This window comes from Pseudomonas sp. GW821-FHT02H09 (assembly GCF_059421425.1).
Genome location: NZ_JBWKVA010000008.1, coordinates 223,241 through 278,000, shown reverse-complemented (window position 1 = coordinate 278,000; position 54,760 = coordinate 223,241). Strand labels below are relative to the sequence as shown.

The 54,760-nt window shown below is 57.5% G+C and carries 57 protein-coding genes and 4 pseudogenes (2 of these 61 cut by a window edge); 17 read left to right on the top strand and 44 right to left on the bottom strand.

Going from position 1 to position 54,760, the window contains the following annotated elements; all coding sequences use genetic code 11:
- From nuoH to AC07VR_RS13645, 16 genes are all read right to left on the bottom strand, one after another.
- Window positions 1-920, bottom strand: partial view of an NADH-quinone oxidoreductase subunit NuoH gene (nuoH, locus tag AC07VR_RS13720; protein WP_494993349.1) — the 5' portion only. The gene continues 88 nt to the left of window position 1, outside the view; 920 of the gene's 1,008 nt are visible here — the first part of the coding sequence; the start codon lies at window positions 918-920; its stop codon lies off the left edge, out of view.
- Window positions 917-3,634, bottom strand: a complete 2,718-nt coding sequence (nuoG, locus tag AC07VR_RS13715; protein WP_495011522.1) for an NADH-quinone oxidoreductase subunit NuoG — start codon at window positions 3,632-3,634, stop codon at window positions 917-919. The genes nuoH and nuoG overlap by 4 nt, the downstream gene beginning before the upstream one ends.
- Before the next feature lie 161 nt (window positions 3,635-3,795).
- Entirely contained in the window at window positions 3,796-5,157 is a 1,362-nt protein-coding gene (gene nuoF, locus AC07VR_RS13710; RefSeq protein ID WP_495011521.1) for an NADH-quinone oxidoreductase subunit NuoF, read from the bottom strand.
- On the bottom strand, window positions 5,154-5,651 hold the full coding sequence (gene nuoE, locus AC07VR_RS13705) for an NADH-quinone oxidoreductase subunit NuoE (RefSeq protein WP_494993346.1): 498 nt from the start codon (window positions 5,649-5,651) through the stop codon (window positions 5,154-5,156). Before nuoE ends, nuoF begins: the two co-directional genes overlap by 4 nt.
- 2 nt (window positions 5,652-5,653) lie before the next feature.
- Window positions 5,654-7,438 carry an NADH-quinone oxidoreductase subunit C/D gene (gene nuoC / locus AC07VR_RS13700; protein ID WP_495011520.1) on the bottom strand — a complete coding sequence of 595 codons (1,785 nt, stop codon included), beginning with the start codon at window positions 7,436-7,438 and terminating at the stop codon, window positions 5,654-5,656.
- Between the two features lie 72 nt (window positions 7,439-7,510).
- Window positions 7,511-8,185, bottom strand: coding sequence for a NuoB/complex I 20 kDa subunit family protein (locus AC07VR_RS13695; protein ID WP_489360825.1), 675 nt, complete (start codon window positions 8,183-8,185; stop codon window positions 7,511-7,513).
- A gap of 10 nt (window positions 8,186-8,195) precedes the next feature.
- Window positions 8,196-8,609 carry an NADH-quinone oxidoreductase subunit A gene (locus AC07VR_RS13690; RefSeq protein ID WP_494993344.1) on the bottom strand — a complete coding sequence of 138 codons (414 nt, stop codon included), beginning with the start codon at window positions 8,607-8,609 and terminating at the stop codon, window positions 8,196-8,198.
- 610 nt (window positions 8,610-9,219) lie between these two features.
- A complete protein-coding gene (gene aceA / locus AC07VR_RS13685) occupies window positions 9,220-10,545 on the bottom strand; it encodes an isocitrate lyase (protein WP_494993343.1) in 1,326 nt (441 codons plus the stop codon).
- A 518-nt stretch (window positions 10,546-11,063) separates the two neighbouring features.
- Window positions 11,064-11,891, bottom strand: coding sequence for a secretin N-terminal domain-containing protein (locus AC07VR_RS13680; RefSeq protein ID WP_495011519.1), 828 nt, complete (start codon window positions 11,889-11,891; stop codon window positions 11,064-11,066).
- 252 nt (window positions 11,892-12,143) lie between these two features.
- The gene (locus AC07VR_RS13675) at window positions 12,144-12,569 is read right to left on the bottom strand and encodes a GNAT family N-acetyltransferase (RefSeq protein ID WP_495011518.1); all 426 of its coding nucleotides are present in this window, start codon (window positions 12,567-12,569) and stop codon (window positions 12,144-12,146) included.
- A complete protein-coding gene (locus tag AC07VR_RS13670; protein WP_494993340.1) occupies window positions 12,562-13,728 on the bottom strand; it encodes a ribosomal protein uL16 3-hydroxylase in 1,167 nt (388 codons plus the stop codon). The genes AC07VR_RS13675 and AC07VR_RS13670 overlap by 8 nt, the downstream gene beginning before the upstream one ends.
- An 83-nt stretch (window positions 13,729-13,811) precedes the next feature.
- Window positions 13,812-15,182 carry an adenylosuccinate lyase gene (gene purB, locus AC07VR_RS13665; protein WP_494993339.1) on the bottom strand — a complete coding sequence of 457 codons (1,371 nt, stop codon included), beginning with the start codon at window positions 15,180-15,182 and terminating at the stop codon, window positions 13,812-13,814.
- A 127-nt stretch (window positions 15,183-15,309) separates the two neighbouring features.
- A complete protein-coding gene (gene hflD, locus AC07VR_RS13660; RefSeq protein WP_494993338.1) occupies window positions 15,310-15,933 on the bottom strand; it encodes a high frequency lysogenization protein HflD in 624 nt (207 codons plus the stop codon).
- Window positions 15,930-17,063: a tRNA 2-thiouridine(34) synthase MnmA gene (gene mnmA, locus AC07VR_RS13655; RefSeq protein ID WP_495011517.1), complete on the bottom strand. Its 1,134-nt coding sequence runs from the start codon at window positions 17,061-17,063 to the stop codon at window positions 15,930-15,932. Before mnmA ends, hflD begins: the two co-directional genes overlap by 4 nt.
- Window positions 17,064-17,122: 59 nt before the next feature.
- Complete coding sequence (locus tag AC07VR_RS13650) at window positions 17,123-17,569, bottom strand: NUDIX hydrolase (protein WP_494993336.1); 447 nt, start codon at window positions 17,567-17,569, stop codon at window positions 17,123-17,125.
- 253 nt (window positions 17,570-17,822) lie between these two features.
- Complete coding sequence (locus tag AC07VR_RS13645; RefSeq protein ID WP_495011516.1) at window positions 17,823-20,066, bottom strand: NADP-dependent isocitrate dehydrogenase; 2,244 nt, start codon at window positions 20,064-20,066, stop codon at window positions 17,823-17,825.
- A 494-nt stretch (window positions 20,067-20,560) separates the two neighbouring features.
- On the opposite strand from AC07VR_RS13645, the gene icd reads away from it, so the two are divergent.
- On the top strand, window positions 20,561-21,817 hold the full coding sequence (gene icd / locus AC07VR_RS13640) for an NADP-dependent isocitrate dehydrogenase (RefSeq protein WP_494993334.1): 1,257 nt from the start codon (window positions 20,561-20,563) through the stop codon (window positions 21,815-21,817).
- 79 nt (window positions 21,818-21,896) lie between these two features.
- Here icd and cspD read toward each other — a convergent pair whose 3' ends face one another.
- Window positions 21,897-22,154 carry a cold shock domain-containing protein CspD gene (gene cspD, locus AC07VR_RS13635; protein WP_494993333.1) on the bottom strand — a complete coding sequence of 86 codons (258 nt, stop codon included), beginning with the start codon at window positions 22,152-22,154 and terminating at the stop codon, window positions 21,897-21,899.
- Window positions 22,155-22,378: 224 nt separating this feature from the next.
- Between cspD and clpS the strand changes: the two genes are divergently transcribed.
- Both clpS and clpA read left to right on the top strand, forming a co-directional pair.
- Window positions 22,379-22,741, top strand: coding sequence for an ATP-dependent Clp protease adapter ClpS (clpS, locus tag AC07VR_RS13630; RefSeq protein WP_150806949.1), 363 nt, complete (start codon window positions 22,379-22,381; stop codon window positions 22,739-22,741).
- 29 nt (window positions 22,742-22,770) lie between these two features.
- The gene (clpA, locus tag AC07VR_RS13625) at window positions 22,771-25,041 is read left to right on the top strand and encodes an ATP-dependent Clp protease ATP-binding subunit ClpA (protein WP_494993332.1); all 2,271 of its coding nucleotides are present in this window, start codon (window positions 22,771-22,773) and stop codon (window positions 25,039-25,041) included.
- A gap of 210 nt (window positions 25,042-25,251) precedes the next feature.
- Here the strand turns inward: clpA and infA are convergent, their stop codons facing one another.
- The 4 genes from infA to trxB all read right to left on the bottom strand — a co-directional run bounded on the left by infA (window position 25,252) and on the right by trxB (window position 28,034).
- Window positions 25,252-25,470 (bottom strand): translation initiation factor IF-1, encoded by a 219-nt coding sequence (gene infA, locus AC07VR_RS13620; protein WP_002553999.1) that lies wholly within the window; start codon window positions 25,468-25,470, stop codon window positions 25,252-25,254.
- A gap of 100 nt (window positions 25,471-25,570) precedes the next feature.
- Window positions 25,571-26,278 (bottom strand): arginyltransferase, encoded by a 708-nt coding sequence (locus AC07VR_RS13615; RefSeq protein ID WP_494993331.1) that lies wholly within the window; start codon window positions 26,276-26,278, stop codon window positions 25,571-25,573.
- A gap of 57 nt (window positions 26,279-26,335) precedes the next feature.
- Entirely contained in the window at window positions 26,336-27,016 is a 681-nt protein-coding gene (aat, locus tag AC07VR_RS13610; RefSeq protein WP_494993330.1) for a leucyl/phenylalanyl-tRNA--protein transferase, read from the bottom strand.
- A 67-nt stretch (window positions 27,017-27,083) separates the two neighbouring features.
- Window positions 27,084-28,034, bottom strand: a complete 951-nt coding sequence (gene trxB, locus AC07VR_RS13605; RefSeq protein WP_494993329.1) for a thioredoxin-disulfide reductase — start codon at window positions 28,032-28,034, stop codon at window positions 27,084-27,086.
- Between the two features lie 350 nt (window positions 28,035-28,384).
- Between trxB and ftsK the strand changes: the two genes are divergently transcribed.
- The 6 genes from ftsK to cysG are packed head-to-tail and all read left to right on the top strand — an operon-like array spanning window position 28,385 to window position 35,887.
- Complete coding sequence (gene ftsK / locus AC07VR_RS13600) at window positions 28,385-30,790, top strand: DNA translocase FtsK (RefSeq protein ID WP_494993328.1); 2,406 nt, start codon at window positions 28,385-28,387, stop codon at window positions 30,788-30,790.
- A 58-nt stretch (window positions 30,791-30,848) separates the two neighbouring features.
- Complete coding sequence (gene lolA / locus AC07VR_RS13595; RefSeq protein WP_495011515.1) at window positions 30,849-31,472, top strand: outer membrane lipoprotein periplasmic chaperone LolA; 624 nt, start codon at window positions 30,849-30,851, stop codon at window positions 31,470-31,472.
- Window positions 31,473-31,498: 26 nt separating this feature from the next.
- Window positions 31,499-32,824: a replication-associated recombination protein A gene (locus AC07VR_RS13590; protein ID WP_495011514.1), complete on the top strand. Its 1,326-nt coding sequence runs from the start codon at window positions 31,499-31,501 to the stop codon at window positions 32,822-32,824.
- Window positions 32,821-33,195: a fluoride efflux transporter CrcB gene (crcB, locus tag AC07VR_RS13585; RefSeq protein ID WP_494993325.1), complete on the top strand. Its 375-nt coding sequence runs from the start codon at window positions 32,821-32,823 to the stop codon at window positions 33,193-33,195. Before AC07VR_RS13590 ends, crcB begins: the two co-directional genes overlap by 4 nt.
- Before the next feature lie 16 nt (window positions 33,196-33,211).
- Window positions 33,212-34,492 carry a serine--tRNA ligase gene (gene serS, locus AC07VR_RS13580; protein ID WP_494993324.1) on the top strand — a complete coding sequence of 427 codons (1,281 nt, stop codon included), beginning with the start codon at window positions 33,212-33,214 and terminating at the stop codon, window positions 34,490-34,492.
- Window positions 34,493-35,887, top strand: coding sequence for a siroheme synthase CysG (gene cysG, locus AC07VR_RS13575; protein ID WP_495011513.1), 1,395 nt, complete (start codon window positions 34,493-34,495; stop codon window positions 35,885-35,887).
- A 127-nt stretch (window positions 35,888-36,014) separates the two neighbouring features.
- On the opposite strand, the gene AC07VR_RS13570 is transcribed toward cysG, so the two are convergent.
- From AC07VR_RS13570 to AC07VR_RS13540, 7 genes and pseudogenes are all read right to left on the bottom strand, one after another.
- Entirely contained in the window at window positions 36,015-37,022 is a 1,008-nt protein-coding gene (locus AC07VR_RS13570; protein ID WP_495011512.1) for a glutathione S-transferase family protein, read from the bottom strand.
- A gap of 88 nt (window positions 37,023-37,110) precedes the next feature.
- Complete coding sequence (locus tag AC07VR_RS13565; RefSeq protein ID WP_495011511.1) at window positions 37,111-38,112, bottom strand: glycosyl transferase family protein; 1,002 nt, start codon at window positions 38,110-38,112, stop codon at window positions 37,111-37,113.
- Window positions 38,109-38,444 carry a TusE/DsrC/DsvC family sulfur relay protein gene (locus tag AC07VR_RS13560; protein WP_495011510.1) on the bottom strand — a complete coding sequence of 112 codons (336 nt, stop codon included), beginning with the start codon at window positions 38,442-38,444 and terminating at the stop codon, window positions 38,109-38,111. The genes AC07VR_RS13565 and AC07VR_RS13560 overlap by 4 nt, the downstream gene beginning before the upstream one ends.
- On the bottom strand, window positions 38,441-38,740 hold the full coding sequence (tusB, locus tag AC07VR_RS13555; RefSeq protein ID WP_494993319.1) for a sulfurtransferase complex subunit TusB: 300 nt from the start codon (window positions 38,738-38,740) through the stop codon (window positions 38,441-38,443). The genes AC07VR_RS13560 and tusB overlap by 4 nt, the downstream gene beginning before the upstream one ends.
- Window positions 38,740-39,102 (bottom strand): sulfurtransferase complex subunit TusC, encoded by a 363-nt coding sequence (gene tusC, locus AC07VR_RS13550; protein ID WP_494993318.1) that lies wholly within the window; start codon window positions 39,100-39,102, stop codon window positions 38,740-38,742. The genes tusB and tusC overlap by 1 nt, the downstream gene beginning before the upstream one ends.
- 1 nt (window position 39,103) lies before the next feature.
- Window positions 39,104-39,496, bottom strand: coding sequence for a sulfurtransferase complex subunit TusD (tusD, locus tag AC07VR_RS13545; protein WP_494993317.1), 393 nt, complete (start codon window positions 39,494-39,496; stop codon window positions 39,104-39,106).
- Window positions 39,497-39,584: 88 nt separating this feature from the next.
- Window positions 39,585-39,701, bottom strand: a pseudogene (locus AC07VR_RS13540) (DUF1275 domain-containing protein); the annotation flags it as partial.
- Window positions 39,702-39,778: 77 nt separating this feature from the next.
- Between AC07VR_RS13540 and AC07VR_RS13535 the strand changes: the two are divergent.
- Window positions 39,779-40,033, top strand: a complete 255-nt coding sequence (locus AC07VR_RS13535; RefSeq protein WP_495011509.1) for a PA2433 domain-containing protein — start codon at window positions 39,779-39,781, stop codon at window positions 40,031-40,033.
- A 130-nt stretch (window positions 40,034-40,163) separates the two neighbouring features.
- Window positions 40,164-40,505: a DHCW motif cupin fold protein gene (locus AC07VR_RS13530; RefSeq protein ID WP_495011508.1), complete on the top strand. Its 342-nt coding sequence runs from the start codon at window positions 40,164-40,166 to the stop codon at window positions 40,503-40,505.
- A gap of 76 nt (window positions 40,506-40,581) precedes the next feature.
- On the opposite strand, the gene AC07VR_RS13525 is transcribed toward AC07VR_RS13530, so the two are convergent.
- Together AC07VR_RS13525 and AC07VR_RS13520 are read right to left on the bottom strand one after the other, a co-directional pair.
- On the bottom strand, window positions 40,582-40,821 hold the full coding sequence (locus tag AC07VR_RS13525; RefSeq protein ID WP_494993314.1) for a hypothetical protein: 240 nt from the start codon (window positions 40,819-40,821) through the stop codon (window positions 40,582-40,584).
- Between the two features lie 189 nt (window positions 40,822-41,010).
- Window positions 41,011-41,235, bottom strand: coding sequence for a hypothetical protein (locus tag AC07VR_RS13520; RefSeq protein WP_495011507.1), 225 nt, complete (start codon window positions 41,233-41,235; stop codon window positions 41,011-41,013).
- Between the two features lie 1,572 nt (window positions 41,236-42,807).
- On the opposite strand from AC07VR_RS13520, the gene AC07VR_RS13515 reads away from it, so the two are divergent.
- Window positions 42,808-43,206, top strand: a complete 399-nt coding sequence (locus tag AC07VR_RS13515) for a hypothetical protein (RefSeq protein WP_495011506.1) — start codon at window positions 42,808-42,810, stop codon at window positions 43,204-43,206.
- A gap of 243 nt (window positions 43,207-43,449) precedes the next feature.
- Here the strand turns inward: AC07VR_RS13515 and AC07VR_RS13510 are convergent, their stop codons facing one another.
- The 8 genes and pseudogenes from AC07VR_RS13510 to AC07VR_RS13475 all read right to left on the bottom strand — a co-directional run bounded on the left by AC07VR_RS13510 (window position 43,450) and on the right by AC07VR_RS13475 (window position 48,971).
- Window positions 43,450-43,902 carry a thiol-disulfide oxidoreductase DCC family protein gene (locus tag AC07VR_RS13510; RefSeq protein WP_495011505.1) on the bottom strand — a complete coding sequence of 151 codons (453 nt, stop codon included), beginning with the start codon at window positions 43,900-43,902 and terminating at the stop codon, window positions 43,450-43,452.
- Between the two features lie 384 nt (window positions 43,903-44,286).
- Entirely contained in the window at window positions 44,287-44,496 is a 210-nt protein-coding gene (locus tag AC07VR_RS13505; protein ID WP_495011504.1) for a co-regulatory protein PtrA N-terminal domain-containing protein, read from the bottom strand.
- An 83-nt stretch (window positions 44,497-44,579) separates the two neighbouring features.
- The gene (locus AC07VR_RS13500; protein WP_495011503.1) at window positions 44,580-45,233 is read right to left on the bottom strand and encodes a hypothetical protein; all 654 of its coding nucleotides are present in this window, start codon (window positions 45,231-45,233) and stop codon (window positions 44,580-44,582) included.
- A gap of 941 nt (window positions 45,234-46,174) precedes the next feature.
- Window positions 46,175-46,630: a hypothetical protein gene (locus AC07VR_RS13495; RefSeq protein ID WP_495011502.1), complete on the bottom strand. Its 456-nt coding sequence runs from the start codon at window positions 46,628-46,630 to the stop codon at window positions 46,175-46,177.
- A gap of 121 nt (window positions 46,631-46,751) precedes the next feature.
- A pseudogene (locus AC07VR_RS13490) lies at window positions 46,752-47,800 on the bottom strand (tyrosine-type recombinase/integrase).
- 4 nt (window positions 47,801-47,804) lie between these two features.
- Window positions 47,805-48,044, bottom strand: a pseudogene (locus AC07VR_RS13485) (DUF4224 domain-containing protein); the annotation flags it as partial.
- A 39-nt stretch (window positions 48,045-48,083) separates the two neighbouring features.
- Entirely contained in the window at window positions 48,084-48,365 is a 282-nt protein-coding gene (locus tag AC07VR_RS13480; RefSeq protein ID WP_495011501.1) for a hypothetical protein, read from the bottom strand.
- 228 nt (window positions 48,366-48,593) lie between these two features.
- On the bottom strand, window positions 48,594-48,971 hold the full coding sequence (locus AC07VR_RS13475; protein WP_495011500.1) for an ASCH domain-containing protein: 378 nt from the start codon (window positions 48,969-48,971) through the stop codon (window positions 48,594-48,596).
- Window positions 48,972-49,076: 105 nt separating this feature from the next.
- Between AC07VR_RS13475 and AC07VR_RS13470 the strand changes: the two genes are divergently transcribed.
- The gene (locus tag AC07VR_RS13470; protein WP_495011499.1) at window positions 49,077-49,712 is read left to right on the top strand and encodes a hypothetical protein; all 636 of its coding nucleotides are present in this window, start codon (window positions 49,077-49,079) and stop codon (window positions 49,710-49,712) included.
- Here AC07VR_RS13470 and AC07VR_RS13465 read toward each other — a convergent pair.
- Together AC07VR_RS13465 and AC07VR_RS13460 are read right to left on the bottom strand one after the other, a co-directional pair.
- On the bottom strand, window positions 49,709-50,029 hold the full coding sequence (locus AC07VR_RS13465; RefSeq protein ID WP_495011498.1) for a DUF4406 domain-containing protein: 321 nt from the start codon (window positions 50,027-50,029) through the stop codon (window positions 49,709-49,711). The genes AC07VR_RS13470 and AC07VR_RS13465 overlap by 4 nt on opposite strands.
- On the bottom strand, window positions 50,026-50,304 hold the full coding sequence (locus AC07VR_RS13460) for a hypothetical protein (RefSeq protein ID WP_495011497.1): 279 nt from the start codon (window positions 50,302-50,304) through the stop codon (window positions 50,026-50,028). Before AC07VR_RS13460 ends, AC07VR_RS13465 begins: the two co-directional genes overlap by 4 nt.
- A gap of 57 nt (window positions 50,305-50,361) precedes the next feature.
- Between AC07VR_RS13460 and AC07VR_RS13455 the strand changes: the two genes are divergently transcribed.
- Together AC07VR_RS13455 and AC07VR_RS13450 are read left to right on the top strand one after the other, a co-directional pair.
- Window positions 50,362-51,186 carry an Rv1289 family protein gene (locus AC07VR_RS13455; protein ID WP_495011496.1) on the top strand — a complete coding sequence of 275 codons (825 nt, stop codon included), beginning with the start codon at window positions 50,362-50,364 and terminating at the stop codon, window positions 51,184-51,186.
- Window positions 51,187-51,329: 143 nt separating this feature from the next.
- The gene (locus AC07VR_RS13450) at window positions 51,330-51,545 is read left to right on the top strand and encodes a hypothetical protein (protein WP_495011495.1); all 216 of its coding nucleotides are present in this window, start codon (window positions 51,330-51,332) and stop codon (window positions 51,543-51,545) included.
- A 319-nt stretch (window positions 51,546-51,864) separates the two neighbouring features.
- On the opposite strand, the gene AC07VR_RS13445 is transcribed toward AC07VR_RS13450, so the two are convergent.
- The 4 genes from AC07VR_RS13445 to AC07VR_RS13430 all read right to left on the bottom strand — a co-directional run bounded on the left by AC07VR_RS13445 (window position 51,865) and on the right by AC07VR_RS13430 (window position 53,806).
- Window positions 51,865-52,092 carry a hypothetical protein gene (locus AC07VR_RS13445; RefSeq protein ID WP_495011494.1) on the bottom strand — a complete coding sequence of 76 codons (228 nt, stop codon included), beginning with the start codon at window positions 52,090-52,092 and terminating at the stop codon, window positions 51,865-51,867.
- Between the two features lie 265 nt (window positions 52,093-52,357).
- Window positions 52,358-52,699, bottom strand: a complete 342-nt coding sequence (locus tag AC07VR_RS13440; RefSeq protein ID WP_495011493.1) for a hypothetical protein — start codon at window positions 52,697-52,699, stop codon at window positions 52,358-52,360.
- Between the two features lie 81 nt (window positions 52,700-52,780).
- A complete protein-coding gene (locus tag AC07VR_RS13435; protein WP_495011492.1) occupies window positions 52,781-53,524 on the bottom strand; it encodes a hypothetical protein in 744 nt (247 codons plus the stop codon).
- A gap of 15 nt (window positions 53,525-53,539) precedes the next feature.
- A complete protein-coding gene (locus AC07VR_RS13430; RefSeq protein WP_495011491.1) occupies window positions 53,540-53,806 on the bottom strand; it encodes a hypothetical protein in 267 nt (88 codons plus the stop codon).
- Between the two features lie 206 nt (window positions 53,807-54,012).
- Here AC07VR_RS13430 and AC07VR_RS13425 point away from each other — a divergent pair.
- Both AC07VR_RS13425 and AC07VR_RS13420 read left to right on the top strand, forming a co-directional pair.
- Window positions 54,013-54,492 (top strand): annotated as a pseudogene (locus AC07VR_RS13425) (hypothetical protein); the annotation flags it as partial.
- Window positions 54,493-54,728: 236 nt separating this feature from the next.
- A protein-coding gene (locus AC07VR_RS13420; protein WP_495011490.1) for a hypothetical protein crosses the window boundary here: on the top strand, window positions 54,729-54,760 show its 5' portion. The gene runs 223 nt beyond the window's last position; the window shows 32 of its 255 coding nt (coding positions 1-32); the start codon lies at window positions 54,729-54,731; its stop codon lies off the right edge, out of view.

The following is a 54,760-nucleotide window of genomic DNA, read 5'->3' as shown; positions in this document are numbered from 1 at the left end:
CAGCCGAAATCCATCACTTGGTCATACCGTGGGCGCGGAATCGATGCGCGCAGCAGGATGAAGATCATGATGAAAAACGCGGTCTTCAGAGCAAACCAGATGAACGGGATCTGCGGCAAAATGTCGAAAGGTCCGTGCCAGCCACCGAAGAACAAAGTCACCAGCAGCGCCGAGATCAACACGATGCCGATGTACTCACCGACGAAGAACATGCCCCATTTCATGCCAGCGTATTCAATGTGGTAACCGTCGGCCAGTTCCTGCTCCGCTTCCGGCTGGTCGAAGGGGTGACGGTGAGTCACGGCCACGCCAGCGATGAAGAAGGTGAGGAAACCGAGGATCTGCGGAATGATGAACCACAGGTGCTGGGCCTGGTAATCGACGATGTCGCGCATGTTGAACGAGCCAGCCTGCGCCACGATGCCCATCAACGACAGACCCATGAACACTTCATAGGACACGGTTTGTGCCGAGGCGCGCAAGCTGCCCAACAGGGCGAACTTGTTGTTGCTCGACCAGCCGGCGAACAGCACCGCGTAGACCGACAGACCGGCCATGGCGAAGAAGAACAGCACGCCGATGTTCAGGTCCGCGACACCCCAGGTCGGGGTGATCGGGATGATTGCGAAGGCAATCAGCAAGGCGCTCATGGCCACCACCGGCGCCAAAGTGAAGATCACTTTGTCGGCGAACGGTGGCGTCCAGTCTTCCTTGAAGAACATCTTGATCATGTCGGCGGCGATCTGGAAGGCGCCGAACGGGCCAACCCGGTTCGGACCGTAACGGTCCTGCCAGAGGGCGAGCAAACGACGCTCGACCCAGCTCAGCAGCGCGCCGCAAACCACCACGGCGAGCAGAATCACGATGGCCTTGAGCACCGCGATGATCACGTCGATCACTTCAGGTGTGAACCAGGTCATTGAGCTGCCTCCTGCAGACCGTCAACGGTAAGGCCGGCGATGGCCGGTGGAATACCCGCCAGACCGGCAGGCAAGGCAACCAGGCCAGCACCCAGCTCTTCATTGATACGCAGCGGCAGACGCAGGGTCTGGCCGGCAACATTCAAGCTGAGCAGGGCACCGTCATTGACGCCCAGACGATCCGCTTCGGATTTGGCCACACAGACGTAGGCGGCCGGGATGCGTTCCTGAACCGGAGCGGCTTTCGAAGAGTTCTCTTCACTGCCGAACAGGTGATAGAACGGCACCGCTTGCCAGGTTCCGCGAGCAGGGGAGAACGCGCCCGGAATGCTGGCGAACCAGCTCAGGCCATCTCCCTGGGTTTCGATCAGGCGAGTACCTGGGTCGCCGGCACGCAGGTGACCACCGACTTCGTCCTGGAACTTGTTCCAGGCTTGCGGCGAGTTCCAGCCCGGAGACCAGGCGAATGGCACTTGCTGACGTGGTTCGGCGGAGCCCGAGTAACCTTCCATGGAGAACGAGAACGCAGTGTCGTTGTCCTGGGAAGTGCGCGGTTCGTGCACGCTGATATCGGCGCGCATGGCGGTCCGGCCACTGTAACGTAGCGGCTCGCGAGCCAGTTTCAGACCTTTGATGCGGAACGAGGCCGACGGTGCGGCGCTGACAATGCCAGCGAGTTGCGGGTTGCTTTCGGCGCAGGCTGCGGTGACGTGGTCCAGTTGGGTCCAGTCCACCGGCTTGTTCAGCAAGGTGCTGCGCAGGGCATGCAGCCAGCGCCAGCCTTCGTGAACCAGGATGCTCGCATCCAGGTAAGTCGGGTCGAAGACCTGGAAGAAGCGCTGGGCGCGGCCTTCCTGGCTGACCAGCGTACCGTCGCCTTCAGCGAAGCTGGCGGCTGGCAGAACCAGATGTGCACGATCGCTGGTGGCAGTCTTCTGATGGTCGGTGACAATCACGACTTTTGCAGCGTTCAGTGCGGCATCGACTTTGGCTGCGTCAACGCGGGTGTACAGATCATTTTCCAGGACGACGATGGCGTCGGCTTTGCCGTCGATCACCGCTTGCAGCGCAGCGTCTGCCGATCCACCACCGAGCATGGCCAGGCCGAGGCTGTTGGCCTCTGGCACGATCAGGCTGATGGAGCCGGCTTTTTCGCGCAGCTTGAGAGCTTTGGCGATGTTCGCCGCGGCTTCGATCAGCGCTTTGGAGCCCAGAGAAGTACCCGCAATGATCAGCGGACGCTTGGCTGCCAACAGGGCGTTGGCGATGCGCTGCGCCAGTTCAGCCGCGTCGCTGTCCAGGCCTTCAACGGCAGGAGCGCTGGCGTCGAGGGCGTGAGCCACGGCGAAACCGATACGAGCCAGGTCGTCTGGAGCGGCGTGAACGCACTCTTCAGCCACGTCATCAAGCTTGGTTTCAGCCAGGCTGGCGATGAACAGCGGGTTCAGTTCGTGCTGACCGATGTTCTTCACCGCAGCATCCAGCCAAGGCTGAACGCGCATGGCGTCGGCCATGTCTTCGGCTTTGCCTTTGACCGATTGACGCAGTGCCAGGGCCATACGGGCAGCGGTCTGGGTCAGGTCTTCGCCGAGGACGAAGATCGCGTCGTGGTCTTCGATCTCGCGCATGTTCGGGATCGGCAGCGGGCTGTCTTTGAGCACCTGGGCAACCAGGCGAATACGCTCCAGCTCGGACGCTTCGATACCCGAGTAGAAGTGCTCGGCACCGACCAGTTCGCGCAGGGCGAAGTTGCTTTCGAGGCTGGCGCGTGGCGAACCAATACCGACGATGTTGCGACCGCGCAGCAGATCGGCAGCTTTATCCAGTGCAGCGTCGAGACCGAGTTTGACCTGACCGTCAGCCAGCAGTGGCTGGCGCGGACGATCTTCGCGGTTGACGTAGCCATAACCGAAACGGCCACGGTCGCAGAGGAAGTACTGGTTCACCGAACCGTTGAAACGGTTTTCGATACGACGCAGTTCGCCGTAACGTTCACCCGGGCTGATGTTGCAACCGCTGGAGCAGCCATGGCAGATGCTCGGCGAGAACTGCATGTCCCACTTGCGGTTGTAGCGCTCGGAGTGAGTCTTGTCGGTGAACACACCGGTCGGGCAGACCTCGGTGAGGTTGCCGGAGAACTCGCTTTCCAGGGTGCCGTCTTCAACGCGACCGAAGTACACGTTGTCGTGGGCGCCGAATACACCGAGGTCGGTGCCGCCGGCGTAGTCTTTATAGAAACGTACGCAGCGATAGCAGGCGATGCAGCGGTTCATTTCGTGAGAGATGAACGGGCCCAGTTGCTGGTTCTGGTGGGTACGTTTGGTGAAGCGGTAACGGCGCTCGTTGTGGCCGGTCATCACCGTCATGTCTTGCAGGTGGCAGTGACCGCCTTCCTCGCAGACCGGGCAGTCGTGCGGGTGGTTGGTCATCAGCCACTCGACGACGCTGGCGCGAAACACTTTGGCTTCTTCGTCATCGATGGAAATCCAGCTGCCGTCGGTGGCAGGTGTCATGCACGACATGACGATACGACCACGCTTGTCGTTCTCGTCGGTGTACTGTTTGACCGCGCACTGGCGACAAGCGCCAACGCTGCCAAGGGCGGGGTGCCAGCAGAAATACGGGATGTCGAGGCCTAGCGACAGACACGCCTGTAACAGGTTGTCTGCCCCATCGACTTCGAGCGATTTGCCGTCTACGTGGATAGTGGCCATGGTTCAAAGTTCTTCGTTGGCCCGGTGTCAGCGGGCGTGGCTAATGGAATCTATGTACTCGCCTGGCGCTGGAACAGGCCTGTTGAAAACTGTGTTTTCAACAGGCCTGAAGCGTCTTCAGACGATAGGAGGGCGGCACGGACCACCCTCGTTCGATACGTTTACGCGCCGACCGGAATCGGGATCGGGCGAGCCAGAGGCGGGACGACAGCACTGGTGGGTGCAATGCCGGCCTCGAACTCTGGACGGAAATATTTGATTGCGCTGCCCAATGGCTCCACGGCGCCCGGTGCGTGAGCACAGAAAGTCTTGCCTGGGCCGAGGAAACCGACCAGACCCAGCAGGGTCTCGATATCGCCGGCTTGCCCTTCACCGTTCTCGATCGCACGCAGCAGCTTGACGCTCCACGGCAGACCGTCACGGCACGGGGTGCAGAAGCCGCAGGATTCGCGGGAGAAGAACTCTTCCATGTTGCGCAGCAGGGAGACCATGTTGACGCTGTCGTCCACGGCCATTGCCAGGCCGGTACCCATACGGGTGCCGACTTTGGCGATGCCACCGGCGTACATTTGTGCGTCCAGGTGCTCAGGCAAGAGGAAGCCGGTACCGGCGCCACCTGGCTGCCAGCACTTGAGCTTGAAGCCGTCGCGCATGCCGCCGGCGTAGTCTTCGAACAGCTCGCGAGCGGTCACGCCGAACGGCAGCTCCCACAGGCCAGGGTTCTTCACTTTGCCGGAGAAGCCCATCAGCTTGGTGCCGTGGTCTTCGCTGCCTTCACGGGCCAGGGATTTGTACCAGTCAACACCGTCGGCGATGATCGCCGGCACGTTGCACAGGGTTTCGACGTTGTTCACGCAAGTCGGCTTGCCCCACACGCCAACGGCGGCAGGGAAGGGCGGCTTGGAGCGCGGGTTGGCGCGGCGGCCTTCGAGGGAGTTGATCAGTGCGGTTTCTTCACCGCATATGTAACGCCCGGCGCCGGTGTGGACGAACAGTTCGAAATCGAAGCCGCTGCCCAGAATGTTCTTGCCCAGCAGGCCCGCGGCTTTTGCTTCTTCCACAGCACGGTTCAGGTGCTTGGCGGCGGTGGTGTATTCGCCGCGCAGGAAGATGTAGCCACGGTAGGTTTTCAGCGCGCGAGCACTGATCAGCATGCCTTCGATCAGCAGATGGGGCAGTTGCTCCATCAGCATGCGGTCTTTCCAGGTGTTGGGTTCCATCTCATCCGCGTTGCACAGCAAGTAGCGGATGTTGATGGATTCGTCCTTGGGCATCAGGCCCCACTTCACACCCGTGGGGAAGCCTGCGCCACCGCGACCCTTGAGGCCGGAGTCTTTGACGGTCTGGACGATATCGTCCTGAGACATATCGGCGAATGCCTTGCGCGCAGCGGCGTAGCCATTCTTGGCCTGGTACTCGTCGAGCCAGACGGCTTCGCCGTCGTCACGCAGGCGCCAGGTCAACGGATGGGTTTGTGCACTGCGCTTGATGCGGTTGGCAGGGCCGAAGGAAGTCAGGGTCATACGTAGCCCTCCAACAGTTTGGCAACGCCAGCAGGCTGTACATTACCGAAAGTGTCGTCGTCGATCATCAGCGCAGGTGCCTTGTCGCAGTTGCCGAGGCAGCAGACCGGTAGCAGTGTGAAACGACCGTCGGCGGTGGTTTGACCCAGGCCGATGCCGAGATTGCTCTGGATCTCGCTGACCACCGACTCGTGACCGCCGATAAAGCAGACCATGCTGTCGCAGACGCGAATGATGTGACGGCCCACTGGCTGACGGAAGATCTGGCTGTAGAAAGTCGCCACGCCCTCAACGTCGCTGGCCGGAATGCCGAGGATCTCGCCGATGGCGTAGAGCGCGCCATCAGGCACCCAGCCACGTTCCTTCTGGACAATCTTCAGGGCTTCGATCGACGCCGCGCGCGGGTCTTCGTAGTGATGCAGCTCGTGCTCGATGGCCGAGCGCTCGGTTTCGCTCAGGGCGAAACGGTCTGTCTGGATAAGCGTGCTGTTCATGCTTAGCGGTCCACGTCGGCCATAACGAAATCGATACTACCCAGGTACGCGATCAAGTCCGCGACCATGCTGCCTTTGATCACCGAAGGGATCTGCTGCAAGTGCGGGAAGCTTGGGGTACGAATCCGGGTGCGGTAGCTCATGGTGCCGCCATCGCTCGTCAGGTAATAACTGTTGATACCCTTGGTCGCTTCAATCATCTGGAAGGATTCGTTGGCCGGCATGACCGGGCCCCACGAAACTTGCAGGAAGTGCGTGATCAGGGTTTCGATGTGCTGCAGCGTGCGCTCTTTAGGCGGCGGCGTGGTCAGTGGGTGATCCGCTTTGTACGGGCCTTCCGGCATGTTGCGCAGGCACTGGTCGATGATCTTGACGCTCTGGCGCATTTCTTCGACGCGAACCATGCAGCGGTCGTAGGCATCGCCATTGGCCGCCAGCGGAACTTCGAATTCGAAGTTCTCGTAGCCCGAATACGGGCGGGCTTTACGCAGGTCGAAATCACAGCCGGTGGAACGCAAGCCAGAACCGGTGACGCCCCATTCCAGGGCTTCTTTGGTGTTGTAGGCTGCGACGCCGATGGTCCGGCCACGCAGGATGCTGTTCTGCAGCGCGGCTTTCTCGTACTCGTCGAGGCGCTTTGGCAGCCATTCGACGAAGTCCTTGACCAGCTTGTCCCAGCCGCGTGGCAGATCGTGCGCGACGCCGCCGATGCGGTACCAGGCCGGGTGCAGACGGAAGCCGGTGATGGCTTCGATCACGGTGTAGGCTTTTTGCCGGTCGGTGAAGGTGAAGAACACCGGGGTCATGGCGCCGACGTCCTGGATATAAGTACCCAGGAACAACAGGTGGCTGGTGATCCGGAAGAACTCGGCCATCATGATGCGGATGACGTCGACCTTCTCCGGCACCTTGATGCCGGCCAGTTTCTCGACCGAGAGCACGTACGGCAGGTTGTTCATCACGCCGCCGAGGTAGTCGATCCGGTCGGTGTACGGGATGAAGCTGTGCCAGGACTGACGCTCGGCCATTTTCTCGGCGCCACGGTGGTGATAGCCGACGTCCGGAACGCAGTCGACGATTTCTTCACCGTCAAGTTGCAGGATGATACGGAACGCACCGTGAGCCGAAGGGTGGTTCGGGCCAAGGTTGAGGAACATGTAGTCCTCGTTGGCGCCGGAACGCTTCATGCCCCAGTCTTCCGGTTTGAAGCGCGCGGCTTCTTCTTCCAGCTGTTGCTTGGCCAGGGTCAGGCTGAACGGGTCGAATTCGGTGGCGCGGGCCGGGAAATCCTTGCGCAGCGGGTGACCTTCCCAGGTAGGCGGCATCATGATCCGGGTCAAATGAGGATGGCCGGCAAAGTCGATGCCGTACATGTCCCACACTTCACGCTCGTACCAGTTGGCGTTCGGCCAGATCGAGGTGACGGTCGGCAAGCTGAGGTCGCTCTCGGACAAGGCGACCTTGATCATTACGTCACTATTACGTTCGATCGACAGCAGGTGATAGAAAACGGTGAATTCGACGCCGTTCGGCAAACCCTGACGCTTGGTGCGCAGACGCTCGTCCACGCCGTGCAGGTCATACAGCATGACGTACGGCTTGGGCAGGTTACGCAGGAAAGTCAGGACTTCGATGAGTTTGGCGCGGGTAACCCAAAGCACCGGCATGCCGGTGCGGGTGGCCTGGACGGAGAACGCCTCCGGGCCAAAACGGTTGTTCAGTTCGACGACCACATCTTGGTCGTCTGCCTTATAAGGCGGGATGTACAGAGCACTGCCTGTAGTCATGGCTTTTTATCGCTTTCGGTCAACGTAAAGAATGAAACCAGGTTCTCGTTTCTTTGTAAGAGCTGAGCTGGATCAGACTTCGTCGGGGCTGCGCAGGTTGGTTACCTGAATACGCTGTTCACGGCGCTGTTCCTTTTGCGACGGCATTTCGGCGCGGTAAACGCCTTGATCACCAACGACCCAGGAAAGTGGGCGACGCTCCTGGCCAATCGACTCCTGCAAGAGCATCAAGCCTTGCAGAAAAGCTTCAGGGCGGGGCGGGCAGCCGGGCACATAGACGTCCACGGGCAGGAACTTGTCCACCCCTTGAACGACGGAATAGATGTCGTACATGCCACCGGAGTTGGCGCACGAACCCATGGAGATAACCCACTTGGGTTCCAGCATTTGCTCGTAGAGACGCTGAATGATCGGCGCCATCTTGATGAAGCAGGTACCGGCAATAACCATGAAATCCGCCTGGCGCGGTGATGCCCGGATAACTTCGGCGCCAAAGCGTGCGATGTCATGGGGCGCCGTGAAGGCGGTAGTCATTTCCACGTAGCAGCACGACAGACCGAAGTTGTATGGCCACAGGGAGTTTTTACGCCCCCAGTTGACCGTACTGTTCAGCACGTCTTCGAGCTTGCCCATGAAGATATTTTTGTGGACTTGATCTTCTAACGGATCGGAAACGGTATCCCGTTCGCCGATCGGGTACTGCTCGTTAGGAGCATCCGGGTCGATCCTGGTGAGATTGTATTGCATCGCCAAAGCCTCATTGTTTTAGCTTCGCTTGCCGCTTACGACGACCTTCCGGAGCCCAATCAAGTGCCCCCACTCGCCAAAGGTAGACAAGACCTGCCAACAGAATTGCTATGAAAACGAGAGCTTCGACAAATCCGGTCCAGCCGCTTTCGCGGACGGACACAGACCAGGCAAAGAGAAAAAGGGCTTCGATATCGAAGATCACGAAGAGCATCGCGACCAGATAGAATTTGGCTGAGAGCCGCAAGCGGGCGCTACCGGTAGGCAGCATGCCGGACTCGAACGGTTCGTTTTTACTGCGGCCCCAGGCTTTGGAGCCCAGCAGGCTGGAAACACCGAGCATGAAGGCACAAAGGCCGCCAACACCCAGAAGGAAAATGGCAAAGCCCCAGTTGTGGGCCATGAGTCCTGTCGCTTCGGGCATGCTGGTAATCCTTGGCAGAGAGCAAAGGTCTCTGAGCTTGAATAGAAATAAAGCAGTGACGATATGTCGCAGCGCAATCAATCCCGGTGATTTTATGGCTAAACACCGGGCAAGTAAATTTTCTATGGCGAAATTATTTAGTGAAATGAGGACATGGCATGCCTCCGGACCCTCGCAGCCCAGACGTTGCGGGCATTAGGCGCTGTTTTGTCAATTATCTTTTGTGGGTGATGTAACGAACAATGTACAGTTTAAATGATAATCAATATTGTTTAACGCGGTTTTTAAACTGCTACTTGGGGTGGTAAGCGGGAAGTTGCGCATACATACCCTCTACTGCAAGTTGCGAGCTCAGCCGTTTTAACCTTTTTTTCGAGATCTGATACTGCTTGGGATCAATTTTTTTTATCGGCTGCGGGCGCAAGCTTTGAGTCAAGACGCGATCGGTGGCAGCTGGCGAGCTCGCGAGCCAGCTGCCACGGGGGATCAAACGCTGTCTGGGAAATCCCCAAAAAAAACGCCCCGAACCGGTCGGGGCGTTAGATATGCGGCATTCCAGTTAGTTTTCTGTACGGTCTGGAATGGCCGTTTGCTCAAGAAGCGAAGTCGATCAGTGGAACTGTTCTTCTTCGGTGGAGCCGGTCAGCGCGGTAACCGAAGACGTGCCGCCTTGAATCACGGTGGTCATGTCGTCGAAGTAGCCGGTGCCGACTTCCTGTTGGTGAGCCACGAAGGTGTAACCCTTGGCGGCGTCAGCGAATTCTTGTTCTTGCAGTTTCACGTAAGCGGTCATGTCGTTGCGGGCGTAGTCGTGCGCCAGGTTGAACATGCTGTGCCACATGTTGTGAATGCCGGCCAGGGTGATGAACTGGTGCTTGTAACCCATGGCGGACAGTTCGCGCTGGAACTTGGCGATGGTCGCGTCGTCCAGGTTTTTCTTCCAGTTGAAGGAAGGCGAGCAGTTGTACGACAGCAGCTGGTCCGGGTATTCCTTTTTGATCGCTTCAGCGAAACGACGAGCTTCGTCCAGGTCCGGCTTGGCGGTTTCGCACCAGATCAGGTCGGCGTATGGCGCATAGGCCAGGCCGCGAGCGATAGCCTGGTCGAGGCCGGCACGCACTTTGTAGAAGCCTTCCTGAGTGCGTTCGCCAGTGACGAACGGTTGGTCGTACGGGTCGCAGTCCGAGGTCAGCAGGTCAGCGGCGTTGGCGTCGGTACGGGCCAGAATGATGGTCGGTGTACCGGCAACGTCAGCCGCCAGGCGGGCGGCGGTCAGCTTCTGTACGGCTTCCTGGGTAGGAACCAGTACCTTGCCGCCCATGTGGCCGCATTTTTTCACGGACGCCAGCTGGTCTTCGAAGTGAACGCCGGCAGCGCCTGCTTCGATCATGCTTTTCATCAGCTCGTAGGCGTTCAGCACGCCACCGAAACCGGCTTCAGCATCGGCGACGATCGGTGCGAAGTAGTCGATGTAGCCGTCGTCACCCGGGTTCTTGCCGGCTTTCCACTGGATCTGGTCGGCGCGCCGGAACGAGTTGTTGATGCGCTTGACCACAGTCGGTACGGAGTCGACCGGGTACAGCGACTGGTCCGGGTACATCGATTCTGCAGAGTTGTTGTCTGCAGCGACTTGCCAACCCGACAGGTAGATCGCCTGGATACCGGCTTTGACTTGCTGTACGGCCTGGCCGCCGGTCAGGGCGCCCATGCAGTTGACGAAATCTTTCTCGGGACGGAAGGACGGCTTGGCACCCTGGGTGACCAGGTTCCAGAGCTTCTCGGCGCCCATTTTTGCAAAGGTGTGCTCAGGTTGAACCGAGCCACGCAGACGGACGACGTCAGCAGCGGAGTAAGCGCGAGTCACGCCTTTCCAGCGTGGGTTTTCAGCCCAGTCTTTTTCGAGGGCTGCAATTTGCTGTTCGCGTGTCAGTGCCATGGAGATAAACCTCGTCGCGTCTTGTGTGGAAAGTGGTTCTTGGGTGGAAAATTCCAGCTCCACCAGGTACGCAGGTTTGAAAGATTGCGTAGATGGCTGCTCGCTGACCAGAAGCTTAGGTGGTCAAGTCGGGTCTGGCGGGGAGGGCGACGGGATGAACGATGGGCTCGAGGAGGGAGGCTGAGCAGGTAAGGGCGAGCTGGTGGGCGCATTCGGGCGTCGTGGGCCTTTATACGATCATCAGTGTGTTGCCGGTCTACCTAATTACGCTTCCGTCCCTCGGGACAACTTCGTTCCAGTCGCAACCTCGTCAAACACACCTTGTGGGCGGTACAGACACGAATCGGCTCAGGTAGGTAGGTTAGAGCGGCGATTCGAAGGCCCTTGCCAGGGCCCCTGATTAGCGGGAGCGAGGCCATCATGCCTTTGCTTTTTTGGCTCGTCAAACGTTTTGTAGTGCTTTTTTTTAAGCACTACATCTTTGGTCTAATACGACTAATCAGTCAGTTTTTGGTGTGTTAGTCCAAGGTATCGACTTTTACCCGCAAGGTCATGTCATCCCGGCCCTGAGTCGAATAGCTGCGGGCCAGCCCCTGTTTATCGGCCTGTGTCTGGCGATTGACCCCGGCCAGGGTGATCCATTCACCAAGGCGGCCGCTGACCGTGGTGTTGGTACTTTGCACGTTCACTACATCGGGACGTTCCTGGCTCATTCGGTCACGATTGGTTCTGATATTGAGGTGAACGATGTCGCCGGTGACGCTGGCTGTGACGTAGAAACCCTGGGTGACGTTGCGGTACTGGGTCTGGCTTTGCAGGTGGGCGTAGTTGTTGCTCGGGTTTTGCGGTGGGCTGGAGCTGTTGCTCGGGTTTTGCGGCGGGCTGGAGGTGTTGGTCTGGTTTGGCAGGCTGGCGTAGGCATCGGTCTGGGTGCTGGTCAGCGGCACGATCTGGCCGATCTGGATCAGGGCCGGTGTACCTTCGCTGGTCTGGACTTGCTGAATGCCGCCTTCGCGGCTGTCGGTGCTGTAGGTGATGATCCGCGTCCGCTGATCGGTGTTGTCTTGCTGGTTGTTTTCATTGGTGTCGACAGTGATCAGCAGGCGTTTGGGCGCGGTGTCGAGCTGTGCGATCAGGGCCTTGAATTCGTTGATCTTGTCGGGTTCGGCGTTGACGATCAGCTGGTTGCCGTAGGCGCTGACCTTGCCGTCCCCGCCGATAAAATTCTGCGCGACCGGCAGCAGGTCGGCGCTGGTGCGATTGTTGAGTTGCACCACCTCGGTAGCGGCGATGACCGAAAAACTGCAGGTCAGCAGCAGTGTGGTGAACAGGGTGCGTAGGGACATGTCCGTTATCTCCGCGATCAAAGGCTCGAGTTTGCCAGTTTGTCGGCCTGCGAAGGGGCAAGTTGAATCCTGGACGGCAAAACGCCCCGGTATCTGAAGATAGCAGGGCGTTTTGCTGATCGTTCCCATGCTCCGCGTGGGATGATCGTTCCCACGCTCTGCGTGGGAATGCCTCTCAGGACGCTCCGCGTCCTTTCGCGGTGGTGACGCGGAGCGTCACCGGCTGCATTCCCACGCGGAGCCTGGGAACGATCAGTGGTGGCCTCGCACCATGTCGACGTGCGGAATCCCTGCTTCCAGGAACTCCTCACTGACAATGCTGAAGCCCAGGCGCTCATAGAACGCTGTCGCCTGAACCTGTGCACTGAGCATCTGCTGCTTGAGCCCGCGCTTCTCGGCTTCACCGATCACCGCCTGCATCAGCGCATCGCCGACCTTCAGGCCGCGCCAGTCCTTGAGGACTGATACGCGGCCGACGTGCCCATCAGGCAACAGGCGCGCAGTACCAATCGGAAAATCACCTTCGAAGGCGAGGAAATGCACGGCGCTTGCGTCGTCGGCATCCCATTCCAGTTCGGCTGGAACGGATTGCTCGGCGATGAACACCGCTTCACGAATGCGCCGGATCTCGGCGTTGTCCTTTTGCCAGTCTGCGACACGTACGTGAATCTTATTCATCGGCAAACCCCAGGCTTCCTTGCTTGACCAGTTCACACAGCAGGCCCCGACCGTCTTCATCGCTCAGCCAATGGCCAAGGTTGTCGACGTGTAGCGCATCGGCGGCGCAAATCATTTTCAGCAGCTCGCGCAACTTGCCCGGCAGATAACGGCTCTGGCCGCTGGCGAACAGCAGCAGGTCGTCGTCGACTTCCGACCAGGCCAGGCGCGCGCTTGGGTTGCGGATCAGCACGGCGCCTTGCTCGAGACTGCTGAGCAGGTCGTCTTCTTCCAGTTCCGGGCCGACCACCAGTTCCGGGTAGCGTGGTTCGGTCATGAACTGGCCGAACCAGGTCAGCAGCAGGCGCTCGTCGCTCATGTGTTCGGCGAGCAGGCTTTTCAAGCGGTCGAGGGCGTCATGCTGGATCTGGTGCGGGTCGATCGCTGGTTGTGCGTCGGCGTCGGTGTAACGCTCTTCGTCAGGCAGGAACTGGCTGAGGAAGTCAGTGAAGTGGGTCAGCACTTCAGCGGCGCTCGGGGCGCGGAAGCCCACCGAGTAGGTCATGCAGTCGTCGACAGCCACGCCGCAGTGGGCCAGGCGCGGCGGCAGGTAGAGCATGTCGCCCGGTTCCAGGGTCCACTCGTCGGTCCCCTGGAAGTCGGCAAGGATGCGCAGGTCGGCGTGCTCGAGCAGAGGGCTCTCGGAATCGCACATCTGGCCGATCTTCCAGTTGCGTTTGCCATGGCCTTGCAGCAGGAACACGTCGTAGTTGTCGAAGTGCGGGCCTACGCTGCCGCCAGGCGCAGCGAAGCTGATCATCACGTCGTCGATGCGCCAGCTCGGCAGGAAGCGGAAGTGCTCCAGCAGCTCGCTGACTTCCGGCACGAACTGGTCGACGGCTTGCACCAGCAAGGTCCACTCGCGCTCGGGCAGTTTGCTGAATTCGTCTTCGGCGAACGGGCCGCGACGCAATTCCCATGGGCGCTCGCCGTGCTCGATGACCAGTCGCGATTCGACTTCCTCTTCCAGTGCCAGGCCGGCCAGTTCGTCGGCGTCGATCGGGCTTTCGAAATCAGGGATCGCCTGGCGAATCAGCAGCGGCTTTTTCTGCCAGTAGTCGCGCAGGAATTCCCGTGCAGTGATGCCGCCCAGAAGTTGAAGAGGAATATCAGGATTCATGTGTAACCTATTGAAAAAAAGTACTTTTCAGACGGGAATAAAAACGCCCGGCGCTGCCGGGCGTCTAAATGTATTACGAGCGGTCAGATGCGCTTGGCTTGAGCCACGGCGTTGCCGATGTAATTGGCCGGGGTGAGCTTTTTCAGCTCGGCCTTGGCCTCGGCAGGCATGTCCAGTGCATCGATGAAAGTCTGCAGCGCTTCAGGGCTGATGCCCTTGCCGCGAGTCAGCTCTTTCAGCTTTTCGTACGGGTTTTCGATGTTGTAGCGACGCATCACGGTCTGGATCGGTTCGGCCAGGACTTCCCAGCACGCATCCAGGTCAGCAGCGATTTTCTGGGCGTTGAGCTCCAGTTTGCTGATGCCTTTGAGGCTGGCTTCGTAAGCGATAACGCTGTGAGCGAAGCCGACGCCGAGGTTGCGCAGCACGGTGGAGTCGGTCAGGTCACGCTGCCAGCGGGAGATTGGCAGCTTGCTCGCCAGGTGCTGGAACAGTGCATTGGCGATACCCAGGTTGCCTTCGGAGTTTTCGAAGTCGATCGGGTTGACCTTGTGCGGCATGGTCGAGGAGCCGATTTCGCCGGCAATGGTGCGCTGCTTGAAGTAGCCCAGGGAGATGTAACCCCAGATATCGCGATCGAAGTCGATCAGGATGGTGTTGAAGCGGGCGATCGCGTCGAACAGCTCGGCGATGTAGTCGTGCGGTTCGATCTGCGTGGTATACGGGTTGAAGCCCAGGCCCAGTTCATCTTCGATAAACGCGCGAGCGTTGGCTTCCCAGTCGATCTCAGGGTAGGCCGAGAGGTGTGCGTTGTAGTTGCCGACAGCGCCGTTGATCTTGCCCAGCAGCGGAACGGCGGCGACTTGGGCGATCTGGCGTTCCAGGCGGTAAACCACGTTGGCCAGTTCTTTGCCCAGGGTGGTCGGCGAAGCCGGTTGACCGTGGGTGCGCGAGAGCATCGGCACGTCGGCGAAGCGGATCGCCAGCTCGCGAATGGCTTCAGCAGTCTGGCGCATCAGCGGCAGCATCACCTCATCACGGCCTTCGCGCAGCATCAGGGCGTGGGACAGGTTGTTGATGTCCTCGCTGGTGCAGGCAAAGTGGATGAATTCACTGACGTTGGCCAGTTCAGGCAGTTTGGCGGCCTGTTCCTTGAGCAGGTACTCAATGGCTTTAACATCGTGGTTGGTGGTGCGCTCGATCTCTTTGACGCGCTCGGCGTGTTCCAGCGAGAAGTTTTCCGCCAGTTCATTCAGAGCCGCGTTGGCTTCGGCGGAAAACGCCGGGACTTCGCAGATGCTAGCGTGAGCGGCCAGGCGCTGGAGCCAGCGCACTTCAACCAGGACGCGAGCACGGATCAGACCGTATTCGCTGAAAATTGGGCGCAGGGCCTGGGTTTTGCCGGCGTAGCGGCCGTCAACAGGGGAAACCGCAGTGAGCGAAGAGAGCTGCATGGGGTGTTCTCGGACAGTCGGGCAACGAAATGGGGCGCGTATCATACATGAAAAAAAACCGCTGGTCCGTTGCCAACTGACCAGCGTTTACGCGTTACAGACTACAAAACAATATTGCGGGCGCGGTTCAGCTGCTGCGCATCAGCGGATAAAGCTCTTTGAGCAATTTGCGGCGGCTGAATACCAGCTGCCAGCGATGACCACCCAGCTGGCGCCACAAGCGCGCCGAGCGGATGCCGGCCAGCAACAGGGCGCGGATCTTCGACGAGTTGCTCGGTTGCTGCAGGTTGCGCATGTCGCCGTGCACCTGAATCCGTTGGCGCAGGGTGCTCAAGGTGTCCTGATACAGCGCTCCACAAGCGGCGATCACGTTTTCGTGGGCCGGGCCGAAATGCTCGACCTGGGACTGAATCTGCGGCAAGCGTTTGCCAATCACTTCGAGCATGTCGTCACGCTTGGCCAGTTGTCGCTCGAGACCGAGCATCGACAGCGCATAGCGCAAGGGTTCGCGTTGCAAGGTGTTTGGGTCGCGCTCCAGGGCGCCGATCAGTGCGCGATAACCTTCGCGCAGATTGATGTCGTCGCCACCGTAGACTTCCAGGGTGTCCTTCGGATCACGGATCAGCAGGCTGCCAAGCATGCAGCTCAGACCGGCTTCCGTGACCTGGCCGGTCTTGGCGATCTTGTCGACCAGGACTGCGGCGAGAAAAACACCGCCCAGGGCTGTCAGTTGCTCCTGAGTCGGGCTCATGCGCGCGAATCCTTGCTGCTCCAGGGTTCGGCCACTTCAATGACGCCGCCGCCAAGGCAGATTTCGCCGTCGTAGAACACCACGGACTGGCCGGGGGTTACTGCGCGCTGCGGGTCGTCGAAAATAACGCGATAGCCATTGGCGGTTTTTTCCAGGGTGCAGGGCTGGTCGCTCTGGCGATAGCGGACTTTCGCAGTGAGCTTGCGCGGCGTGCTCAGGTCGACCGGGTTGACCCAGTAGATGTCCGAGGCGAGCAGCGCGCGGGAGAACAGCCATGGGTGATCATTGCCCTGGCCAACGATCAGCTCGTTGTGCTCCAGGTCCTTGATCAGCACGTACCACGGCTCTTCGCCGGCGTCTTTCAGGCCGCCGATGCCCAGACCCTGGCGCTGGCCGATGGTGTGGTACATCAGGCCGTGGTGGCGACCGATCACTTCACCTTCGGTGGTTTTGATCTCGCCAGGCTGTGCCGGCAGGTATTGCTTGAGGAAGTCGCTGAAACGGCGTTCGCCGATAAAGCAGATCCCGGTGGAGTCCTTTTTCTTCGCCGTAGCCAGCTGGTGTTTCTCGGCAATCGCTCGAACCGCAGGTTTTTCCAGCTCGCCGACCGGGAACAGGGTCTTGGCGATCTGCTCGCCGCCGACGGCGTGCAGGAAGTAGCTCTGATCCTTGTTGGGGTCCAGACCTTTGAGCAGTTCGGTACGGCCATCGATGTCGCGGCGGCGCACGTAGTGGCCGGTGGCGATCAGGTCGGCACCGAGCATCAGGGCGTAGTCGAGGAACGCCTTGAACTTGATTTCGCGGTTGCAGAGGATGTCCGGGTTCGGTGTGCGCCCGGCTTTGTATTCGGCCAGGAAATGCTCGAACACGTTGTCCCAGTACTCAGCGGCGAAGTTGGCGGTGTGCAGCTTGATGCCAATCTTGTCGCAAACGGCTTGAGCGTCGGCCAGGTCGTCCATGGCGGTGCAATAGTCCGTTCCGTCGTCCTCCTCCCAGTTCTTCATGAACAGGCCTTCCACCTGATAACCCTGCTCGATCAGCAGTAGGGCGGAAACGGAAGAGTCCACGCCGCCGGACATGCCGACGATAACGCGCTTCTTTTGTGTGTCAGAAGGGGCTGGATCACGCATAGGGATTCAAAGGGTGTCTTGAAAAAGGACGCGATTCTAACAGGCCGGAGCCTGCAAGGCTAAAGAGAAGGGCGGATCAGCTCGAGACTGTGCAGCTTGCCGCTCAAATAATCGTCGATGCACTGGAGGATTAGCTCGCTGCGCCAGTCCGGGCGTCGTTCCAGCAGCTCGGTGCGGGTTAGCCAGCGCGGGCCGATAATGCCGTCATCCAGCTGATAATCGGGATGATGCTGTAGCGGTTTGCCAGCGAAGCACACGCGTTGGTAGGTCACGCCGTTGCTTGGAGCAGTATAGAGGTAGATGCCGATAACGCCGGTCAGTTCGATGTCCCAGCCGGTTTCTTCGAGGGTTTCACGAATCGCGGCGTCGATCAGTGTTTCGTCGGGATCCAGGTGCCCGGCGGGCTGATTGAGCACCGCTCGTCCGCCTGCGAGTTCCTCGACCATCAGGAAGCGGCCATTGTCTTCGACGATGGTCGCGACGGTGATGTGGGGCTGCCAATCCATAAAAATATTCTGCCTTGGGTTGGGGGAGAAGGTCATCATAAATCGAACGCGGATCGGTGCGCCCGCAATATCCGGGTGAGCACTGGTCCTAGTAGGAGCCGAGCTTGCTCGCGATGGCATCACCTCGGTGCAACAGACACATCGCGTCGCCTGCATCGCGAGCAAGCTCGGCTCCTACAAAGAGCAAAGAGCGCAAGCCATAAACAGAAACCCCGGCGCGGGGCCGGGGCTCTGGTATTACAGTGCAGCGCTATCAGGCAGCCAGGCTGTCGGAAGCCAGCGCAGCGATTGCCGCGTTGAAGATTTCGCTAGGGCGCATGGCCTTGCTGATCAGTGCTGGCGTGGCGTAGTAGTAGCCACCGATTTCCACTGGTTTGCCCTGAACGGCGTTGAGCTCGGCAACGATGGCCGCCTCGTTTTCGGTCAGGGTTTTCGCCAGTTGGCCAAATTGCGCCTGGAGGGCGGCATCTTCAGTCTGGGCGGCCAGGGCCTGGGCCCAGTACAGCGCCAGGTAGAAGTGGCTGCCGCGGTTGTCGATGTTGCCGACTTTGCGTGCAGGCGACTTGTTGTTGTCCAGGAACTGACCGGTGGCCTGATCCAGAGTCTTGGCCAGTACCAGGGCTTTCGGATTGTTGTAAGTCACACCCAAATGCTCAAGGGAGGCGGCCAGAGCCAGGAACTCACCCAGCGAATCCCAGCGCAGGAAGTTTTCTTCCAGCAACTGCTGAACGTGCTTCGGTGCTGAACCGCCAGCGCCGGTTTCGAACAGACCGCCGCCGTTCATCAGCGGAACGATCGACAGCATCTTGGCGCTGGTGCCCAGCTCCATGATCGGGAACAGGTCGGTCAGGTAGTCGCGCAGTACGTTACCGGTCACCGAGATGGTGTCCTGACCGGCGCGGATACGCGTCAGCGTGAACGCCATGGCGTCGACTGGCGACATGATGCGGATGTCCAGGCCGGATGTGTCGTGATCCTTCAGGTAGGCCTGAACTTTCTCGATCACCACGCCGTCGTGGGCGCGCATTGGGTCCAGCCAGAAGATCGCTGGAGTGCTGCTGGCGCGAGCACGGTTGACGGCCAGTTTGACCCAGTCCTGGATCGGCGCGTCTTTGGTCTGGCACATGCGGAAGATGTCGCCGGCTTCAACCGACTGTTCCAGCAGAGTGCGGCCAGCGCTGTCGGAAACGCGAACAACGCCGTCAGCCTTGATCTGGAAGGTCTTGTCGTGGGAACCGTACTCTTCGGCTTTTTTCGCCATCAGGCCAACGTTTGGCACGCTGCCCATGGTGGTTGGGTCGAAGGCGCCGTGTTGCTTGCAGTCTTCGATCACCGCCTGGTAGATGGTGGCGTAGCAACGATCCGGGATCACGGCCTTGGTGTCGTGCAGTTGGCCATCGGTGCCCCACATCTTGCCGGAGTCACGGATCATGGCTGGCATCGAGGCGTCGACGATCACGTCGCTCGGCACGTGCAGGTTGGTGATGCCTTTGTCGGAGTTGACCATGGCCAGCGACGGACGAACGGCGTAGACCGCCTGAATGTCGGCTTCGATCTGTGCTTGCTGCTCGGCCGGCAGGGCCTTGATGCGGGCGTACAGGTCGCCGATGCCGTTGTTCAGGTTGAAGCCGATCTGTGCCAGCACGTCAGCGTGCTTGCTCAGGGCGTCTTTATAGAACTCGGCAACGATCTGGCCGAACATGATCGGGTCGGAGACCTTCATCATGGTCGCTTTCAGGTGAACCGACAGCAGCACGCCTTTTTGCCTGGCGTCTTCGATTTCAGCGGCGATGAAGCTGCGCAGGGCGTTTTTGCTCAGTACGGCGCAATCGAGGATCTCACCGGCTTGTACGGTGGTTTTTTCTTTCAGGACGGTGGTACTGCCATCCCGAGCGATCAGTTCGATTTTAACGCTGTCTTTGGCGTCGATCAGGGCGGCTTTTTCGCTGCCGTAGAAATCGCCAGCGCTCATGTGAGCGACGTGGGACTTGGAGTCCGAGCTCCAGGCGCCCATTTTGTGCGGGTGCTTGCGGGCGTAGTTCTTGACCGACAGCGGGGCGCGGCGGTCAGAGTTGCCTTCGCGCAGAACCGGATTTACGGCGCTGCCCTTGACCTTGTCGTAAGCCGCTCTGGCGCTCTTGTCGGCATCGCTGGTCACGGTTTCCGGATAGTCCGGCAGTTCAAAGCCCTGGGCTTGCAATTCTTTGATCGCGGCCTGCAGTTGCGGAACCGAGGCGCTGATGTTCGGCAGCTTGATGATGTTGGCTTCAGGCGTGACGGCCAGGGCGCCCAGTTCGGCGAGGTGGTCGGCTACGGCTTTGTCGCCCAATTGCTCGGGGAAGCTGGCCAGGATGCGCCCTGCAAGAGAGATATCGCGGGTTTCCACGGCGATATCAGCGGAGGCGGTGAAGGCCTCTACGATAGGCAGCAGTGAATAGGTGGCGAGGGCTGGGGCTTCGTCGGTGAAGGTGTAGATGATCTTCGAGCGGGTGGGCATATTCGGATTAACTCTCTTCTTTGCTAGGCGTGCTCGGAATCTCGAGTTGCGCGGGGGTGAGCGCTTTCGTTCAAAGTCGTCCATGAGCCGAAAGTCGAGGTTTCTTCGCGGTGATGTTGGGTGCATCAGTCGAGCGTCAGGCGACCGGGTCGCGGTAACAACCCAGTCTTTTCGGGCTTGAAAGTCTCATTCCAGACAGGTCAGCCGGTGTGACTCTGTGGTCACCGGCGCATTATACATAGGTCTTTGGTGTTGCGACGATAGGTCGCGTATTCGAGGTGACGTCCATTGGTCTAAAGGATCGGCTCGCAGGGTCGCCGTACACTGATCGCCCTGGTCCTCGATTTTGTCGTTTTTACCTTTGCTTTCAGGCTTGTAGGCCGCAAAGAGTATAGGTTTGGCCCTGGATGTATGGAACATAAGGTTCCCGTCCAGATTCAACTGGGGTACGCTCCAGAGCAGCCAGATGTTCAATCCACGTAACGGAGTTCAGCATGGGATACAAGAAGATTCAGGTTCCAGCAGTCGGCGACAAAATCACCGTCAATGCAGACCATTCTCTCAATGTTCCTAATAACCCGATCATCCCTTTCATCGAAGGTGATGGTATTGGCGTCGACATCAGCCCGGTCATGATCAAGGTTGTCGATGCTGCTGTTAAGAAAGCTTACGGTGGCGATCGTAAAATCTCCTGGATGGAAGTCTACGCCGGCGAGAAGGCTACCCAGGTCTACGACCAGGACACCTGGTTGCCTCAGGAAACTCTGGATGCTGTCAAAGACTACGTCGTTTCCATCAAAGGCCCGCTGACCACTCCGGTCGGTGGCGGCATCCGTTCCCTGAACGTCGCCCTGCGTCAGCAGCTGGACCTTTATGTTTGCCTGCGTCCAGTGCGTTGGTTCGAAGGCGTGCCTAGCCCGGTCAAGAAGCCTGGCGACGTCGACATGACGATCTTCCGTGAAAACTCGGAAGACATTTATGCCGGTATCGAGTGGAAGGCCGGCTCGCCAGAAGCGATCAAGGTCATCAAATTCCTGAAAGACGAAATGGGTGTCACTAAAATCCGTTTCGACCAGAACTGCGGTATCGGCGTCAAGCCGGTTTCCCTGGAAGGCACCAAGCGTCTGGCGCGCAAGGCCCTGCAGTATGTAGTCGACAATGACCGCGACTCGCTGACTATCGTGCACAAAGGCAACATCATGAAGTTCACCGAAGGTGCCTTCAAAGAGTGGGCCTACGAAGTGGCTGCTGAAGAATTCGGCGCTACCTTGCTCGATGGCGGTCCCTGGATGCAGTTCAAGAACCCTAGAACCGGCAAGAATGTCATCGTCAAAGATGCCATCGCCGATGCCATGCTGCAGCAAATTCTGCTGCGCCCGGCTGAATACGATGTGATCGCGACCCTGAACCTGAACGGTGACTACCTGTCCGACGCCCTGGCGGCCGAAGTGGGTGGTATCGGTATCGCACCAGGCGCCAACCTGTCCGACACCGTCGCGATGTTCGAAGCCACCCACGGTACGGCTCCAAAGTACGCGGGCAAAGACCAGGTGAACCCGGGTTCGCTGATCCTGTCTGCTGAAATGATGCTACGCCACATGGGCTGGACCGAAGCGGCTGACCTGATCATCAAAGGCACCAACGGCGCAATCTCGGCCAAGACAGTGACCTATGACTTCGAACGTCTGATGGACGGCGCCAAGCTGCTGTCGTCTTCTGCGTTCGGCGATGCTCTGATCTCTCACATGTAAGCTGATCCGCGCCAAGCAGAACCGGCCGACTCAAGTGAATGAGTCGGCCGGTTTTTTTATGACTGGATGTTTGGTGTGGTCAGCTTGATATGGTTTCGTGGTGGGTTGGAGGGTTCGTCTGGGCTGCCTGTGCAGTGGCTGACCTGATTTCAATCGCATGCAAGCCTTTTGGCCCCTGGATGATATCGAAACAAACGGCTTGTCCTGCTTTCAGGGTTTTGTAGCCATCCATTTTAATGGCCGAGTAATGGGCAAACAGATCTTCGTCCTTGCCGTCCTCGTTGATGAATCCATACCCTTTGGCATTGTTGAACCACTTGACCTTGCCGCTTGCCATGCTCATATCCCTCTGCAACAGACTCCATCACTGGAGTATCATCCAGTTCATCAGCACTCAAACCCGGAAATCGGGTTGACTGTGCGGACGTTTATTACCCACTGTGGGCCCTATTGGTTGTAACACCGTTTTGCCGATAGTCAAGGTGACCGGGCGGTCAGAGTTGAAATCCTGCCTGGGCGCCCCCACCACAGTATTTGTTCAACTAACGAACCTTTCTTTCCATGCATGCAATCAGCCAGATTCGACTAACATTCAATCAGGATCGCCCGGATTTACACGACGACGATTCCGCTGGCTTGGCTGTACAGGAGGCTAAGCCCGCGTTGCAGGCGCCGCCGATGTACAAGGTGGTTTTGTTTAACGATGACTACACACCGATGGATTTCGTCGTCGAAGTGCTCGAGGTGTTTTTTAACCTGAATCGAGAGTTGGCGACCAAGGTAATGCTGGCCGTTCATACAGAAGGACGGGCAGTATGTGGAGTGTTTACCCGCGACATCGCCGAGACCAAGGCCATGCAGGTCAACCAGTACGCCAGGGAAAGCCAGCATCCGCTACTCTGTGAAATCGAGAAGGACGGTTAACGCCGACCACTTGGGTATGAGGTGAAGCTATGTTAAACCGCGAGCTCGAAGTCACCCTCAATCTCGCCTTCAAGGAGGCCCGCTCAAAACGTCATGAGTTCATGACGGTCGAGCACCTTTTGTTGGCTCTTTTGGATAATGAGGCAGCCGCTACCGTTCTACGTGCCTGCGGCGCAAACCTCGACAAACTCAAGCATGACCTGCAGGAGTTTATCGACTCCACCACGCCATTGATCCCTCTTCATGACGAGGATCGCGAAACCCAGCCAACCCTGGGCTTCCAGCGTGTACTGCAACGTGCTGTCTTTCACGTACAGAGCTCGGGTAAACGCGAGGTGACTGGTGCCAACGTGCTGGTCGCAATCTTCAGTGAGCAAGAGAGTCAGGCGGTGTTTCTGCTGAAGCAGCAGAGCGTTGCGCGCATCGATGTCGTCAACTACATAGCTCATGGCATCTCGAAAGTGCCAGGGCATGGCGAACACTCTGAAGGTGAGCAAGATATGCAGGACGACGAGGGCGGTGAGTCTTCTTCTTCAGGCAATCCTCTGGATGCTTATGCCAGCAACCTCAACGAGCTCGCGCGCCAGGGTCGAATAGACCCGTTGGTAGGCCGGGAGCTGGAGGTCGAGCGCGTTGCGCAGATTCTGGCGCGTCGGCGTAAAAACAATCCGCTGTTGGTGGGTGAGGCGGGCGTGGGTAAAACCGCGATCGCCGAAGGTCTGGCCAAGCGCATTGTCGACAATCAGGTGCCTGATCTGTTGGCTCACAGTGTCGTCTATTCCCTCGATCTGGGAGCGCTGCTGGCCGGGACCAAATACCGCGGCGATTTCGAGAAGCGCTTCAAGGCGTTGCTCAACGAGCTGAAGAAACGTCCGCAGGCGATTCTGTTTATCGACGAAATCCACACCATCATTGGCGCCGGTGCAGCGTCCGGTGGTGTCATGGATGCCTCGAACCTGCTCAAGCCGTTGCTGTCTTCGGGTGATATCCGGTGCATCGGCTCGACCACCTTCCAGGAATTCCGTGGCATCTTCGAGAAGGATCGTGCCCTGGCTCGTCGCTTCCAGAAGGTCGATGTGTCTGAACCTTCGGTAGAAGACACCATTGGCATTCTCAGGGGGCTCAAGGGGCGCTTCGAGCTGCATCACGGTATCGAATACAGTGATGAGGCGTTGCGTGCCGCAGCTGAGCTGGCATCGCGTTATATCAATGACCGACACATGCCGGACAAGGCTATCGACGTTATCGACGAGGCGGGTGCCTACCAGCGCCTGCAGCCGATCGAGAAGCGTGTGAAACGCATCGAGGTGGCTCAGGTCGAGGACATCGTGGCGAAGATCGCGCGGATTCCGCCCAAGCACGTCACCAGTTCGGACAAAGAGCTGCTGCGTAACCTTGAGCGTGACTTGAAACTGACAGTATTCGGGCAGGATGCGGCGATCGACTCCTTGTCGACTGCGATCAAGCTGTCCCGTGCCGGCTTGAAGTCGCCCGACAAACCTGTGGGTTCGTTCCTGTTCGCAGGTCCTACGGGTGTCGGTAAAACCGAGGCCGCGCGGCAGTTGGCCAAGGCGTTGGGGATTGAACTGGTTCGCTTCGATATGTCCGAGTACATGGAGCGCCACACCGTTTCCCGCTTGATCGGTGCACCTCCAGGCTACGTGGGCTTCGATCAGGGCGGTTTGCTGACCGAAGCGATCACCAAGCAGCCTCACTGCGTGCTGTTGCTCGATGAGATCGAGAAGGCGCATCCGGAAGTCTTCAACCTGCTGTTGCAGGTCATGGATCACGGTACGCTGACGGATAACAACGGGCGCAAGGCAGATTTCCGTAACGTGATCGTCATCATGACGACCAACGCCGGTGCCGAAACCGCAGCGCGTGCGTCAATCGGCTTCACTTATCAAGATCACTCTTCCGATGCCATGGAAGCGATCAAGAAGAGCTTTACACCGGAATTCCGTAACCGTCTGGACACCATTATCCAGTTTGGTCGCCTCAGTCATGAGGTCATCAAAAGCGTGGTGGACAAGTTCCTTACCGAGCTTCAGGCGCAACTGGAAGACAAGCGTGTACTGCTCGAAGTGACCGATGCTGCACGCGGTTGGCTGGCGGCGGGTGGTTACGATGTGCTGATGGGCGCGCGACCAATGGCTCGCTTGATTCAGGACAAGATCAAGCGTCCGCTCGCTGAGGAAATTCTCTTTGGCGAACTGGCCGAGCATGGTGGCGTGGTGCACATCGACCTCAAGGACGGCGAGTTGACCTTCGAGTTCGAGACCACTGCAGAAATGGCCTGACAGTTGTTGCTGTAAAGCGAAAGGCGCCGAAAGGCGCCTTTTTGCTGTCTGGGGGATCGTTCCCACGCTCCGCGTGGGAATGCCTCAACGGACGCTCCGAGTTCGGCTTTTGGGACGCAGAGCGTCCCGGGCTGCATTCCCACGCAGAGCGTGGGAACGATCCACAAACAAAAACGCCCGGCATAAGCCGGGCGTTTTGTATTGACTTGCTTAACGAGCGCGGTAAGTGATGCGCCCTTTGCTCAAGTCATAGGGCGTCAGCTCGACGCGCACTTTGTCACCGGTAAGAATACGGATGTAGTTCTTGCGCATCTTGCCGGAAATATGCGCGGTTACGACGTGCCCATTTTCCAACTCCACACGAAACATGGTGTTGGGCAGGGTGTCGACGACAGTGCCTTCCATTTCGAAGCTGTCTTCTTTCGACATGCAGTAAAGCCCTCGGTGTCCAATGAATGGCCCGGTGCAACTGCGCCAGGCAAAAGCGGCGTGCATTGTGCCCGAAAAGTGGGGTTTAAGCCAAGGGCTTCTAGTTCAGGGTGACCCATCTCTGGTTAATGAGCAGCTCGATGGGGCGATATTGGGTCTTGTAGTTCATCTTTTTGCAGTTCTTGATCCAGTACCCGAGGTAGACGGCGTCCAGCCCCAGGCGCCGGGCCTCGCCAATCTGCCAGAGAATCGCATAGCGGCCCAGGCTGCGGCGTTCTTCCTCGGGCTCATAGAAGGTGTAGACCGCCGATAAGCCGTTGGGCAGCAGATCCGTGACGGCTACCGCCAGCAGGCGTCCCTCAAGACGGAATTCATAGAATCTGGAGAACGGCAGGTCACGGACCAGAAAGGTTGAAAACTGATCGCGACTCGGCGGATACATATCGCCATCAGCGTGACGCTGCTCGATATAGCGCTGGTAAAGATTGAAATACTCTTCGCTGAAGTCGGGTTTCGCAGGCCGGACCTGAAGATCGGCATTGCGCTTGAAGATGCGTTTCTGCTGACGATTAGGCAGAAACTGCGTCACGGGAATTCGTGCCGGAACACAGGCATTGCAATTTTGGCAATGCGGCCGGTAAAGGTGGTCGCCACTGCGACGAAAACCCATTTCGGACAGATCTGCGTAGACGTGCACATCCATTGGCTGACTAGGGTCGAGGAACAGCGTGGTGGCCTGCTCTTCGGGCAGATAGCTGCAAGAGTGGGGCTGAGTGGCATAAAACTTCAGGCGCGCCAACTCGGTCATGATCAACCCTCGGTATAAGCTTTTGAATTAAGTGTAAGCCAGCCTGGGAGAAGTCGCCTAGCAAACCCAGGTGGCAGTATTGGGTTGGTCGAGATGCTGCTGCAAATAGCCGGAAAAACTGCTGCGAGGTATGGCGCGAGCGCCCAGGCTGTGCAGATGATCGGTTGGCATCTGGCAGTCAATCAGCACGAAACCCCATTGCTGGAGGTGTTTGACCAGTGTAGCGAAGCCGAATTTCGAGGCGTTGTCGGCGCGGCTAAACATGGATTCGCCGAAAAACAGTTGCCCCATCGCCAGTCCGTAGAGCCCTCCGACCAGAACGCCTTGATCCCAGACTTCGACCGAGTGTGCATAACCTCGCTGATGCAAATGCAAGTAGGCAGCCTGCATGGCGTCGGTGATCCAGGTTCCGTCGGCGTAGTCGCGAGGTGCGGCGCATGCCCGGATCACCGAGCTGAAATCGCGATCGAAGGTCACCTCATAGCGCTGCTGACGCAGCAGCTTGTTCAGGCTGCGCGAGACGTGCAGCTCCTCTGGAAACAGCACTGTACGCGGATCGGGCGACCACCAGAGAATCGGCTGGCCTTCCGAGAACCAAGGGAAGCAGCCATGGCGGTAGGCCTGGATCAAGCGATCGGCGGACAGATCGCCACCGGCTGCGAGCAAACCGTTGGGGTCGCGCATGGCTTTTTCCAGCGGCGGAAAGGTCAGGGTGTTGCGTTGTAACCAGGTCAGCATGGCATTCCGACTTGCAGAAGGGGAGGGCGATGGCGGGTCGTATGGCCCGCCGTGAGGCGCTGGATGATCAGTTGTCGTCGAGGTACTTCTCGGCGTCCAGTGCCGCCATACAGCCGGCGCCGGCTGAGGTGACGGCCTGGCGGTAGACATGATCGGCGACGTCGCCGGCCGCGAACACGCCTTCAATGCCGGTTGCGGTGGCATCGCCTTCGCTGCCGCCCTTGATCAGCAGGTAGCCGTTGCGCATTTCCAGTTGGCCCTGGAACAGGTCGGTATTGGGCTTGTGGCCGATAGCGATGAATACGCCGGTCAACGCCAGATCCCTGGTCTCACCCGTATTGCTGTCCCGCAGACGGGCGCCGGTTACGCCGCTGGCATCGCCCAGCACCTCGTCGAGGTTCTGGTTCCAGTGCAGATGGATATTACCGTTGGCGGCCTTTTCGAAGAGTTTGTCCTGAAGGATTTTCTCCGAGCGCAGTTTGTCGCGACGGTGAATCAGGTGGACTTCCTTGGCAATGTTGGACAGATAAAGTGCTTCTTCCACGGCGGTGTTGCCGCCACCGACCACCGCGACCACCTGATTGCGGTAGAAGAAACCGTCGCAGGTTGCGCAGGCAGAGACACCTTTACCGGCAAAGGTTTCTTCGGATGGCAGGCCCAGGTATTGCGCAGAGGCGCCGGTAGCAATGATCAGCGCGTCGCAGGTATAAGTGCCGCTATCGCCGGTGAGGATAAACGGACGCTGCTGCAACTCTGCAGTATGGATGTGGTCGTAGACGATCTCGGTGTCGAAGCGCTCGGCATGTTTGTGCATGCGCTCCATCAGCACGGGTCCGGTCAGGCCTTCCACGTCGCCGGGCCAGTTGTCGACTTCGATGGTGGTGGTCAGTTGACCGCCGGCCTGCAGGCCGGTAATAACCATCGGCTTGAGGTTGGCGCGAGCGGCATATACGGCGGCGCTGTAACCTGCCGGGCCCGAGCCCAGGATAATCAGGCGTGAATGCTTCGCTTCGCTCATAAAAACACCTCATAAGCCTTTGTCACAAAAGAGAATGCATGCTCAAATTGAACCGCGCGTAAAGTGCTGTTGGCTATGCTACACCGAAGCCGCTCTGGCGTGGCATCGGGCGGACAAACCCGTACAATGCGGGTCTGTAACAGAATGTTCACTGATCACCAACCTGTGCTGGCAGGAGCAAGCACTATAAAGATCGCAGCCTTCGGCAACTTCTACAGTTTCAGAATCGAAGGCCAGAGTGTTAAAAGTAGCTCCAGTTACGCTCGTTAACTTTGTTACCTGCTCGGATTGAGCAGTTTTTATAGTCAATCAACAGTTGGTCGCGCTACAGGCGCAGGAAAAGACGCGTTTTGAAGAAATCCACCGCTACACCTAAAACAGTAGTTCCGCTCTGGCGTCAGCAACTGCACTACCGGTTAAAGGAAGGTGCGCTGATTGCCATTGGAGCCTTATGCCTGTTCCTGATGATGGCATTGTTGACATATGGCAAGGATGATCCGGGCTGGAGTCACAACAGCAAAATTGAAAATGTGCAGAACTTCGGCGGGCCTGCGGGCTCCTACAGCGCCGATATTCTGTTCATGGTGCTGGGCTATTTCGCTTATATCTTTCCGTTGCTATTGGCGATCAAGGCTTATCAGATTTTCCGTCAGCGCCACGAGCCTTGGCTGTGGAGCGGCTGGTTGTTTTCCTGGCGCCTGATCGGCCTGGTGTTTCTGGTGCTGTCGGGCGCGGCCCTGGCACACATCCACTTCCATGCGCCGACCGGCTTGCCGGCGGGCGCTGGCGGTGCATTGGGCGAAAGCCTCGGTGACCTGGCGAAGAACGCGCTCAACATCCAGGGCAGTACCCTGATGTTCATTGCGTTGTTTCTGTTCGGCCTGACGGTGTTCACCGACCTCTCGTGGTTCAAGGTCATGGACGTGACCGGCAAGATCACCCTCGATCTGTTCGAGCTGTTCCAGGGGGCGGCCAATCGCTGGTGGGCGGCGCGCAATGAACGCAAGCAGCTGGTTGCGCAATTGCGTGAAGTCGATACCCGGGTCAACGAAGTGGTGGCCCCGACGGTGACCGACAAACGTGAACAGGCCAAAGTCAAAGAACGCTTGATCGAGCGTGAGCAAGCCCTGAGCAAGCACATGTCCGATCGCGAGAAACAGGTTCCGCCGGTCATTGCCCCGGCACCGCCCAAGGCGCCGGAACCGAGCAAGCGCGTTGAGAAAGAGAAACAGGCGCCGCTGTTCGTCGACAGTGCGGTGGAAGGCACCTTGCCGCCGATCTCGATTCTCGATCCGGCAGAAAAGAAACAGCTCAACTATTCGCCTGAGTCGCTGGCCGCCGTTGGCCATCTGCTGGAAATCAAACTCAAGGAATTCGGTGTCGAGGTCTCGGTGGATTCGATTCACCCAGGCCCGGTGATTACCCGTTACGAGATTCAACCGGCGGCCGGGGTAAAGGTCAGCCGTATTTCCAACCTGGCCAAAGACCTGGCGCGTTCGCTGGCAGTGACCAGTGTGCGGGTCGTGGAAGTGATTCCCGGCAAGACCACAGTCGGCATCGAGATTCCTAACGAAGACCGGCAGATCGTGCGCTTCTCCGAAGTGTTGTCGACCCCGGAATACGATGACGCCAAATCCCCGGTCACCTTGGCCCTGGGCCATGACATCGGTGGCAAGCCGGTTATCACTGACCTGGCAAAAATGCCTCACTTGCTGGTGGCCGGTACCACCGGTTCCGGTAAGTCGGTGGGCGTGAACGCGATGATTCTGTCGATTCTGTTCAAGTCGGGCCCGGAAGACGCCAAACTGATCATGATCGACCCGAAAATGCTTGAATTGTCGATCTACGAAGGCATTCCGCACTTGCTGTGCCCGGTGGTTACCGACATGAAGGACGCCGCCAACGCACTGCGTTGGAGCGTGGCCGAGATGGAGCGTCGCTATAAGCTGATGGCGAAGATGGGCGTGCGTAACCTGTCCGGCTTCAACCAGAAGGTGAGAGAGGCGCAGGAGGCGGGTACACCGCTGACGGATCCACTGTACAACCGCGAAAGCATTCACGACGAAGCGCCGCTGCTGACCAAGTTGCCGACCATCGTGGTGGTGGTCGACGAATTCGCCGACATGATGATGATCGTCGGCAAGAAGGTTGAAGAGCTGATCGCGCGGATCGCCCAGAAAGCCCGTGCTGCCGGTATTCACTTGATTCTGGCGACCCAGCGTCCATCGGTGGACGTGATCACCGGTCTGATCAAGGCCAACATTCCGACCCGTATGGCGTTCCAGGTATCGAGCAAGATCGACTCGCGAACCATCATCGATCAGGGTGGCGCCGAGCAATTGCTGGGTCACGGTGACATGCTCTACATGCCGCCGGGCACCAGCCTGCCGATTCGGGTGCACGGCGCGTTCGTTTCCGATGATGAAGTTCACCGGGTGGTTGAAGCCTGGAAACTGCGCGGTGCGCCGGAGTACAACGACGACATCCTCGCTGGTGTCGAAGAGGCCGGTAGCGGCTTTGACGGCGGCAGCGGCGGTGGCGACGATGACAGCGAAACCGATGCGCTTTACGACGAAGCAGTGCAGTTTGTGCTGGAAAGCCGCCGCGCCTCTATCTCGGCGGTTCAACGCAAACTCAAGATCGGCTACAACCGCGCTGCGCGCATGATCGAAGCCATGGAGATGGCCGGGGTCGTGACGTCCATGAATACCAACGGTTCGCGTGAAGTACTCGCCCCAGGCCCAATGCGCGACTGACCGGTGCCGCGTGAGATCACGCGGCATACCATTCAAACGAATATCAAAGAGGACTCCCATGCGTCTTATCCGCATGCTGTTGCTGCCGGTACTGGCTTTAACCACGCTCTCGGCCCATGCCGATGACAAAGCTGTGGCGCGTCTGACCCAACTGCTCGAAAAGTCGCAGACTCTGACGGCGCGTTTCTCACAGTTGACCCTCGACGGCAGCGGCACTCAGTTGCAGGAAACGGCCGGTGAAATGTCGCTGCAGCGCCCGGGCCTGTTCTTCTGGCACACCGATGCGCCACAAGAGCAGTTGATGGTCTCCGATGGCAAGAAGGTTTCGCTGTGGGATCCGGACCTGGAGCAGGTCACCATCAAGAAGCTTGATCAACGCCTGACCCAGACCCCGGCCTTGCTGCTGTCCGGTGACGTGTCCAAGATCAGCGAGAGTTTCGACATCAGTGCCAAGGAGGCTGGCGGTGTGATCGACTTCACCCTGAAGCCCAAGACCAAAGACACCCTGTTCGACAGCCTGCGTCTGTCGTTTCGCAACGGTATGGTCAATGACATGCAGTTGATCGACAGCGTCGGCCAGCGTACCAATATCCTGTTCACTGGCGTCAAGGCCAACGAGCCAATCCCGGCTTCCAGGTTCAAGTTCGACATCCCCAAGGGTGCCGATGTGATCCAGGAATAAAGAGCCAAGAGGTTTCAAACGCTGCCATGGACCTGTTTCGAAGTGATCCGATTGCTCAACCCCTGGCCGCGCGCTTGCGCTCGACCAACCTGGACGAGTACGTCGGTCAGGAGCACCTGCTCGCTCGCGGCAAGCCTTTGCGCGAAGCCCTGGAGCAGGGAGCCTTGCATTCAATGATTTTCTGGGGGCCGCCAGGGGTGGGTAAAACCACGTTGGCGCGCTTGCTGGCGAAAGTCTCGGATGCGCATTTCGAAACGGTCTCGGCTGTGCTGGCCGGGGTCAAAGAGATTCGTCAGGCGGTAGAAGTTGCCAAGCAACAGGCTGGGCAATACGGCAAGCGAACCATTCTGTTCGTCGACGAAGTGCACCGTTTCAACAAGTCGCAGCAGGACGCGTTTCTACCCTATGTCGAAGACGGCACGTTGATCTTTATCGGCGCAACGACAGAAAACCCATCCTTCGAGTTGAACAACGCACTGTTGTCCCGTGCTCGCGTCTACGTCCTCAAAAGCCTTGATGAGGTGGCACTGCACAAACTGGTGCAACGCGCGCTGACCGAAGAGCGCGGCCTCGGCAAGCGGCAACTGAGCCTCGGTGATGAAGGTTTCAAGATGCTGCTGGCGGCAGCCGATGGCGACGGCCGGCGTTTGCTCAACCTGTTGGAGAACGCTTCCGATCTGGCCGAGGACGGTACTGAAATCGGTGTCGAACTGCTGCAAAGCCTGCTGGGCGATACCCGTCGGCGTTTCGACAAGGGTGGCGAAGCCTTTTACGATCAGATATCTGCGCTGCACAAATCGGTGCGCGGTTCCAATCCGGACGGCGCGCTGTATTGGTTCGCACGCATGCTCGACGGTGGTTGTGATCCGCTGTATCTGGCGCGGCGTGTGGTGCGCATGGCCAGTGAAGACATCGGTAATGCCGATCCACGGGCCCTGAGCCTGTGCCTTGCGGCCTGGGATGTTCAGGAGCGTCTGGGCAGTCCCGAGGGCGAGTTGGCGGTGGCTCAGGCCATCACCTATCTGGCCTGCGCACCGAAAAGCAATGCGGTGTATATGGGCTTCAAGGCCGCCATGCGCAGTGCCGCCGAACATGGTTCCCTGGAAGTACCGCTGCATTTGCGCAATGCGCCGACCAAGCTGATGAAACAGCTGGGTTATGGCGACGAATACCGTTACGCCCACGATGAACCCGATGCTTATGCTGCCGGCGAGGACTACTTTCCGGACGATCTCGAACCACAGCACTTCTATCAGCCAGTGCCCCGTGGCCTTGAACTGAAAATCGGCGAAAAGCTCAATCACCTCGCAGAACTGGACAGGCTCAGCCCAAAACAGCGGAGAAAGCCTTGATTCCATTGATTGTCGCGGTCTCCGTGGGGGGCATCGCCGGGACGCTGTTGCGCTTTGCTGCCGGCAACTGGATCAACGCTAATTGGCCTCGGCACTTCTATACCGCGACGCTGGCCGTTAATATCGTGGGCTGCCTGTTGATCGGCTTTTTGTATGGCCTGTTCATGCTGCGTCCGGAGGTGCCGATTGAGGTGCGGGCCGGATTGATGGTGGGTTTTCTTGGCGGCCTGACGACTTTTTCATCCTTTTCACTGGATACGGTGCGTCTGCTGGAAAGCGGACAGGTACCGCTGGCCTTGGGCTATGCGGCCATCAGCGTATTCGGCGGGCTGCTCGCGACCTGGGCTGGCCTGTCCTTGACCAAACTTTGATAAACGAGAGACCGACATGCTCGATTCCAAACTGTTACGTAGCAACCTTCAGGACGTAGCGGACCGCCTGGCATCCCGTGGCTATGCCCTGGACGTTGCGCGCATCGAAGCGCTGGAAGAACAGCGCAAGACCGTCCAGACCCGCACCGAAGCGCTGCAGGCTGAACGTAACGCGCGCTCCAAATCCATCGGTCAGGCCAAGCAACGCGGCGAAGACATCGCGCCGTTGATGGCTGACGTCGAGCGCATGGCGAACGAGCTTGGTGTCGGCAAGTTCGAGCTGGACGCGATCCAGACCGAGCTGGACTCGATTGTGCTGGGTATCCCAAACCTGCCACACGAGTCGGTGCCGATTGGTGATGACGAAGACGGCAACGTCGAAGTGCGCCGCTGGGGCACGCCGACCACCTTCGACTTCGAGGTCAAGGATCACGTTGCGCTGGGCGAGAAGTTCGGCTGGCTGGATTTTGAAACCGCCGCCAAGCTGTCCGGCGCCCGTTTCGCCTTGCTGCGCGGGCCGATCGCTCGTCTGCACCGCGCCCTCGCGCAGTTCATGATCAACCTGCACACCAGCGAGCATGGCTACGAAGAGGCTTACACGCCGTATCTGGTTCAGGCGCCGGCCTTGCAGGGCACCGGTCAACTGCCGAAGTTCGAGGAAGACCTGTTTAAGATCAGTCGCGAAGGCGAAGCCGATCTGTACCTGATTCCGACCGCTGAAGTGTCGCTGACCAACATCGTTTCGGGCGAAATCATTGACCCGAAACTGCTACCGATCAAATTCGTGGCTCACACCCCGTGCTTCCGTAGCGAAGCCGGTGCGTCGGGTCGTGACACGCGAGGGATGATTCGTCAGCACCAGTTCGACAAGGTCGAAATGGTCCAGATCGTCGAGCCATCGACTTCGATGCAAGCGCTGGAAGGCCTGACCGCCAACGCCGAGAAAGTCCTGCAACTGCTGGAACTGCCGTACCGTACACTGGCGCTGTGTACCGGCGACATGGGCTTCAGCGCGGTCAAGACCTACGACCTGGAAGTGTGGATTCCGAGCCAGGACAAATACCGTGAAATTTCGTCGTGCTCCAACTGCGGCGATTTCCAGGCCCGTCGCATGCAAGCGCGTTTCCGTAACCCGGAAACCGGCAAGCCTGAGCTGGTTCACACCCTGAACGGTTCCGGTCTGGCGGTCGGTCGTACCCTGGTGGCAGTGCTGGAGAACTATCAGCAGGCCGACGGTTCGATCCGTGTACCGGCCGTGCTCAAACCGTACATGGGCGGCATTGAGGTCATCGGCTAAATGGAATTTCTGCCGCTGTTCCACAACCTGCGCGGCAGTCGTGTGTTGGTCGTCGGTGGGGGGGAGATTGCCTTGCGCAAATCCCGCCTGCTGGCCGATGCCGGTGCGCTACTGCGGGTGGTTGCACCTGAAATAGAAACCCAGCTGCGCGAACTGGTACAGAGCAGTGGCGGTGAATTGGTCTTGCGCGGTTATGCCGCGGCCGATCTCGATGGTTGCGTGCTGATTATCGCGGCCACTGACGATGAATCGCTCAACGCGCAGGTTTCCAACGATGCGCATCAGCGTTGCGTGCCGGTCAACGTGGTCGATGCTCCGGCATTGTGCAGCGTGATTTTTCCGGCGATCGTCGACCGTTCGCCACTGATTATTGCTGTCTCCAGCGGCGGCGATGCACCTGTTCTGGCAAGGTTGATTCGGGCCAGGCTGGAGACCTGGATTCCCTCGACTTATGGCCAGTTGGCCGGTTTGGCGGCGCGCTTTCGCAACCAGGTCAAAAGTCTGTTCCCTGATGTGCAGCAGCGGCGAGCATTCTGGGAAGATGTTTTCCAGGGACCGATTGCCGACCGCCAAATGGCTGGGCAGGGCGCGGAAGCCGAGCGCTTGTTGCTGGCTAAAATCAATGGCGCCGCGCCTGTCGCGCCGGGCGAGGTCTATCTGGTTGGAGCCGGGCCGGGCGATCCGGACCTGCTGACTTTCCGTGCCCTGCGGCTGATGCAGCAAGCGGACGTGGTGTTGTATGACCGTTTGGTAGCTCCGGCGATTCTTGAGCTGTGTCGTCGTGATGCCGAGCGGGTCTACGTCGGCAAGCGTCGGGCTGATCACGCGTTACCGCAGGAGCAGATCAATCAGCATCTGGTTGATCTGGCCAAGCAGGGCAAGCGGGTATTGCGCTTGAAAGGCGGCGATCCGTTTATCTTTGGTCGTGGCGGCGAAGAGATCGAAGAGCTGGCGGCCCATGGCATTCCATTTCAGGTTGTGCCAGGTATCACCGCGGCGAGTGGTTGTGCGGCGTATGCCGGGATTCCACTGACACATCGTGATTATGCGCAATCGGTGCGTTTCGTGACCGGGCATCTGAAGGATGGCACCACGGATTTGCCGTGGAGCGATTTGGTAGCTCCAGCGCAGACTCTGGTGTTCTACATGGGCTTGATTGGCTTGCCGATCATCTGTGAGCAACTGATCAAACACGGTCGTTCGGCGGATACTCCGGCAGCCTTGATCCAGCAGGGCACCACCTCGAATCAACGGGTCTTTACCGGCACGCTGGCCAATCTTCCACAGCTGGTTGCCGAGCATGAAGTGCATGCGCCGACGCTGGTGATTGTTGGGGAAGTGGTACAGCTTCGCGAGAAACTGAAGTGGTTTGAAGGGGCACAGTCGCAGGTTTGAAAAAAGCTTCGCGGGCAAGCCTCGCTCCTACGGGATTTGTGTCAGGCCACAATAATGTGATCGACACCAATCCCGTAGGAGCGAGGCTTGCCCGCGAAGAGGCCATCAATTGCACACAAATCCCTTCTCAGACCTCGGCCTTGCGCCAAATCCCTTTCCCGCTCAACCGTCCCCGATCATGACTGGCATCGAAGTCCAGCGCAGGCCCTTTCGGCACGATCCCGGTCGGATTGATGGTGCGGTGGCTCGCGAAGTAATGCCCCTTGATGTGCGTGAAGTCCACGGTCTCGGCAATCCCCGGCCACTGATACAACTCACGTAACCAGTTCGAAAGATTCGGGTAATCGGCAATTCGCCGCAGGTTGCATTTGAAGTGGCTGTAATACACTGCGTCGAAGCGAATCAGCGTGGTGAACAGTCGGATATCGGCTTCGGTCAGGTGTTCGCCGACCAGATAGCGCTTCTCGCCCAGTCTCTTTTCCAGCCAGTCGAGTTCGGTGAACAGCTCATCGAAGGCTTCTTCATACGCCGGCTGCGAGGTGGCGAAGCCAGCCCGATAAACGCCGTTGTTTACCGCCGGATAGATCCGCGCGTTCAGCTCATCAATCTCTGCCCGTAGAGGTTGCGGGTAGAAGTCCAGGTCATTTCCGGTCAAGCCATCGAATGCACTATTGAACATGCGGATGATTTCCGCTGATTCATTGCTGACGATGCGCTTGTGCTGCTTGTCCCAGAGCACAGGCACCGTGACACGGCCGGTGTAGTCGACGGCGTCTGCGGTGTAGCGTTGATGCATGTAGGACAGGTTATCGAGGCGGTCGCCGCTGGAGCCGAACGCTTTATCGAAGGTCCAGCCGTTTTCCAGCATCAACCAGCTGACGACAGAGACGTCGACGAGGCTTTCAAGGCCTTTGAGCTTGCGCAGGATCAGCGTGCGCTGGGCCCAGGGGCAAGCGAGAGACACATAGAGGTGATAGCGACCGGCCTCGGCGGGAAAACCACCTTCACCGCTAGGGCCAGGTCTGCCATCAGCGGTCAGCCAGTTACGGCGTTGCGCTTGTTCGCGCTGGAATGCGCCGTCTTTGCTGCTCTCGTACCACTGGTCACGCCAGTGCCCTTCAATAAGCAAACCCATCTCGAACTCCTCGGTCGTTAAACGTTGGAGTTGAGTCTATGCCGATGGCTTCGAACAAAAAGCGCAAAGGTTGGGCGTTAATGATCGGTTAAATCGATTTGTCCCGAGCGTCCCAGTACTGCTGAGCCAATTCGAACGCCTGCTCCCGCGGCGTGCCGAGGCCGCGCAGGGCCAGCGCCATGGTCGAGATCAGCGCCAGTTGCGGGTAGCTGTCCTGCACGTCGCCGCGCCAGAGCGCGCTCAGTTGCTCGGGGTCCAGGGTCGCGGGTTTGACATGACGCTGGGCCGACAGCGCAGGCCATTCCTCATCCCAGCTTTCGCCACCTGTGGTGCCATACAGATGGCTGATGGTGTCCGGGTTGATTTCGATCTCACCGCCATCGCCTTTGATGACGATGGTGTTGTCGCCCAGCAAGCCGCTGGCGTCGCGGTGCACGCCCTGGTAGCCGGGATGGAAAATACTTTGCAGGCCACAGCGAGCGCCCAGTGGATTGAGGATGCGTGCCAGAGAGTGGATGGGTGAGCGCAGGCCCAGGGTATTGCGCAGATCGATCATCCGTTGCAACTGGGGCGCCCAGTCACCGAGCGGGATAAACGCCAGGTTGCTTTGATCGAGCGCCGTACCGACTTGCTGCCAATTGCGGCACAGCGGGATCTGTAATTGATCGAGAAGCTGCTCGCTGTACAGGCGACCTGCGGTATGGGCGCCGCCGCCGTGCAGCAGAATACGCACACCGTTCTGAGCCAGGCATTTGGCTGCCAGCAGATACCACGGCAGATGACGTTTCTTGCCGGCATAGGTCGGCCAATCCAGATCAACCTTCAAGGCCGGCGCTGTCAATCGTTCACGAACCGCTTCGGTAAAACCGGCCAGTTCCTCAGGGCTTTCTTCCTTGTGCCGCAGCAGCATCAGGAATGCGCCCAGTTGCGTGTCCTCGACTTTCTCGTCGAGCAACATGCCCATGGCTTCGCGTGCCTCTTCGCGGGTCAGGCTGCGGGCACCGCGCTTGCCCTTGCCCAGGATTCGCACGAATGGCGCGAAAGGGTGTTCGGTCGGTGTTTCGGTCGTCAGCGGCGCAAAATCAGTCATAAGCAATTCGTCGGTTTGGGCAGGCCCGCCAGCTTGGCGGCAAGTTTGGCGGGAGTGCCTTTGAACAGTCGGTTCAGGTGCAGGCTGTTGCCCTTGTCGGGACCCAGCTTCAGCGCTGTGTATTTGATCAGCGGGCGGGTCGCCGGAGACAGCTGGAACTCCTGATAAAACCCGCGCAGTAACTCGAGGATCTCCCAGTGTTCCGGGCTCAGCTCGAGGTCTTCGGCGGCGGCCAGTGCACTTGCCACCTCTGCGGACCAATCGTTCAGGTCTACCAGGTACCCGTCTTTATCGAGGCCAATGCTATGAATACCGACAGTGAGCGACTTCATAGCCAGGTGTTGACCTTGTCATAGTGAATCGACAGCTCGACAAACCCTGGGTAATCGACGCGTTTGACCCAGCCAGGGATATCCAGCCCACGGGCCTGGATATCTTCCGACAGAACGAACAAGCGCAGCGTATCGATTCGAGCCTCCAGTGCGCTGAGCGGTACGCTATCGGGTTGCAGGGCATACACCGCGTCGCCGCAGAGCAGAATCGCGTCTTGCGCGCCGAGCAGACGCAGGCAACTGGTCAGCCGGTTATCGGTAAACGGCGAGTGGGACAACACATGCAAAGTCGACATCAGAGAGTTATAACCTGGTCGTAACGATCAATAATCGAGGAGATTTGCTCCGGGTTCAGCAATTGCACTGCGTCCATGTTCCGGCCGAGTGGCGCAAACCCACGCTCCATTACGCTGTTGGCGCAAGCAAAAACATCTTCAACACCAAACAGCGACAGCGCCTGCAGATTGGCGCTGAGGTCTTTTTGCTGAACGGCCCTGGCATCCTGGGTAGGTGCAAGCTGGAATACACCGTCATCCAGAAACAGCAGGCCAATCGGCAAATCAAAAGCGCCGCCGGCCAGCACGATGTCCAATGCTTCGCGAGCGCTGGGGCCTGACCAAGGCGCCTGCCGACTGATAATCAGCAACGATTTAGGCATTTCATGGCCCTCCGAAACAAATCAATCGGTCGGCCGATTGCACGGCGTCATGCAATTGACCCAGCCCGGACAACTCCCAAGGCGCGCTCAAATTGACGGCCGGACGCTGATAACGCAGGGCTTCTTCTTCATTCAGCACGCCGCGGCGCAAGGCGGCAGCAATACACACCACGCCGTCGAGCTGATGCTCACTGACGAACGAGCGCCATTGCAACGGCAAATCTTGCTCATCTTGCGGGGTGACGATATTGCCTGACGCGCTGTGAACACCGTCCTGATAGAAAAACAGCCGCACAATCTCATGGCCACCGGCCAGTGCCGCCTGAGCGAACAGCAGAGCGCGGCGCGAGGAGGGCGCATGGGCAGCGGAGAAAAGGGCAATGGCGAACTTCATGACGGACTCTGTCAGCAAACCTTGCGCAATGATAAAGCTTTATCGCCGGGTCGGCGAAATCCGTTTCAGCCTGCCTGGCGCGGATGTTTCCAAAGCGCGAAAGAGCGCCCGTCACGCAGGTAACCCCGACGGGCAGACCATTAACCTCTTCGACTGCAGCATCAAGCATTCCCAGGGCGATGTTCGCGGCCAGCAGTGCTGAGATTGTCAAGCGTAGCCAGGCATGACTGTCTGCCACGATCTATAGTGATACTCCCGCCACTTAATAGAAGAGAGAGTCCTATGAAACGATCCATTCTGTTTATGGTTGCCGCATTGGTCGCTACGCCGCTCTTTGCGGCGGACGATCTATGCACCATTAATCTGAAAAAAATCAGAAACGAAAAGGCGACCCCCGTGATGGGCCAACCTCAACTGGATCAAATTCGAGATGCGCGAATAGCCGCGGAAAAAGCGCAGAAAGCTGGCGACAAACAAAAGTGCATAGACCTGACCAATAGGGCTTTAAAGGACATTGAGCACGCTCAAAAAAACTAATGACACGAGAGGCTGAGCCGGTATTGCCGGCTCAGTCGTTCATTCGCTTGTGTGCAATGGTGACCTCGAAGGCATAAGTGGTAGGCTGATGGCCGCAGCTATTGGCCAAAAACACTTAAGGAAAAGAAGTATGAAGATGGATGCGTTCGCTTTTGGCGTCACCAACTGGGCTGAGATCGAAAGGACAGAGCATCCGGGAGAGACAGGGATGGCCTATTGGCGAACCCGGGTTTTCGGCGACGAGTCGAATCGGATTCGGGTGCGCATGGTGGAGTACAGCCCTGGCTACCTTGCAGACCATTGGTGTCACAAAGGGCATGTTTTGTTTTGTATGGAGGGTGAGCTGGAAACCACCCTCGAAGACGGGCGAAAGTTCGTATTGACCGCGGGAATGAGCTATCAGGTCGGCGACAACGCACAGGCGCATCAATCCTGCAGTGGCCCGGGCGCCAGATTGTTCATTGTTGATTGAGCGCAGCAAGGGTGACGCCGCATGAGGGATTTGCTCTTGCGCTCACCTCAAACTGAAGGCCTGACTGCCGAGCGATCTACTCGGCTTTAGTCCGATGGATTGCCCGGGCCTTCACCTCATCGGCGTACGCAATCAACCGCTCTTCACCCGCCTGGAACACCCGGCACATCCTCAGCACTGCCTGAGCATCGGCTTCATTTCCTGCGTCGCTCAATCGTTTGGCAATTTGCGTCAGATCAACGATTGACCATCTGAAATCAGACGCAATGCCCTGAAGATCGCGCCGTAGGTCCTGCTCGGATTCGTTGAGCCACATGATGACCTCCTGAATATCAATGCCGCGCCTGACCCCACTCCCGGTACTAAGTGAACAAAAAGGATCCTGAGCTTTTCAGTCGGGGCCTGGTCGCTGTTCACGGTGTTGCCTTTTGCTGATATCGCTTGCATAGACAGTAATCGACGGCTGCGCAGAGTGTGATTTGAGGCGACGAGCTGTAGGGGCGGACTAGTTTTCCGTGAGTTTGTGCGCGACGGGCTTCGGGGGGATGCGCGCACTGGAAGGAAGCGGGTGTTGAAGCCAGTTCAGGCGAAATTCTTCGACTTCCACCCAGCGACCGTTCTGCGGTGGCAGGCGGCATTGCTTGAAGGCCACACACACTCCTTTGTGATCGACCAAGGCAAAATTTCGATATTTATGGCGCAGGGCGAATAGAGACCGGAAAAACTGCATTGCGAACACCTCCTTGGCGATCTTCTAGTTATAGCCAACTCAAGGAAGGTAAAGCGCTTTGTTCAGTTTGAAAAGATCAATTGTGCTCGTTCGGCAGAGCGCCGGAGGAGGGCGGCGGATTTAGGAGGCAGGGGCTTCGAATTTATGGACCTGTTACTGGAGCCGGTTCAGTAGAAGCCGGTCGTCGAGTGCGTGAGGCATGAGTGCTCCTCGCCCGCCGCTCACTGGCAGTCGTGAATGTAAAAGTTGGCAGCTCTAAATCGGTTGGTGTATCGTTTCAGTTGTTCGCACAGCCGTATTTCTCTTTACCAGTCCATGGATGGCGAGGCGATACGTGCTGGGCGGACGCTACCCCCAAGGTTTGCCAATAACCATTCAGGGGCTGGCTGGTTATTACCTAACGTCTTAGTCGAAATCTTTGCAAACCCCGCTTGCCGGAGAAAACTCCCGAGTCACCTCGAAGGGCATAGAGGCTTGCCCTGTAGAAGGCCGTCCTTCGAGAGCATCCAAAGCTCCTGATCTTTTTATACCCCCACACCCATCCCCTGGATTTGGTGTTTTCAGCAGGTGTCATTTCCATTCAAGAGCCTCTGGCTGCATGTTCTACAGCGGACAATAGCAATTTGCCTCTGTTAGAAAGCGCCAAATAATAACCTTTGATATTTCATGGTTATTACAAAGCCGGCGTCTGGTCGTCAGGAGAGAAAGCATAACTACGCGACCACCATGCCCGAAGCGCTGGATCGCGCGGCGTGGGGTTGGTCGGCATTGGCGTGCAGATCCTGCTACTGGTTGCAGTGCAGGCTGCATCTAAATGGCATTCCATTGGTTATCTTGCCTGTCAAATTGCACTGACCTCCCTTGGCCCTCCTGCTGCCAGTGCTGCCTGAGGTTAAGGACGCCTGGTGGGGCCAGGTGATCGGGTGTTTTGAACCTCCTTAATGGGAGGGGATCGAACGATCATAGTGTCAGGCTTCACCTGCGAGGAGATGATCAAATGAAACGTACAGCTACTTTGATTTTGGTGATGTCAGCAGCGCTGTTGCTCGGCGGGTGCTGGCCGTACTGGCATGACCATGATGGGCACGGACGTGATCACGGGCGTTACTACGGTGGGGAGCAGAGGGGGCAAATGTATAGCCGGTGACATCGCTGTAGCAGGGCGGGAATAGATCCGCATCGGAGGGTTCGCCATGAGTACCCTGACGATCCAGGCTGTGTGAAAACGTTTTAGAGCAGGTTTGATGGTCAGAACCGGTACGAAAATCGCGTCCCTACGCAAATTTCAGGTCTGCTGACCAACCAAACACTGGCAGATTTTATGTAGCAACGCGGACTTCAACACGGTGCATGCGTTTTCACACTGCCTGGATCCAAGCGGACATCGAGATAGCAAGCCTCAAAGGGGCCGAACGCTGAGGCCGTTGGCTATTTAAGTAGCGGCTCCCTAGAACTTTTCCCTATTTATCGGTCTATGTGGATAAGCACATCAGCTCGGTAAGCGCGAACCCGCAGATTTCCCGCAGCCAGATGGCCACACGTCCAATTGTCAATCAGAGGTTGTCTTCGCTCATGAAATTCCATGACCCACGGATGGTGCTCTTTGGCCTGTTCGCATTCGCGGCAGTGGGCTCGGCATCAGCAACACAGATGAAGACCTCAACCCCTGTTTTTGCAACTGAAGCCGCAGCCGTTCAGGCTCCGGTCCAGGCTGCCGGCAACCCTTGGCCGACCTTGGCCAGTATGGCCGGCAAGCAGCCAGGGCCGTTGCTTGCCCATGACGACCGATACTGGCATGACGGCCGTTGGCACGATCGTAGAGACGATTGGCGCCGAGACGATTGGCGCCGAGACGACTGGCGTAGAGAGCAAGCCCGCCGAGAAGCCGAACGCCATCGTGATTGGGAGCGCCACCATGATTGGGCCATGCGGCACCGCTACGAGGACGATCACCGCTACTATCGTCGCTAGTGCGAAGCCACGGGATCAATCCGCCTGCAATACGGGCGCTGCTCCGCCAACCTGCGAAACCGGGACTCAAACCGGTCCGAAATAGCAGCGCTCAGGCCACTAGCTCCACCTGGTTGATCCCATGAGACTGGATCAGTGTCCGCTCACCTGGACTCGACCATAGCAACTTGGGAACCAGACCATGGTAGCCAAACATGAACGCGAGGCCGCCTCGGGCGATCCCGTTAATGCGTACCAAGGCGTTCACATTGGCGCCTTCAAAAAACGTTGTTCATGATCAGGATCAGGCAAAAGGCAGGTATCGTATTTTCCGAAAAGCCTATAGCGATTCAGCGCAATGCGATCGTATGCCCAATCCCGAAGCTTGCGTGGGAAGATGCGTAGAAGTCTCACTGGCAGCCAACTCGCGGGCAATTGCGCGATGACTTCGAAAAATGCATCCGAGCGCACCCAGTAGTGTTGGTCGCGGATCACGGCCATGGTGTCGAATTGATCCATGGGCAAACCTGCCCAAGCAAGCAGTGCCTGCCCCTCGGGCGACTGTACTGTCGCCAACCGAATGCGTCGGTGGCGGTCATGGCGGATCAAGAACCTCACCCAGCCATTGCACAGCTTACATACGCCGTCGAACAAGACCACCGTCTCGCCTTGCTTGAGCAATGGTGCGGGTGAGGGGCGAATTTGGGAGGCTGGCATAAGCGTGGATCCAATAGGGGCCTGGCTAATCCGGATCATACCCGCGCGCCAGACTTAAAGTCTGCTTTCGGCCGGTTGTAGCCGGCAGATATTCACCCAGCGAACAGCTAAGGGATTTATTAAGGGTTTTATGTCCCATTGATTCGATCCCGCAGCCGATGCTGTCCGACTGCGAAGCCGAGTCAAGGTAAGCGAACGAGACTGCTGATAACGGCGTTTATGGTAAATCCCTGGATCCATCCTGGACACGGACACGATCAAGCTCAGAACACTACTGTAAGCCAAACCTGACCTCTGGTAATCGCCAGCCTCGTTCCAAAAGCAAACATGACGACCTCAAACTTCTAGCAGCACCTCCGTCAGATCGGGGACGCGACAGACAGATCAGGAGTTGGAGTGATCGGCCGCCTTGGCTTTGCCTTGAGCTACAGCGGCTTCAGCCTTCTGTTTCTGTGCAACCTGGTAGGCTTCCATCGAGACTTTCCGGGCTTTCTCCATGCGTGCGATGGTCCGGTCACCACCGCCACCTGTGGCCATAGCCAGAGAGGAAACGGTCAGAGCGGCGACGACGAAGAGAGCTTTCATGGATTTCATTTGGGTATCCTCAAGTGAGATTGGGTTAACAGCTAACAGCGGGATTTATTGGCTAAAGCTGAACGTCCTTGTTCAACCTGGCTTCACCATCCAGCCAGGGCGGCGTTTCCTACTGTCCAGGTGCCTTGCTCCGTAGATTCTGCCGTGCTCTTGTTTTTGGCCCAGATGGTGAGCATCACCATCATCCCGAATCCACCGACGATGAGGACCGGATAGGCTGCCAGCAACTCCACCAACGAGTATTTCCAGGCCAGCGGACGACCAACACCCAGCATTGCGGCATAGAACCACGACACGCCAGAGAACGCCCCCGAGAACAGCGCCAGCATGCGCAGGCTGAAGGAGAGTTTCAGTAACGAACCGGCTTTTTTCAGAGCAGGCAATACCGCGCTATGCAACACGACGCCATTAATGGTCAGCAGTACAACTATGCCGATCTTGGCTTGCAACTTTGGATTGAGGAAATACTCCATCCCCTTGCCGGCATAATCTATCCCGACAATACCAATGCCCGTAATCCAAAGAGCTACAAGGGCAAGCACTACGGTTTTTTGAAGACTTTCCATGTGCGCGTCATCATGCTGACCTGACGCATCCCCCTTCAGGAGTTGCTTGACCATTGCAATATCGCTGGTCAAAACAAGCCCGATTGCCACACAGCAGGCAATAAGGTGGACATATACAACTCCCAAACGCAAAAATTCCACGGTCGACGAAGAAAGCATATTAAGCTCCATGGTTACCGGTTGCCTCTTTGTTCTAGTAGTGAATCAATACATGACTCTCAGTTGGACTTAACTGGAACTTACAGTTACTGACTGCAATTAAGATCCAGCAATTTCTATTAATTAGTCTTGCGGTATTACGCTGTCGAGATAAAAGTGAGCTTCGCGAATGAACTTCTAATCATTCGATTATCCCCATTTTCAGGTAATAAAAATCCCCATTCGCACTTAGTGCATATGAGGTTTAACTTCCGCTTCTGGGGCTAGGTGAGGATCAGAGCCTGTGTCACCTGCTGCGTATTCTGAACGAAAAAGTCCGAGTCCGTTCATTTTTTGATCAATTGTCCCGACAAACGGCAGTGAAATGGATAGCGGCATATTGCCAGTTTTGATGGCGCAGCCAGCACCATTACTGGGTTTGCGGCCAACCAGCGTGCCGCTGAGAACCGCTGCGCAAGGCCCAAAGTAGCCACGCTTGTCGCCTTACTCCTGAGTTATGCGACAACTCACTCGCGCCTGACGGTAAAGGCTTTGCGATGTCACGTGAGTCTGTCGCAGGAGGTAGGCGGAAGGGATTCGAAATCCCTCGGTCATCAACGCGTTTTTTTGCTTTTATACCCGTGCGTGAATGACGTGCGATACGAGGCAAAAATGGGGTAAGCCGTTCGCCATTCAATGTCAATCAGTGCCAAGCGCTTAATTAACCGACTTGTCAAAAAAAACCTACAGCCCATATTTCAGGGGGGGTAGGTTTTTTTGCGTTAATACTCCAGCGCAATTGGCGCATGGACAGGATGCGCCCGGGTCAAGCCGGAGGGTATACCGCAGACGCACAGATCTGCGTTGCCATTTGCCCAAGAGAGTTACCTCCGATGATTACTGATTTTCCACCAGCAGGTACCAGTGCCCATGTGTAGCCAATGTAACTCCCGTAACTATTTTTGCTATTAACTTCAACGCACCAAGAGTCCTTGGTCTTGTCGCGGCTCTCCCCCCCTTGCATCTGCCGTAATGAAGAATGTGTCTCTGAATTTTGCACTGTCCGGGTCTTTCATGTCGTGACTGACAAATGTGTGGGCTAACAGCATGGCGTTTTCCGGCATTGGGTAACGATAGAGAATCGTTGCGGGTGCTACATGGGTCGGCGCTGGGTGCTGTTGAGCGGTGCAGCCGGTGAGCAGTTTCAGCGTAGCAGCAGGATTTTTTGGATGGTGATCGTGGGGTGGCAGGATGCCGGAAGGCGGGAAAAGCGGGATAGTTTTGTAACGCTTCGGGGGTGGAGGGGTTTTGGCCAAACCCCAGAAACGAAAAAGCCCTGAATAATCAGGGCTTTGACGTACAAATATGGCGGAGGCGATGGGATTCGAACTCATGGACCTGTTACAGTCGACGGTTTTCAAGACCGCCATACAAACCCTCTAATTCCGTAGTTTGCGGTAGGTTTTTCGTTCCATAACTGGCAGCTTACCGCCTGTCTACAGCCCGCATTCTACAAGGGGCCCCTTCTGAGTTATGGAACGCATTTTCTGGCTATTTCGAAGGCTGCGCGATGGCCCCAACGCGACGATAAACCCGCTCGGTGATATCACCCTTTGTGTGCCCCAAGAGCAAGCTCGCTTCGCTGATATCTTTGATCTCCGATGCCGCTTTGGGCCTGATGTCTCGAAACTGAAACTCTGCAATTCGACCCGCCAAGAGCGTGTCACCATTCTCGATCGCCTTCAGCTTCGCCTTTTCCCTCGCTTCATCCCAGCGCTTACGCAGCATCGTAGGGGTCATTCTTTTTCCCCTCTTGCTCACGATGAGATAACTCGAAACGTGCTGAGCGTTTCGCGTGGCGATCTGCGCCATCAACTGGCCAAGGCTGTTCGCCAACCCGTTGGTCGTTATCTGAATCCGAAGCTTCTTGCTTGTTTTGTTTTGCTGAACCATCAGGAATCCTCCCTCGATGTCATCCTTGCGCATCACCAGTACGTCAGCTGGTCGCTGGCCGGTAAGGTAGGCCAGGTCCATGGCGTCTTTTAGTTCCTGGCCCGATTTTTGGTACACCGCATTCCACACCACGTCGTTCGCGTAGTAGTCGCGTGGGGTTTCCTTGTTCTTGCGCACGCCCTGGCACGGGTTCTCCTTGGTGGTTAGACCCCACTCCCGAGCCATATTGAAGACGTGGGACAAAGTAGCAATCTCGCGATTCGCTCGGACCTTTGCCGAGCGTGCATCTCGATACCCGGCAATCGTCGCCGGTGTAATCGAGTCGATTGGCGCGCTGTCGAACATAGGGCGGAGCTGTTTGATCTCCGCCATGTTGTCTTCCTGTGTCCGCGCGGCCTTCTTGGGGATGATGTCGCGAATGTACCGGTCGAAGATCCCTTTCATGGTTCGCAGGTCCAGGGGCTTTTCCTTGGCTTCGAGTTCAGCCCATTTGATCCTGGCTTTGTCCAGGTCCTTCCCCAGCGGTATGTCATTGCCCAGCAGGTCACGGTAGTAGTAAGCGGTCCACACCTGGCCGTTTTTGCGAGTGCGGGACCGCTGATACATCCGAGGGGGAGGTGGTGGTATTCGGTCTTGCGGGGGCGCATATAAGTTCACTCGCGAAAAGTCAGGCGTCCATGCGGGCACGGCCGGCGGCGGGTTGGGGTCAATGATGGTCGGCGAGATCATGCCCAGCTTCATGCGGGCGTACTGCCGACCCACCAGCGGGCGCTTGCCTCGGCTCTCGACATAGAGCCACTTGCGGTCATCGAGCCAGCGCCGTTGATAGGCCCTGGCCTTATAGCCGGTGATGTCGGCCAGTTCTTCGTCCGATAGGATTTCGGATTGCATGCTGTGCTCCATGCCGCGCGTGGTGGCATAAGGTGGGGTTCAGATGATTGCGGTCAGGGTCTGGCTGCCATCTGTATGAGTGGTGGTGGTGGTGTGCATGGCAGAACGGCTGGGCGGCCTGATGATGTTCAGTGCCTGGACAAACTTCTCGTCAGACACATCGTCATCACCCGGGAGGATGGTTGTGCAATACAGCTGCCGCTCGTCCTCATCTTCCAATTGCGCCGAGAGCAGCAACGCGATGTTGTGTTCCTTGCAGATGTTGATGATCTGGTGGACCAGAGGGCTGATTTGTTCGTCGTACACGTTTTCTTTGGTCATGAGTATTCCTTGCCCGCCGTTCACCGGCAGGCTGGTAGGAGGGTTATGGGAATCTGATGAAGGGTGCGAGGAAAGTTGGGCAGGTGAGCTAGTGTCTAATCGTTCGCCTCACTAACTGCAAACCAATCAGCCCCTTCCTGAAGCGGCTGGCGGGGCGAGCCGTTCTTTCTCTTCATAGTGGCCCCGTGTAGATGAGCCAGGCCATGTAGGCGAGGGCGGCGATAGGGATCATGGCGTCACCAGTTCGTCAGGAACTTCGAAGAAGTTGAGCCGCCCCTTCAGTGGCACGAACGGCAAGGGCTTCGGGTCAACCAGGAGGAATGCTTTTTCTCCCATGTACCAGGGCGAGTTGCTCGTATCGCGGCTATCGGCCAGGACGACGGAGCCGATGATGCCGCCGCGCAGCATGTCCTCACGATCCGGTAATGTCAGGCCTCTCTCAGCGCAGTACAGCAGCGCTTGGGTGAACTCGTTGCTGGTCATGCCCTTGGCCGCATGCACAAGGAATCGACCCCGGAACTTGGTGTGCCAGCTGCGGTTCTCGATGTCCTTACCGCCGTGAATGATCAGCCAAGCCCAAGGCTGGCGGATTGAAAGTGCTTTCATTGGGCAATACCTGTCCTTGCCGCTATAGCGGCTGACTTTGAAGGGGGAGGAGGCATGACGTGGGCTATCATGCTGATGCGTTAAACATGAATTTGGGGGTGGCGCTTGAAACCTGTTTTTTTAATTGCAGTACTTATCGCCTTTGCGTCTGGAGCTATCTGGGGTGGGGGAGGTATTTCTTTTAGTGATACGCTGAATTTGAAGAGTATGTTTGAGCTTGGAAGTTACATTGCGACTATCCTGGTGGCGGGTGTTGGTGTGAAAACAATGAATGCTTGGCAGGCTCAGTTCAAGCATTCTGAGAAATACAAGGCGATAAAAGAGTTTCAGTCGTCATTAGATGGAAGTGCTCTTGCTGATGCATATATAAATATTATGTTTCAGAAGTGTTATGAGTCTAATCATCATGGTAGTCCACTTAACGTTGTCGACGTCTTAGGTCTGATTCAAGAGAAGCAGAAAGCATGGTTCGGAAAGTGCTCTCAGGTTGATCGTTGCTGGGAGAGTTTGATCTTCCTTTTGAGTGATGCAGAGTTGAAGGCATTTGATAGCGCCCCTAAAGATATTGAGGTAAGGGTTCAAAAGTTGGTGCAATATATGTTTGAGGTTGTTTTTAGTGGTGGTGCGGTAAATTTTTCGGAGCTCTATCGCGTTGTTAGTGAGTGCTCAACTTGTGTGAGGAATGAAAATGCTGAGCTCTATCATGCTTCCAATGTTATTCTAAAAAAGCTTGTTGGTTAGCAACAAAAATTACTGTTAATTGTCACCAAGTCATGGGCATTCACAACTGTCATGCCGAGGCGTTCAGCGATCAGCACTTCAAGGCGGGCGCCTTTTGAATGGTTCCAGCCAGGGAGCGTGGCCACCGTGTCGCAGTCCATCAGGGCGGCGATGTCGCGGCGCATGCAGTCGTTCCAGGTACGGCCATCAGGGTTTAGCTCGGCGGGGTTGGTGACGGTATGGCCGTCGGCACGCAGGCTGGCGGTCATTGTGGCGAAGGCGGGGAAGTTGAGGCCGGGCAGGCCAGTCATAGGCCCGCTGAGGTAGATGCGCTTCATGCGGCCACCTTGTCATGCCCTGGGCAGCCACCGCCCGTAAAGTCGAAGCCATCACAAAGCTGCCCGAACGGCAACACCTCTTTGCCCTGGGCCAGACACTCGCACAGATGCTCTTGCGCCTCGTCGGCTGTGCATTTGCGGCCATCATCCCACCGGAACATGCCGGTCAGCTGGCGCTTGCTGAAGTCTCGAAGCGCGCCGCGCACGCTCAGGTGGATATGGAAGGTTCGACCATTCGGACCGAACGAATCCTTGTATTGATTTTCTGTGGGCATGGGGATACCTCGCCGGTATATTGGTTTTTCGAAGTTGGATCTCTGTGAGGGGCTAAAATGAGCATCAAGGATCGAGTTAACGACGCAGAAGCTCTTATAGCTACAGGGCGTCATATTGGAGCGTTCGCACAACTAATGATTGCGGTTGCTGCTTCCTCAAGGAAAGCTTTCCCAAAAGGAGAGACCAAATCTCTCGTAAATAAGAATGACGTTATGCGAGATCCTGAAGCTTTCACTTGGTTTCTTGGGGGGAGAATATATAAGCTGCTATTTAACTCAACGACTACAGAGGAATATGGGAGTTCTGGGCTATCAATTTTATTCGAAGGTGAGAATAGATTGATTGAACATATTATTTATGTGTATTTTCGATGTTCTTTATTGCATGAGGGGCAATTGCCCGAGAATGTTGACTTTGTCGACGCTTGTGAAAATGAGAGCGGAGCGCTGCGCGCCTCAATTGAGATTGGGGAACGTCTAATTTTGGGTGCTGGCTGGATAAATTTGATTGCTCAGGCAGTGATTTATGCACGAGTTAATGGCGAGGAGTTTGGTATAGAACATCGGTTTTTGTCTTTAAAAAACAATGGCGAAGATTCTGCTGTCGTTGAGATGTTAATAGCGAGATATGACATCACACTTGGTCGTGTAGAGATTCTGAAAGATGTAGTTTTAAAAGTCGGCGATTACGAAATTGAGCGCGCAAGCGATCAGGAGATTGTCGAATTGTTTAAGGGGCTTGTATCAGATGGATTAGTGACTCTCGGAGACCTGAGTGGCTTGATGACACGAGGCTTGGTTGACGACTTTCATGTGCTTACCTGCATTGGAGTTTCCGCAATCCGAGACGTTGCACATGAGTACAGGGTGGAAAGAACGTGATACTGGTTTTTTAGGTGGCCGCCATCAACGCTTCAATGATTCGTTACCCGGCCATTGCTTTCGCTGGCGGTGATCATGTTTTCAGTGGCCATGGCCAATCCTCATGAGGTGCTACGATCCGGCCACCTCAAAAGGATCGCCACATGACCAAGCACGATATTTATGACGAGCACGAAGGCTTTCGGCTCTGGAACTACATGGAGTGCGAAACACTGGAGAGCGGCCAGGAGGTCTGGCGGATCAACGTCGAGGTGAAGCGCGTTGACGAGGTGGTGATTCCGGTTGTAGCTGGTGACCAGACTTACCCTGATCGTGGGCTGGCTCAGGTTGCGGGCCGGGAGCTTGGGGCGAGGAAGTAGCGGAGCTACCTCGCTGAGATCGACTACATTTGAGCGATCAGCCAAAGGAGTATCGGTATGAGAACGTGCTTCTGTTTTATCTGTGGGACCAATGAAGCCCAGGAACTGGAGACCGATCACGACGGAATCGGCATTGCTTGCGCAGGGTGTAGTTCGTATGTGATCACTTGTGAAGCCATTGCGGAGATGGAAAGGCATGGATACACATTCAATGTCGATGTAGCTCGAGCATGGCTGTCGGATCGCCAGGGTTCGGGTGAGATTCCATTGATAACCTGGAAAGATGCTGCAACGCTCATCTAACCCAGCACGCTGGCGTTCAGCGCAATAGATGAGGGTGGGTCAGGCTTCGCAGATTCAGTTTGCCGTCGATTCCCAGCGTGTCCATGACGCCGAGCCCTTCCTGCTCCGCCACGATGCGAACCTTTAGCCCGCGAAACTCGCCGATCTTGTAGTCGAAGCCCTGGCAATCTTGCTCAACCATCTGCAGGTGAGCATCGGCCAGCGCTTGCGCCAAGCAGTCTTTGATCTCATCGATCTTTTTCATGGTGTATCTCCAGTCAGGCGCCGCCCTCCGTGACCGGATGCGCAGCGTGAGTTGATGTGATGGCTAATTGCAATTACGATCGCGCCTTTCTTCAAGGGAGTGACACGATGTTTCCAAGATATTTTCGTTGGATTGCAGTGCTAGGCATTGTTGCGGCAGTAGCTGTTTTCATAACCACGGGACTGCGAATCTTCACCGGACAGGTTCCAGCGACGGACCTGATCAGGCCTATCATTGCTGCTGTCGCTTTTGCATGGATCTTCACTCAGTCGACCAAGGTCTGACTTGGCACGACAACCTCGTCGCCAGGGTCACGTTTCAACTCGGCCAAACTTTCATTCCGAAACATCCGCGCCACGTTTTCGCTTATCTGCACTTTGTGGCGCGGACTTTCAATCGCTTGGTATGACAGGGTAGGTCCGAGCGCATGAGCATTCAGGATCAGGTTCTGCACCGCCTCGCTCATTTCCTCGATGTCGTTCCAGGTCATCAGTTCTTCAAGCTTCTGCCGGGTGCCGAGCCGTAACCGGTGCCGTAATTCCTTCTCGTCGAACTCGATTCGCTTCTCGGCTACCTTGGCCGATCGTTCCTGTCCACTCTTGGCCATGGCCTACCTCTTCGATTCCGCTGGCCGGCAGGTCCAGCCAGGGCTGCCGGCGTCGTTGATTTACTACTCGCTTGATCTTGCTCATGCCGCAGCGTTCACTAGGGTTACGCCGGCCATGCTGAAAAGCGAACCTTGTTGAGCAACCAGGGCGTCGAGCTCGTCCCAGTTCACAGTCAGTACGCTGAGCGGGGCGAGGTCACCGGCAACGGCGTGCACCAGCGCTTCCAGGTCCGTAACTTCCGCGCGGTAGGTCACCGGCTTTGCTGTCGTCGCGACGGGCTTTGCAATCGCTGCAACCGCTGGAGCGGATCTCACCGGGGAGGGCGTCGGTGCTGGTTGTGCGGGTGCTGGCTCGATGACCGGTTTCGCTTCATCCGCAATCCGCTGCAACTCTTCCTTACGGATCCGCTCGCGCTGTGCATCTTCTTTGTCTTTGTCGGCCTCGGCTTTCTGATGCTCCGAGATTCGCACCTTGATCAGCGCGACCAGGTCGTCATTGGCCTTGAGGACCAGCTGCTGGACGTCGTTGAACAGGAACACGTAATCGGCGGCGAGTTCGACCAGGCTGGCCAAGTTGGCGCGGATGCTGTCGCCGATTTGGCTGGCTGCAATCTTTGCTCGGGCCGGCTCCGAGTCAGCGGCATCGCGCAAGCTGCTGATGCTCTTTTTGCTTTTGATGGCGCCGGCGAAGTCCGCCGGTACCGCCGGCATACGAGCCTTTCCGCCCAGCGACACGTTGATCTGGTCGATGTGAGTTTGCAGCGCTTTGGCTGCATACATGACGATGTCTTCGCGGATGCTGACTTTGAGCGCGTTGCGCGTCACCGGCTTGATTCGCTTCTACGCGCTGACCATTGCGACGCTGAATGCCGCCGAAGCCTGTCGGTCGACGTGGCGCTCGTGCATTTGCATCAGCCGCTCCATGTTGCTGACGTCGACATTTGGATTCGCAGCGACCTGCATGATCACGGACATGATGCTGGCAGCGTCATTAGCCTGAGCTGTAACCGCAGTTGCGTTGGTGGGCGGCCGGTGCTGGTCGATGGTGGTGACCACGGTCGCCTCGATAGGCTCTATGGTCTGGTCGAGTTTGCATACTTGGGGCACGGGGATTCCTCGCCGCGCCACGCGCAGCCTTGAAATGTGTGGTTATTGGGTTGCGCGATTTGCGAAGGTGGTAAGCAGCATCGCGGCAGTGCAGAGGGCGATAGCTGTGAAGGAGCTCCGCCAGAAGAAGATCCGACGGATACGCTCGCGGATCGTCATGCAGACTCAACCAGAGATAGAAGGCGTTCGCCCAGTTTGATCTTGGCCGCGAGCCGCCGCTGGTGTTCTGTCGCCCAGACACCGGTGGCATCGGCGGGCTAACGGCGATGCAGGTGATTGGTTCCGCCGGCAATTGGACCGGCTTCTACGTCCGGGCCTATGACGACAGGACCAACCAGCCCAATGGCCGGTACTTCGCCGCCACCTTCGGCGCGCAACCGGTGGCGCGGTTCGGGCTTCGGTTATGGGATGGGTCGTCAAAGCTTTTGTTCGACTCGGGTACGCCATCTGCGCTGTTCACGCGGGCGTTTCAGAACTGGACCTATGTTCGATCTGAAACGACGGCGACCGGCAGTACCAGGAGTTTCTACATCGTGCCGTTCAACTTCCCGGAGAACGAGTACCTGCTGATCAACACCTTTGGCATGAACATGCTAACGGGGGCGCCAGCGGGACGCCTCGTGAAAACCTTGTGGGACTTTTCGACCGGCACGCTGTACGCGGTAACCGACGGATTCTCAAACCCGTATGACGGGGATACAGAAGCTGCTCGCTCTGCTGGCTTTGGCCTTGACGCTGGTGGCGTTGGCCAGCGCCGCGCTATTCGGTGCTTACAATCACGGCTTATCGGTCAAAGATACCGAATGGCAGACCCGCTGGAATGACCGCGACACCCGGGACGCAGCGGCAAAGCTGGTCAACGAAGCCGCCGAACGCGACAAAGAACAAGCACGCCAACTCTCAATCAACAAGGCAATCCAGAATGGACAACAACGTCTCTACCAAGCGACTGCT

Coding starts and splice junctions, on each gene's coding strand:
- AC07VR_RS13565 (WP_495011511.1), bottom strand. CDS start 38,112: ATGACTGATTTTGCGCCGCTGACGACCGAAACACCGACCGAACACCCT.
- AC07VR_RS13590 (WP_495011514.1), top strand. CDS start 31,499: ATGGACCTGTTTCGAAGTGATCCGATTGCTCAACCCCTGGCCGCGCGC.
- AC07VR_RS13535 (WP_495011509.1), top strand. CDS start 39,779: ATGAAACGATCCATTCTGTTTATGGTTGCCGCATTGGTCGCTACGCCG.
- AC07VR_RS13650 (WP_494993336.1), bottom strand. CDS start 17,569: ATGGATTGGCAGCCCCACATCACCGTCGCGACCATCGTCGAAGACAAT.
- AC07VR_RS13675 (WP_495011518.1), bottom strand. CDS start 12,569: ATGAATAAGATTCACGTACGTGTCGCAGACTGGCAAAAGGACAACGCC.
- mnmA (WP_495011517.1), bottom strand. CDS start 17,063: ATGCGTGATCCAGCCCCTTCTGACACACAAAAGAAGCGCGTTATCGTC.
- AC07VR_RS13500 (WP_495011503.1), bottom strand. CDS start 45,233: ATGGAGCTTAATATGCTTTCTTCGTCGACCGTGGAATTTTTGCGTTTG.
- lolA (WP_495011515.1), top strand. CDS start 30,849: ATGCGTCTTATCCGCATGCTGTTGCTGCCGGTACTGGCTTTAACCACG.
- AC07VR_RS13495 (WP_495011502.1), bottom strand. CDS start 46,630: ATGGCGGTCTTGAAAACCGTCGACTGTAACAGGTCCATGAGTTCGAAT.
- AC07VR_RS13560 (WP_495011510.1), bottom strand. CDS start 38,444: ATGAAGTCGCTCACTGTCGGTATTCATAGCATTGGCCTCGATAAAGAC.
- AC07VR_RS13615 (WP_494993331.1), bottom strand. CDS start 26,278: ATGACCGAGTTGGCGCGCCTGAAGTTTTATGCCACTCAGCCCCACTCT.
- nuoG (WP_495011522.1), bottom strand. CDS start 3,634: ATGGCCACTATCCACGTAGACGGCAAATCGCTCGAAGTCGATGGGGCA.
- nuoC (WP_495011520.1), bottom strand. CDS start 7,438: ATGACTACAGGCAGTGCTCTGTACATCCCGCCTTATAAGGCAGACGAC.
- AC07VR_RS13465 (WP_495011498.1), bottom strand. CDS start 50,029: ATGAAGCGCATCTACCTCAGCGGGCCTATGACTGGCCTGCCCGGCCTC.
- AC07VR_RS13690 (WP_494993344.1), bottom strand. CDS start 8,609: ATGCCCGAAGCGACAGGACTCATGGCCCACAACTGGGGCTTTGCCATT.
- icd (WP_494993334.1), top strand. CDS start 20,561: ATGGGATACAAGAAGATTCAGGTTCCAGCAGTCGGCGACAAAATCACC.
- AC07VR_RS13680 (WP_495011519.1), bottom strand. CDS start 11,891: ATGTCCCTACGCACCCTGTTCACCACACTGCTGCTGACCTGCAGTTTT.
- serS (WP_494993324.1), top strand. CDS start 33,212: ATGCTCGATTCCAAACTGTTACGTAGCAACCTTCAGGACGTAGCGGAC.
- purB (WP_494993339.1), bottom strand. CDS start 15,182: ATGCAGCTCTCTTCGCTCACTGCGGTTTCCCCTGTTGACGGCCGCTAC.
- tusD (WP_494993317.1), bottom strand. CDS start 39,496: ATGAAGTTCGCCATTGCCCTTTTCTCCGCTGCCCATGCGCCCTCCTCG.
- AC07VR_RS13440 (WP_495011493.1), bottom strand. CDS start 52,699: ATGGCCAAGAGTGGACAGGAACGATCGGCCAAGGTAGCCGAGAAGCGA.
- AC07VR_RS13480 (WP_495011501.1), bottom strand. CDS start 48,365: ATGACCAAAGAAAACGTGTACGACGAACAAATCAGCCCTCTGGTCCAC.
- AC07VR_RS13530 (WP_495011508.1), top strand. CDS start 40,164: ATGAAGATGGATGCGTTCGCTTTTGGCGTCACCAACTGGGCTGAGATC.
- clpS (WP_150806949.1), top strand. CDS start 22,379: ATGCATGCAATCAGCCAGATTCGACTAACATTCAATCAGGATCGCCCG.
- AC07VR_RS13460 (WP_495011497.1), bottom strand. CDS start 50,304: ATGCCCACAGAAAATCAATACAAGGATTCGTTCGGTCCGAATGGTCGA.
- AC07VR_RS13455 (WP_495011496.1), top strand. CDS start 50,362: ATGAGCATCAAGGATCGAGTTAACGACGCAGAAGCTCTTATAGCTACA.
- trxB (WP_494993329.1), bottom strand. CDS start 28,034: ATGAGCGAAGCGAAGCATTCACGCCTGATTATCCTGGGCTCGGGCCCG.
- AC07VR_RS13475 (WP_495011500.1), bottom strand. CDS start 48,971: ATGAAAGCACTTTCAATCCGCCAGCCTTGGGCTTGGCTGATCATTCAC.
- nuoE (WP_494993346.1), bottom strand. CDS start 5,651: ATGAACAGCACGCTTATCCAGACAGACCGTTTCGCCCTGAGCGAAACC.
- AC07VR_RS13645 (WP_495011516.1), bottom strand. CDS start 20,066: ATGCCCACCCGCTCGAAGATCATCTACACCTTCACCGACGAAGCCCCA.
- AC07VR_RS13670 (WP_494993340.1), bottom strand. CDS start 13,728: ATGAATCCTGATATTCCTCTTCAACTTCTGGGCGGCATCACTGCACGG.
- AC07VR_RS13520 (WP_495011507.1), bottom strand. CDS start 41,235: ATGCAGTTTTTCCGGTCTCTATTCGCCCTGCGCCATAAATATCGAAAT.
- AC07VR_RS13510 (WP_495011505.1), bottom strand. CDS start 43,902: ATGCCAGCCTCCCAAATTCGCCCCTCACCCGCACCATTGCTCAAGCAA.
- AC07VR_RS13450 (WP_495011495.1), top strand. CDS start 51,330: ATGACCAAGCACGATATTTATGACGAGCACGAAGGCTTTCGGCTCTGG.
- nuoF (WP_495011521.1), bottom strand. CDS start 5,157: ATGACCCTGACTTCCTTCGGCCCTGCCAACCGCATCAAGCGCAGTGCA.
- aat (WP_494993330.1), bottom strand. CDS start 27,016: ATGCTGACCTGGTTACAACGCAACACCCTGACCTTTCCGCCGCTGGAA.
- AC07VR_RS13525 (WP_494993314.1), bottom strand. CDS start 40,821: ATGTGGCTCAACGAATCCGAGCAGGACCTACGGCGCGATCTTCAGGGC.
- AC07VR_RS13515 (WP_495011506.1), top strand. CDS start 42,808: ATGAAATTCCATGACCCACGGATGGTGCTCTTTGGCCTGTTCGCATTC.
- aceA (WP_494993343.1), bottom strand. CDS start 10,545: ATGGCACTGACACGCGAACAGCAAATTGCAGCCCTCGAAAAAGACTGG.
- AC07VR_RS13445 (WP_495011494.1), bottom strand. CDS start 52,092: ATGAAAAAGATCGATGAGATCAAAGACTGCTTGGCGCAAGCGCTGGCC.
- tusB (WP_494993319.1), bottom strand. CDS start 38,740: ATGTCGACTTTGCATGTGTTGTCCCACTCGCCGTTTACCGATAACCGG.
- AC07VR_RS13695 (WP_489360825.1), bottom strand. CDS start 8,185: ATGCAATACAATCTCACCAGGATCGACCCGGATGCTCCTAACGAGCAG.
- AC07VR_RS13570 (WP_495011512.1), bottom strand. CDS start 37,022: ATGGGTTTGCTTATTGAAGGGCACTGGCGTGACCAGTGGTACGAGAGC.
- cysG (WP_495011513.1), top strand. CDS start 34,493: ATGGAATTTCTGCCGCTGTTCCACAACCTGCGCGGCAGTCGTGTGTTG.
- infA (WP_002553999.1), bottom strand. CDS start 25,470: ATGTCGAAAGAAGACAGCTTCGAAATGGAAGGCACTGTCGTCGACACC.
- hflD (WP_494993338.1), bottom strand. CDS start 15,933: ATGAGCCCGACTCAGGAGCAACTGACAGCCCTGGGCGGTGTTTTTCTC.
- AC07VR_RS13505 (WP_495011504.1), bottom strand. CDS start 44,496: ATGAAATCCATGAAAGCTCTCTTCGTCGTCGCCGCTCTGACCGTTTCC.
- clpA (WP_494993332.1), top strand. CDS start 22,771: ATGTTAAACCGCGAGCTCGAAGTCACCCTCAATCTCGCCTTCAAGGAG.
- cspD (WP_494993333.1), bottom strand. CDS start 22,154: ATGGCAAGCGGCAAGGTCAAGTGGTTCAACAATGCCAAAGGGTATGGA.
- tusC (WP_494993318.1), bottom strand. CDS start 39,102: ATGCCTAAATCGTTGCTGATTATCAGTCGGCAGGCGCCTTGGTCAGGC.